Below are 57,671 nucleotides of genomic sequence, written 5' to 3' on the forward strand. Positions count from 1 at the left end.
CTGATCCAGGAAGGGCGGGAACGGGAGGCACCTTTCTGGCTGCCGAGATCTGGAGTAGGCTCTCAACGGCCAGGGCACAGCAATTGAAGGTCTACTTCTGCTGCTGGAGAGCCTGCAGGACGCGCTCGGGCGTCATAGGCAGCCGGGTCAGGCGGACACCAAGAGCTGCCTTGATGGCGTTGCCGATAGCGGCAGCGACGGGGACGACCGGCGGCTCGCCTACTCCCTTGGCGCCGAAGGGGCCATGCTCCGATGGTACCTCGACGAGCAGGGGGGTAATGACGGGCACGTCGGTGCTATGGGGCAGGGCGTAATCCATCAGCGTGGCGGTGAGCAGTTGCCCCTGCTCATCGTAGACGAAGCCCTCGAAGAGGGCCCAGCCGATGCCCTGGGTGACTCCGCCGTGAATCTGGCCCTCGATCTCGGCAGGATTGATGGCGAAACCAACATCCTGTGCCGCCAGATAGTCGAGTACCCGTACCTCGCCTGTTTCGGGATCGACGGCGACACGTGCTACGTGGGCGGCATACATGGGCGAGGAGCTAAGGGCCGAGCGCCCACGGCCATAGATCGGCTGATAGCGGCTACCAAAGGCCGTGGTGACCTGACCGATCTTCTGAAGGGAAACGGATCGATCGGGCACACCGCGCACTACCACGCGATCCCTCTCGATCTCCAGGTCGTCAATGGCAGCTTCGAGCAGCTCGGCAGCTACCTCAAGGATCTGCTGACGGGCGTCGCGCACGGCGGCCAGCACGGCAGGTCCGACGGTATAGGTGATTTTGCTGCCGCCAGTGCTGCCGCTGTGGGGAACGTTGTCGGAGCCGCCATGCTCGATCTGCACAAGCTCAGGAGCGATGCCCAGCCCCTCAGCGGCAATCAGGGTCAGTGCCGAGTCGGTACCGGTCAGATCGACCGTGCCCACGATCACCGTGAGGCGCCCATCGCGATCAAGCCGGCAGGCCGCCGCCGCTGGCTCGGTCCCCCCCGGCCAACCACCGACCGCCAGGCCGATCCCCACTTTCCAGCCGCTTAGCTCGGGGGGCGGGGTCAGCAGCTCCTGGCGCCGCGCCCACAGCGGATGCTGGCCTACCTTCTGCAGGCAATCCAGCAGACCAATGCGCGGCCAGCGAGGACGCCGCCGATCCAGGGAGGGATCGCCTTCGCGCAGGCAGTTCTTGAGACGGAACTCCAGGGGGTCCATCCCTAGCTCAGCGCACAGCTCATCGACGGTCGACTCGAGAGCGAAGGTCGCCTGGGGCGCGCCAGGGGCTCGATAGGCTCCCACACCGACCTTGTTGGTCAGAACTTCATAGCAGCGAATATCGATGTTGGGACAGCGGTAGGTGCTGGCAAGAATGAAGCCAGCCAGGCCGGCAGCCGCTCCAGGATAGGCCCCGCTGTCGAAGATCACTTCGCTCTCAAGGGCGACGAGTGTGCCATCACGTTTCGCTCCAAGCCTGACGGTGATGATAGCCTGGGGCGCCGGGTTAGCCGCTAGAAGATCCTCGCTACGCGTGAGTACCAGGCGTACCGGTCGCCGGCTGGCTCTGGCTGCCGCCACAACGAGAGGCTCCAGCAGGGTGAATTTACCCCCAAAGGCGCCCCCGATCGGAACCGACTCAATATGGATCTGACGCTCAGGCAGATGCAGGGTTTCGGCGATCTCTGTACGGGTCGTGAAGAGACCCTGGGCACTGGCCCAGACCGTGTAATGTGCTCCGTCCGGAGAGGGCACCACCGTAATCGATTGCGGTTCCAGATAGGACTGGTGTACAACGCTGGTCCGATAGCGCCGCTCCACAACCACTTCGGCCTCACGCCAGCCAGCCTCGATCTGGCCTTGATGGAGATGACTCCTGTCGCAGACATTCTCGGAAAGAGGCTGGCTCACTGAGCTTTCTTCCTCTTCTCCTCCAGCAACAGCAGCATGGGCTTCTCCACCGGCGATCTCTCCAGCCTGTTGCTTCTCCAGAAGGCGCGCCGCAGGAGCGCCCGGCTCCATAGCGGCCAGCGGATCAACGACTACAGGCAATGGCTCGTAGTCTACCTCGACCGCCGCGGCCCCATCGGCGGCTGCCGCCTCACTCTCAGCCAGGACAAGAGCTACCGGATGGCCAGCCCACAACACTTCCTGGCGGGCCAGCGGGGATTTGGTACGCTCACCAGGATGATAGCCCTCGAGAGGTAGGGTTTCGCCCGTGTACACAGCACGGACGCCTGGTATGGCCAGCGCCTGGCTAACCTCAATGTTGACGATGCGCGCATGGGCATAAGGGCTAAGGACGGGCCGAGCATAGAGCAGCCTGCCAGGCACGGGGATGTCGCCAGCATAGCGTGCTTGCCCGGTGACCTTGGCGGGCGCGTCTGGGCGCTGAAAGGGTTTGCCAATGGCTTTGTATTCAGCCGTCTGGGTCATTGCTCACTCACTCACTCACTCTGCTACAGAAACAGGTTAAGGAAGGGAAAGCGCTTGAACCAGACAGGGCTTCTCCCTTCCTCCTGGGGAAAAAGCAGCTACTGACGAGAAGATAGTCCGCAGACAGTGTAGCACAAACTCGACCTGGCTGTCATGGGAAGCGAAGGGAGAGGGCGAGCCGGCAAGTGAAAGCAGCCAGGGCCGGGCCAGGCAGAGAAGAGAAAAGGCGACGCCTCCGCCACACCGGATAGCCCTACACCAGGGCAGTGAGCTATTGGGTTGGAGCGGAGGACGTCGCCCGCCCACTGAAGGAGCAATTGAGATGACAAGGCCACCAGAGAACCAGGAGGATTCTAAAGAGTCAGCCGGATCAGCTGGATCGCTGAGCCTGATAGGGATCTTGCTTCTTATGCTGCCTCTTGCCCTCTTCCTGGACCAGCAGCGGTGGCTGCCTCCTCAAGGTCTCTTTCGCTGTATGACCCCTTCGTGCGGTTGGTCTCAGCCTGAATGCCAGCCTGGCTGGTGGGTGATGCTTTGCTCATGCTGCCCTGCCCTGACAGGCTCGCCACAGCGGCCGTGGAAGCAGCCAGAGCAAGGCGGAGAGGCCAAGGCCCCTGACGGTTGGCCTCTTCCCGACCTCTGCCGTGGCGAGGCACCGTCAGGGTCAGCCGAGGAAGCCCAGGAAGCCCAGGCCAGAGGCTCCCTTTGTCTCTAGCGAAGCAAGGGCTTAGAGCACTAAAGCCACCAGCAAGCGACTCTGAATATCGGTTGTCGTACCAAGACCCAAAGAGAGATTGAGGGCCGAGCCACCACAGGCCGTATTGCCGCTCAGCTTCAGGTCGGTGGCCAGCACCAGATCGATCGGGTAGATATAGCCGGCGACGGTGGCATGAGTGGTAGCCAGATAGCCGGCGCCACAGATCGTATTGCTCACAATGCTGACTCCGCTGCCCTGAATGGTAATTCCTGCCTGATAGGCCTGGCCCGCGGCACCGCTGATGTTGAGAATGCGGGCATTGCTAATGGTATTGCTGACCAGGACGATATGGGTAGCCGTGCGAGCCGCGACGCAGAGGCCCTGACGCGCCCCGCTGTTCAGCTCGGAGATCCAGATGCCAATATCGTTATCCTGCAGGACGTTCGACCTCAGTTCCAGGCCCAGCGTCAGGGGCAGACCATAGCAGGAGCCTCCAACCACGGCGATGCCGGCCGCCACCCCCGGCTGGCTACCAACGTAAATATTGGCCGAGATGCGGTTGCCGCTCAGAGTGACATGCGCCCCACCGACAACCTGAATCCCGGTCTGGGCCACGAAGGAAATCGGTCCCAGCCCAATCAGGATGTTGTTGGTCACCACGGCGCTGTCCGACGGCCCGGCGATGATGACGCCCGAGCGCAGATAGTGGGTAATGGTGTTCCCCTCGATGGTCCCGCAGGCGTGGCTGTCATTGGCAAAGTAGATGCCCACACCAACATGAACGTTGCTCAGATGGACATCGCCAATGTCATGAATACGCGACTGCTTGATCGTCACATTGGCCCCGACGTTCAAGACCCCAAAGTCCAGAGCGCCGTAAATATCTGCATTGACGATGGAACCGGTCACGCCGCTGCTGAAAAAGACCCCAACGTCACAGCCCGTCGCGTTGACCACTCCCGTGACCGTGGTCGAAGGGTTGACCAGCGCCGCCGTCAGAGTGACTCCATGCCAGCTAAAGCCCGTCGACTTACAGCTCGTATGCCAGGCCCGCGCCCCCACAAGCTGCGAAAGTCCCAGACTCAACAAAGCTATCACCAGCGCTAACGGTACACATGCCGCCAAAATCAAGGAAGCTTTTCTTCGCAATGCCTTCCTCCACTTGACACCTGTAAGATGTTGCGCAGTCCCCTCTCGCCCTGACTACAGGCGAACAGACTGCACGATACTCCTGAAGGCACCCAAGCGAGTACCTTCTCCTATCGAAGCGTGGAAAAATATAACACGCTTTCCCATTGATGTCAATAAAGAATCTGCATTGTGATAATTTATGAATACATTGTAATGTTGAGTGATATGAATATATAAATGCTTATTGGTGAGACGCAGGCAGCGCGGAGGCGGGGGCTGGGAGCAAGGGCTTACCCCGGTGAGGGAGAAAGGAAAGGAAGGGTGAGGCGAGGCCGGGCTGGCTTTAGGGGAGAAAACGGCACCGGCAGGCGCAGGCTGTGCCAGACGGTGATATCTGCCGGTGCCGGAAATCTGGAGCGGCAGCCAGGAAGGACAGCTCTAGGGAAAGGCTTCCTCTCTTTCTCAGGCCACCTTCATGGCGGCATGCAAGGCCCGATCGAGGTCCCACAGAATGTCTTCAATATCCTCGATGCCGATGGAGACACGGATCATATCGGGTGTGACGCCGCCGGCTAGCTGGTCCTCTTCTGAGAGCTGCTGATGAGTGGTGCTGGCCGGATGAATGATCAAGCTGCGCGTGTCCCCCACGTTGGCCAGGTGGGAGAAGAGGCGTACATTGTTGATGACGGCCTTGCCAGCCTCGTAGCCGCCTTTGACACCAAAGGTAAAGATTGCCCCGGCGCCACGCGGCAAATAGCGCCTGGCCAGCTCATAGTAGGGGCTGTCGGGCAAGCCCGGGTAGTTCACCCAACTGACGGCCGGGTGTTCACTGAGAAACTGAGCAACGCGGAGAGCGTTCTGGCAATGACGTTCCATGCGCAAAGAGAGCGTTTCCAGGCCCTGCAGCAGCAAGAAGGCGTTGAAGGGACTCAAGCAGGGGCCGGTGTCGCGCAGGGTCTCACAGCGGGCCTTCATGACGAAGGCGAAGTCGCCGAAGGTTTCGTAGAAGCGAACCCCATGATAGCCCGGTGAGGGGTCGACAATGTGGGGGAATTTGCCGTTGTCCCAGGGGAATTTCCCGGATTCGACGAGGACGCCGGCTATGGAGTTGCCATGTCCTCCGATGAATTTGGTAGCTGAGTGCACTACGATATCGGCTCCGTGCTCGAAGGGACGGCAGAGATAGGGAGTGGCAAAGGTGTTGTCGACAATGAGCGGCAGGCCGGCCTCATGAGCAATGTCGGCTACAGCCTTGATGTCGAGTACGTCACCGCGCGGGTTGCCGATGGTCTCCCCATAGAGGGCGCGTGTACGCGGGGTGATGGCTCGCCGGTAGTTCTCGGGATCACTGCTATCGACAAAGATGGTGTTGATCCCCCAGGTGCGCAGGGTGATGTCGAACTGGGTATGTGTCCCTCCGTAGAGGCTACTCGATGAGACTAGCTCGTCTCCGGGTCGCAGGAGCGTCAGCATGGTGACCATCTGGGCCGCCATGCCCGAGGCGGTAGCCACGGCTCCGGTGCCTCCCTCCAGGGCGGCGATACGCTCTTCAAAGGCCGCCGTGGTGGGATTCATGATCCGTGTGTAGATGTTGCCAAAGCGCTGCAAGGCAAAAAGATGGGCGGCGTGATCGGTGTCATCGAAGACAAAGGAGGTGGTTTGATAGATTGGCACCGCCCTGGCGCCGGTGGTCGGATCGGGCCGCTGACCGGCATGGACAGACAGGGTGTTGAAGCCAAAGACGTGATCGCCGTCAATTTCTGGCATCCTCTATTCCCCTCTTCTCTCGTGTAGGCTGCTTGCTATAGTGCTCGCGCAGGCTAGCGTTCATCGGCCAGCGCAGATGAGGTCAGACAGGCAAAGTCTCCTGTCTGGCTGGGCCAGAGGCGGGAGCAGTGGGCGAGCCGACGAACGCTTCTCTTCTAAGTATGGTATCACATGGGCCTCGTTGCCCGGTGGTCCGCTGGCGGCAGACATGGCAACTACATGCAGTCTCCCTGTCCACTGCAGTACAATAAAGGGGGGCATGCCCCGGCTCTGAGCCGCTGCCTGCTGCGCTTCTTTGACCGCAGCACGACAGACAAAGCCGGCAAAAGTTGCAATTGTCTTGAGAAGGATGAGGTCCAGCGTTTTATGATGCAGTATGCTCCTGATATGTACGATCGTCTGAAGCTTCTTCAGACGTATCGCCATGTGGCCATCGTTGGCATCTCGGCTGATCCCTATCGTCCCAGCCATTTTGTAGCCATCTATCTCCAGGCGGAGGGCTACCATATCGTTCTGGTGAATCCTCGCTACGCCGGGCAGACGATCCTCGGAAAGCGGGTCTACGCTTCCCTGACAGAGGCTCGAGAGGCCGGCGAGACGATCGAGGTGGTAGATGTCTTCCGTAAGCCAGAGGATGTTTTGCCTATCGCCGAGGAGGCGATTCGCATCGGGGCTAAGGTGCTCTGGCTCCAGCTCGGCATTCGCAACGATGAGGCTGGGCGCCTGGCCCAGGAGGCCGGGTTGATTTTTGTTCAGAATAAGTGCATTAAGATGGAACATGCGCGCTTCTTCGGCGGCCTGCACACGGTCGGTCTGAACACGGGCGTGATTCTTTCGCGAGCTTTGCCCAGGGCCGAGGTGCTGAAGCCCTCGGCAGCCGAGCTGGTCCGTTAGGTAGCGGCGGCCAGCGGCCTAGCGTCCGATCCGACGGCGGGAGGAGCCGGCTCTGAGCTGGCGCATCTTGATTGTTGGAGGGATCAGGGAAGAAAAGGAAAAGAAGATAGGGCAGCAGGCCGGTCCTCACTCCCGCCGCCGCTCGTTTGCACAAGACGAGGGGACATCGCTGCGGAGTGGGGACCGGCTTGTCGCCTCTTACTCTGCCTGGAGAGGGGCCTTCCGCTTCCGCTGCCCATGGCTGGCTGACTTCAGCGGAAATGTGGCACGACGCTACGCGCGAAGCGCTCCAGTGAGGGAATATCCAGGAAGCGAAAGATGAAGTGGGAGACGCCGACCTCGATAAACTGCTCTAGCTCGCGAATGACTTCGGCGGGACTGCCCGCGATGAAGTGCTTTTTGGGGTCGCGGGCGACGAGGGTGGGATCGTCCGCGACGCTAGCTGTGCTGAGGTAGGTTAGAGTAATCTCGGCGGGATTGCGCCCGAGGCGTTGACAATGTTGGTGCAATATGGCCAGCTTGCGGCTGTATTCTTCGAGCGTGCAGGAATTGAAGTTCCACAGGTCGGCATAGCGCGCGGTTATGGCCAGAGTGCGCTGCTCGCCACCTCCACCTATGAGAAGGGGGATCGGCTGCCGCGGTGCCGGCAGACAGTGGGCCTCTTCAATGCGATAGTGTCGCCCGACAAAGGTAGCCGGGCCACCTTGCCACAAGAGCCGCAAGATGTGAATCGCCTCCTCCAACTGCTCCATCCGCTCTTTAACCGGTGGAAAGTGATATCCATAGGAACGATATTCGTGTTCCTGCCAGCCGGCGCCAAGGCCAAGGATCAGTCGCCCACCGGACATCAGTTGCAGGTTGGCGGCCATCTTGGCCAGCAGAGCCGGGTTGCGGTATCCCTGACCAAGGACCAGCGAGCCGACCTTCAGATGGGGATAGCGGGCCGCTACGTAACACATGGTTGAGAAGCACTCCATGACGGCTGCCTCTCCCCAGTCAAAGTGATCCTCAACCCAAATAGTGCTGAATCCCTCCGCCGCCTGAATCAGACGCTGATTATAGTCCCATAGCTCGTCCGCCTCCAATGGGGGACGCTGCATCATTTGAAGCATTAAGCCAAATTCAACACGACTCACGCTTGCTCGTCCCTTCTATCAGATTACGCCTGAGTAGGCTTGCCCTCGTAGAGAGCATCATATCACATGCCGGCAGTCAGTCGCCGCAGGGCCAGGCTGGCGCGAGGCTGCTTCCCCACCAGGAAAATCGCGGAGGCCAAGAGGCTTCTCCCTAGCTCAGGGGCCACTGGTAGCCGGCGGAGCGATAGATAGCCTCGATGGTGGCCAGATTTTCCAGGGATTCTTCAAGCTGCAGCAAGGGAGGACGGCCTGTACGCAAGCAGCTTCCAAAATGTTCAATCTCCAGGCGATAGGGATCGGTGGGCGGGAAGCGGCGAACGACGATCTGCTCCCCTACGGTCAGGGTTACGGTGGTTTCTACCTGACCAGGTGTGAAGGGACCGTTGAGCAGGAGGGTTCCGTTCTCTCCGACGATTTCGGCTAGCTGACGGGTAGGCAGCTCGAAGCTGCTATCGATGAGGGCAAAGCGCCCTTCCCCAAAGTCGAGAAAGGCCACCACAGCACGCTCAACTTCTCCGCGCGCAGGGACGTAGACACGCGCCCCCACAGCCAGCGGCGCCCGACCATAGATTGCGCGGCAGAGATTGAGCGAGTAGCAGCCCACATCGACGAGCGAGCCTCCGCCAAGCGTGGCCTGCAGGCGAATGTCGCGAGGACGGCTACGCAGGTCGAAATAGAAGGAGGAGCGCACAAACTTGACGGCCCCGATGAGGCCCTCGCTGATCTGCTCCATGACCCAGAGCATTTGAGGATGAAAGCGATACATGAAGGCTTCCATGAGGAGCCGGCCCTGGGCACGAGCGGTCTGGAGCAGACTCAGGCCCTGCTCAACAGTGAGGGCCAGGGGCTTTTCGCAGAGAACGTGCTTGCCAGCCTTGAGGGCCCGAATACCCCATTCGGCATGCAGACTGTTAGGCAGGGGCAAATAGAGAGCCTCTACTTCTCCGTCGGCCAGAAGGCTCTCATAATCACCATAGATGCGCACGGCTGGGGGAACAGGCAGCAGCAGGCGCAGGCGCTCCGGATCGCGACTGGCGATGGCCACCAGTTGCGCGCTGCTAGAGGCCTGAATGGCCGGAATCACGCGCTTGAGAGCCACACTGGCTGCGCCAAGTATCCCCCATCGCACCGGCACTTCTGTTGAAGGTAGCTCGCTTTGCATAGACCTCTCTTCCTGAGAGCACGCACAGAGTGCTGCTTTATCCTTTGGCCTGAACAGCTAGATGGCTGGCCCTGCCGGGTCGATGGCTCATGCTGGCCTCGCGGCTTCTGCTCAGCTTGTGCCTGCCCGCCCTCCCTCTCCTGGTCGAGCGCCAGGCAGAGTCTATCAGAGGCCACTCAGGCCAGGGGAGAAGGCATAGAACCGGTGGCCCACAGGCAGGCAGGGCAAGACCAGGGCTATCGCTGGCTCGCTGGCCTGAGTGCACTGGATGCGCCACCGGTCGTCTTGCGAAAAGGCTGGCCGCCAACCCGCCGCTTCGACAGGCGAGGCTAAACCTCGTTTCCTCTGGGCCAGGAGCAGCCACCAGCGACAAGGATAGCCTCTGTCTGCCCCGCCTCGGGCAAGGCCGCCAGCTCGACGGGCGCTGAACGAGAGACAATCACGCGGATGCCGTCCAGGAATTGCCCACCCAGCCAGGCTTCGATATCGCCGGTCAGCCTGAATGCGCCTGCATCCAGGGGATGGGCGCGAATCAGTAGAAAGGCTCCACGCTCCTCACGAGGACGCAGCCAGAGCGGTCGCCCCAGAGGCCATCGACTGCCGTCTCCGGCCAGCTCTACCCAGAAGCGGAAAGCTCTCGCCTCCAGGCCCAGGCTCTGGGTATGCAGCTGCAGGCGCAGCGGCTGAGCCTTCCTCGTGGGATTCGCCAGGAGAAAGGGCACCCGCCAGCGGTAGCTCTCTGCCTCGGCCTCGATGACCTGCAGGTTACAGCCAACGATCAAAGGCTGTAGCCAGCCCTCGATATCCAGCTCGACACGCAGGCAGCGGTGGCCGCCGACCAATGGCAGCCATTGCCAGGTTAGGACCTCGATACAGGTTGGATCTGCAGGCAGGGTCAGCGGCCCCTGCTCCGGCAATGGCTCGGATTCGAGAAAGCCCACCCCAAAGGAGTAGACGGACGGCCTGATCTTCCGCACCTGGAGCGGCTCCCCCGTCTCGTTACAGACATGCAGATAGATGGTGGCCGTCTCGCCGACCCGCGGCGGGTTAGGAGCGATCGTCAGCCCTCCGGCGGCGAAGCGAAGCCGACGCGAGAGGTCAGCAGGAGGAAGAGTTTGGCCAAGTGACAGGACCTTCGAACTCATAGATCTCCTCCTTCAATGGCCAACAAAAGCACGACATGAACAAATCCTCCCATTATACGCTCCAGACAGATAGTGATGCAAGAGGAGAGGGAGAACGCTAGAGCGTCCGCTTGCGGCGATCCTCCACGCGCCTGGCCTTCAGCTCGAAACGCGGCAGGCTTCCCTCGGGAACAGCCTCTACTGGGATACGTAAGCCGAAAGCAGCGCGCAGAGCCTCTTGAATCGCTCCGACCGCGACAGGAGGGCACTCGACCTGGAGGGCGACTTCGTCTAGTGGCCCATTGCTGGTGACGATGATGCGGTACTCGGCAACTTCGGGAAAGCGATGCAGGACATCGGCAATGGCCGAAGGATAGATATTGACGCCGCGCACAATGAGCATGTCATCGCTGCGCCCCAAGATGCCGCCAGGTAGGAGCAGGAAAGCGCGGCCACAGGGGCAGCTATAGCCCCCATTGCGCACCAGATCACCTGTGCGGTAGCGCAGGGCAGGGTTGCCCCAGCGCCCCAGGTTCGTCAGTACCAGCTCGCCAACTTCGCCTACCGGCACAGGCTGGCCAGAGCGGGGGTCGAGAATTTCAGCGATAAACTCGCCTTCATTGACATGCAGGCCGTGTTGCTGCTCGCAGGTAAAGCCGTAGGCACCCATTTCGGACATGCCAGCATGATCGTAGGCTTTGGCTCCCCAGGCCTCTTCGATGCGCCGGCGCGTGGCCGGAATCGAGGCCCCCGGCTCGCCCGCGTGGATAGTAACGCGCACTTTCAGCTTGTGCAGATCGATGCCCTCCTCTCGGGCCACCTCTGCCAGGCGCAGGGCATAGCTTGGGGTACAGACTAAAACGGTCGCCTGTACGTCCTGCATCATGCGCAGGCGCTGCAGTGAGTCCATACCCCCACCAGGAACTACCAAGGCTCCCAGATTTTTGGCCCCCTCACAGGCCGCCCAGAAGCCAATGAACGGCCCAAAACCAAAGGCAATGAAGATAACGTCGTCGCGGGTGACGCCCGCCGCCTGATAGACCGTTTTCCAGCAGTCGGCCCACCACTTCCAGCTCTCAGCCGTATCAAGGACCCGCAAGGGCCGCCCAGTGGTGCCCGAGGTCTGATGGTAACGCACGTATTCGCTGAGTGCGTAGGTCATGTTCTCGCCATAGAGCGGATGCTGCTCCTGATCGGCCAGCAGCTCCTGCTTGGTCGTAAATGGCAGGCGCGCCAGATCGCGCAGGCGGGTCAGCGAGAGCGACTGACCATTAGCCAGCAATTTCCGCTCGTAGAAACTATTGCGAGGCAAGATGCGCGTAAGCCCTAACTGGAGCCGGGCCAATTGCCGCGCTTCGATCAACGAACGCGAAGCAGTCTCCAGTCGTGGATGATTCGATTGAGGCATGAATCACGTCCTTTCACTCCCAGTCCCGAGCTGTCCGGCGGGTGGGAAAGCACGCCATAGCTCTTGTTTTTCCTTTCTCTTCTGGTCACTGGTGTGTTGGTTGCTCTACAGACAGCTTGCTTGTCTGTCGTGTCCTCTCTCTTCAGCGACAGCAAGCGACCTTCTCCGGGGCCCGGCCTGGCTCGTGCTGCGCCTGGCTGGCTGGCCGGCTGGTCTGGACTTCCAGCCGGCCTCTCGAACAGAGCCAGCGGCCTCCAGACGGTGAGCAAAGGATGGCCCTCTCCTTCACCCACCAGACAGACGGGCGGGGCCTTCTCATGCTCTAACACGTCGAGGCAACGGCAGAGCGCTTCAGGGGTCGCTCTGAGCCGAGCCTATTCGGCTCCGCCGCCCTGGCTGCCTTGTTCTGTCCCTAGCAGTAGGGCGAGTGCCCGGCGCACGTAGACCGGTGTGAGCTGTTTGCGATAGGTAATGGTGAGATCGGCATTGTCCAGTGGCCTGGCGCGCTTCGCTGCCAGGGTTGCTACCTCCTGTAGCAGAGCCGGCGTTGGCTGCTGCCCTTGGAGGCGGGCCATCGCTTCTTCGGCTTCGACAGGGTGCGAAGCAACGGCGCCCAGGGCAATGCGTGCCTCGCCTATGCGGCCATCCTGCTCACAGCGCAGGGCCACGGCCACACCGAGAATGGGGAAGTCAAAGGAGCCACGTCGGCGTAGCTTGAGGTAGGTGCTGCGCCAGCCGAGCGCGGGAGGCAGTCTGACCTCGCTCAGAACCTCGTCGGCCTCGCGATTATATGGTCGCAGGCCATCGTCACGAAACAGCTCCTGAATGGGTATCTCGCGCTCACCGCGCACGCTGACCAGGCGTACCCGCGCTCGCAAGGCCACGAGTACGGGCACGGTATCCGCCGAGGAAATGGCCCAGCAGCGCGGACTGCCCGGAGCAACAAGACAGATGCTGCCCTCCCGCTTCATGCAATAGCCGATAGAATGGCGCCAGAACTCCGTTTGATTATAATAGTTGCAGCGGGTATCAAGCAAGATATTGCCGCCAAGCGTGCCGACATTGCGCAACTGAGGTGTGGAGACCGCCGCGGCAGCCAGCGCCAGGGCGGGATAGTGGGCGCGAATGAGTGGGTGGCGGCTAATGCTGGTCAGCGTTTCACCTGCTCCGATGCGCAGCCCCAGCTCAGGGGAGCCGCTGATGCCTTTGAGTTCGGGAAGGTGACGCAGCCCGACGAGCGCCGCAGGGGTGAACTGGCGACGCTTCATATTGGGCAGCAAATCGGTTCCGCCAGCCACGGGCATGGCCTGCGGCCCCTCCTCGGCCAGCAGCCGGATGGCCTCGTCGAGCGTGCGCGGGGCCAGATAGCGAAAAGGAGGAAGACGCAGCATTTAGAGAGTTCCTCCTTTCTGGGGAAGCTGGGAGGAGGGGGTGGCAGTCCCCTGGAGAGTAGTCGCTCCCTCTTTTTGACGCTGATGGCGGCCGTTGGCTGGATTGGGCCGCTGCTCCGGCGACCAGCGAATGAGCCGCGCCGGCCACGGCTCAGAGAGAACAACAGGCGAGACACGGGGCGCAGGCAACGGACGCTCACCAGGCTCGCTATGAGCCGCTTTGAGGGCCCGCAATACTTTATCTGGCGTAATGGGCACTTCGTCGATGCGAATGCCCACGGCGTTATAGATGGCGTTGGCAATGGCCGGGATGACGGGAAGTAGTGGCCCCTGCCCGGCCTCTTTGGCCCCAAAGGGACCCTCGTCGTCAGGACGGCCCACCAGGATGCTCTCTATCTCCGGAGTATCCAGGGTGGTGGGAATTTTATAGTCCAGAAGCGAAGGGATCTTGTGCCGCCCTTTGCGAAAGATCTGCTGCTCCATCAGGGCCTCGCCATAACCCATGTAGGCGCTGCCCTCCACTTGACCCGCAACGAGCAAGGGGTTGATCGCCTGACCTACATCGTGCGCTAGCCAGAGCTTCTCAACTCTGACCTCGCCGGTTTCGCTATCCACCGCGACCAGAGCCACGCAAGCTGAATAGGAGTAGGCGGGCGAAGGACCAACGCCCGCTCCTTTGAAGTCACCGTGGATGTCATCCGGCGGTGCGTAGGAGCCGGCGGCGACCAGGGCCCCGTAGCGAGCTTCTGCCAGTTGGACAGCCTGCTCAAAGGAGAGGGCCACCTTGGGGTCCTCGAGATAGTAGATGAGGCCATCACCGCTCTCCAGGCGCTCTGCGGGGACCCGCAGCCGCTCGGCAGCCACGCTGTGAAGGAGGGCTTTCAGCCGCCGGGCCGCCTGAATGGCGGCGTTGCCTGCCATGAAGGTTACGCGGCTGGAGTAGGAGCCGAGATCGACTGGCGTCAGGGTGGTATCAGCGGTTTCGAGGTGGATGCGCTCCGGTTCAACCCCCAGCTCCTCGGCCACGATATAGGCAAGGATCGAGGTTGAGCCCTGACCGATATCGGTGGCGCCGCAGTAGACGGCGACTCCTCCTCCTCGGTCGAGGCGAATCTGGACGGCGGAGTGAGGCATGTCGTTCCAGTAGATTGGCTTGCCAGCCCCACAGATATAGGTCGAGATGGCCAGGCCCATGCCGTAGCGCACGGACGAGGATCGACGGGCCGCCTCCGCCTCACGCGCCGGACGGGTGGCTTGAAATTCCCGCCAACCGGAGCGGGCAACGACCTGGTCCAGGCACTCTTCAAGGGCACAGCTCGTGATGCGCAGGCCGTTGATGGTTCGGCTATAGGGCCGCACCAGGTTACGCTTGCGCAGCTCGACCGGATCCAGTCCGAGGTCGGAGGCGATTTTGTCGAGGTGCACCTCGACGGCGAAGCGCGGCTGGGGTGTGCCGTGGCCACGCTTGGGACCACAGGGCGGCTTGTTGGTGAAAACGCGCATGCCTTCAAATTTGTAGGCAGGCAGAGCATAGGTGACCGGCTGAAGGGCACCCGTGTAGTAGGTCGTGGCCACGCCGTAGGAGCCATAGGCCCCCCCATCAAGGAAAGAGCGGAAATGCATGGCTGTGATCGTCCCGTCACGCTTGACTCCCGTCTTGATCCACATTTTGACGGGGTGACGCCCGCGATGGATCAGAAAGACTTCTTCGCGCGTACAGGTGATCTTGACAGGCCGCCCGGTGCGCCGCGCCAGCTCACAGGCACAAATCTCATGCGAGAAGGGATCACTCTTGCCACCGAAGCCACCGCCAACGTGGGGGGCAATCACGCGCAGATGAGAGGGCGGAATGCCCAGGACCTTGCTGACCTCGCGATGCACATAGTGAGGGGTCTGGGTTGAGGACCAGAGGGTCAGCTTCCCCCCAACAGGATCATGAGGGTTCGGCTCCCAGCGCGCTACGCAGGCATGGGTCTCGATAGGGACATGGTTGTTGCCCTCATAGTAAAACCAGTCCTCGCGTACGTAGTCGGCAGCGGCAAAGCCAGCTTCAACCTCCCCGAATTCATAGGAGACGGCCTTGTGAATGTTCCCGTTGCGCGCCTCCTCGTGGATCTTGATATCGGGGTGAGCCAGGGCTTCATCGATGCTCATGAGGGCAGGCAAAAGCTCGTACTCGACTTCGATCAGACGGAGAGCCTGCTCTAGGGTGTCTGGGTCAACGGCAGCCACGGCGGCCACCGGGTCGCCAACATAGCGCACTTTGTCAATGGCCAGCGCCGTTTCGTCCTGACTCGAGGGCAGAATGCCGTACTTGCAGGGCAGGTCCTCGCCGGTAATGATGGCGAGTACACCCGGCAGCTCGCGCGCCTTCCGAGTGTTGATCGAGATAATGCGCGCGTGGGGATGAGGCGAGCGCAGTAGGCCCCCATAGAGCATACGCGGAAGCATGATGTCATCGGCATAAATGGCCCGTCCAGTGACGGCGCTATAGGCATCAACCTTGGGCCGAGGCGTACCCACCACTTTGTAGGGACCCGCTTTGCGCGCTTGCAGACGCCGCCATTCGTCCATAAGCTTCTCCTCTCTCTCGCTTGCTCGCTCGCTCGCGTACCGGTGCTGAGCAGACGATAGCAGACCAGATCAGCACCGCTCCGGTCAGGAGGCCTTCAGGAGTGCAGAGCCGTATCGGGCTGCCGCTCACCCGTCTGTACGGAGGCCAGTCGCTCCGCCGCAGCCTCGATCGCTTCGTAGATCTTTGTGTATCCGGTGCAGCGGCAGAGATTCCCAGAAAGGGCCTGTTTGATCTCTTCGCGCGTCGGATGGGGATTCTGACGGAGAAGGGCTACTGCCGAGAGTAACATGCCTGGAGTACAATAGCCGCATTGAGCCGCCCCTAGCTCGGCGAATGTCTCCTGAAGTGGATGTAGCCTGCCATGTTCCTCTAGCCCCTCAATGGTCGTAATTTCGCAATCCTGGACCTCTAGCGGTAGGGTCAGGCAGGCCAGAACCGGCACGCCATCGAGGAGCACGGTGCAGGCACCACACTCGCCTAGCTCACAGCCGTGCTTCGTGCCGGTCAGCCCGAGATCCTCACGCAGGACCTCTAACAGGGTCCGATGAGGCAACACCGCCACCTCGTAGCGTTCACCATTGATACGCAGGGTAATCAGTTCGCGCATGTGGTCTCCTTCCGGCCCGATGGCCATCTCCAGGGTGACCTGGGGAGACCCCCCCTTAGTGAGCACTCCGGCTGACAGGGGAGCCGATCAGGTTCTTCAGATAGTGTAACCCTGTGTTATTATAGCATTTTTCCTCACCATTCGATATCGCCCAAGTGCAGCACTGAATCTGTAAAGCCTATGCAGCTCTGCCGGCTCCTCAGTAAATGGGACCCCTGCGCGCACTGGCCTGGCCCCAACGGGCATCAGGGCAGGCCAGTGACGCGCAGGTCACGCGGATGCTCGACGACGAAGCGCTCCTCTATCTGCTGCGTACCGCCAGGGGGCAGAGTGAAGCGCCAGGTAAGCTGCTCCAGCTTACTGCGCTCTTGTGGCTCAGGCTGCAGGGAAGCGATCCGCACTTTGATGCGCTCGTGACGCGAGAGAGGGAGACGATCCATGATGATGACCTGACGCTCTGTCTGGGCAAAGTTCTCAACAGTGATGCGGTAGGCGTAGGTGATGCGCCGCACGCTCCCTTGCAAGAGACCCACCTGCTCAACTGTCCGCTCGATCAGTTTGCGCCGCACACGTACCGCATCATCGAGGCCGAGGAAGAGGTGAAAGGTCTGCCCTGGGGCGGTCAGGTCGATCTCGGTGGTCCCGACGTACTCGCTATCGACAAAGATGTTGGCCTGGCCCTTGAGCAGGACGCCGCCGCTGCTATTCTCAATAGTGGCGCGCAGGTGGGCCGCTTCCTCCAAGGCGGGAATGGCCATCACTTCAAGCCGGCAGGGCAGCCGATATTGAGCGACGAGGGTGCGATGAGGTGAGCCATCGGAGGGAATGTTGATAGAGTGACCGCAGCGATAGACCAGGGCCGTGGCACGCTGCTCGATCTCCGCACTCGGCTCGACCACTTCTTCCTGGCTGGTCGTTGCTTTTTCTTCTTCTTCTTCAGCCGAACTCCCTGGGGCTGGCAGGGCACCGGCTGAGGTAGGCAGCAAGGCCCACGGCTGCCGCCTACCGGGCTGGGAGTTCATCATAGACGGTGCCCCCATCGGGGGAGCCGACATATAGGGCGACAAGACTGGCTGGAAAGTGTCCAGGTACCAGGGCTTCAGCTCGGGCAAGACCGTGGCCCGGGCCGGGCGTGCCGTCGAGAGCGCCAGCGCTACCTCATGCCAGTCTTCACCGCTCTGTTGCTCTACCAGGCCAATGCAGGTCAGTTCGAGGGTGTTTTCTTGACCACCGTTCTCCTGACTGCTCTCCCCAAAAGAGAGGCGGGCATCGTAGCCAGGACGCCAGGCAGCTCTTTCGACCAGGTAGCTTAGCCCCAGCGTTAACTCGCCGGCCCGAGGCAATTCCACACTCACAAGCACGGCCAGACGATCCGGGTCATTGTGGAGGCTTTTCCGCTCCAGCTCCCTCTTACTGGCTTTCAACTCCTCTTGGAGCTGCTGCAGTTGAATTGCGATATCCTGGGAAGCCTCTGCATCTCGAAGAATCTGATCTAGCAGGCTGGCAAACAGACTGTGGTAGTCGCCTGGCTGCAGACGCCCTTGAGTCAGGCCCTGAATGAGAACCGGCGCCTGTTCACCCAACGCTTCTACCCAGCTTCGATGCCGCTCAAGGGCCTGCTGGCGGGCTTGCAGAAGCTGGATCTTCCGCGCCAACAAGTCACAGGTCGTTTGCAGGCGCAGCAGTTCTTGCTCAGGTGGACGTGCCAGGAAGGCCGTAGTGACTTCAACCCCGAGCAGGCGCGTTCCTGCCGGTCCCTTCCCACTTGCGCTCAGCGAGTCCTTGAGAAAGGGGGGCAGATAGTTGATCCGCAGCTCGTGCTCGCCAGCTTCCAGGGCCAGGCTCCCCTGGCGCCGGACCAGGGCCCGATCGTTGTAGACAGTGACTTCGGTGATGCGCGTCTCTAACTCTATGACCATAGCTTACCTCTATGAGCATACTGACATGCCAGATGGGCGGGGGTCAAAAGTGGCAGACGATCTACTGCTCCGCTTTAGGCTGACCTCGCTCTGGTCCCCGGCAGAGCAACGCTCGCTAGTATAGACGCCCACCCACCGGCTCTTTGACGGTTCGCTCCCTACGTGCTACCTTCTGAGAGCCTCTGGAGCGGCCCCGGTCTTGCCTAAGACAACCCTGAGCAGGTAAGAATGGCTGTGGCCGACCAGCCGATAGGTTCCGCCACCAGCCTGCGAAGGGCAAACAAAGCAGGCGCGCAGCCTCCAGGACTATACTCACTCCCTGAGCAACCTTCACTGGCTCGCCTGTCTGCTTCCAAGCCACCTCTCACGGGAACGCCTTTCCGGAGTTGCAGCAGTTAAGAGTACACAAGGAGGAAGAATGTTGTTGTTCACTGGCACCATGCGATGGCGACAGAACCGGCCCTGCTGGCAGCCCCAACTACTCGGGTTGCTCGCCGTCTGGGGGATAGTGAGCCTCTGGCCAGGGATCTGCTTCTCCTGGCCCCTCTCTCCTTCGGCTGCGCTCGGGGCCGCCCGTCCACTCAGTGGCTGGCACCCTCTGGGAATACGCTCCCCCCGGACGACCAGGCCACAGTCCACCAGCCACAACTTGCTTTATCACGATGGCCCTGTGATGGGCCATACCATGACCGCTTACGCCATCTTCTGGGAACCGGCTGGCTCCCAGGTGAGCGCGAGCTATCACCAGTTGATCGAACGCTACTTCCAGGATGTGGGCAATTCGGCCCTCTATCGTAACAACGGGCAATACCCCGATGGCAGCGGCCAGGCTCCTACCGGCGCTACCTTTGGTGGCTCCTGGATCGACCGCCGCCCTTATCCAGCCCCAACCCTGAGCGATGCCCAGATTCAGGAGGAGATCAGACGCGCGCTGCAGATCCAGGGCTGGACCGCCTCCCTCTCCCATATGTTCTTTGTCTTTACGGCCCGAGGAGAAAACATCTGCTACAACAACTTCTGCAGCTTCTCTAGTTTTTGCGCCTATCACGGTTACTTTGATAAGGAGATCATCTACGCCGTCATCCCCTATACAGGCAGCGATCGTCAGGCTTGCGGCCTCTCCTCATCGCCTAATCACGATAGCGATGCCGACAGCAGCATCAATGTGACTTCCCACGAGCAGATGGAAGGTGCGACCGATCCGCTGCTCAACGCCTGGTACGATAGCCAGGGAAGCGAGATCGGCGACAAGTGCTCGTGGGAGTTCGGGCCGACCGGCTCCGACGGCGGCAACGTGACCTGGAACGGACATCGCTACCTTGTTCAGAAGGAATGGGACAATCAGAGCGGAGGCTGTACCCTGGGCGGCGCGTAGGCCGGAGACCCCTCGGTTTCTGGAGCGGCCAGCCGTCTGGCAGGCCAACGGGCCAGAGAGCAGAGACGGGATCAGCCCGATTCGCTCAAGGCCGCCGCCAGTGAGCTGGCCCAGGCCAGCAGCTCTTCATCGCGTCGCCAGCCTGCCACACATTGCAGGCCAAGCGGCAGCCCATTCTCAGCCAGGCCCGCCGGTAGGCTAACGGCTGGCAGGCCCGCCTGAGTCCAGGGCAGGTTCATGAGGCCGCTGCCCGTTGTTTGCAGGCCCGCGGGAGCTGGTCCGGGGGCCGCTGGGGTCAACCAGAGATCGATCCCCTCGCGTTCCATCAGCGCCTGCAAGTCTGTGCGCAGGCGCTCGCGCTCCGCCCGTGCCTCTAGAATCTCCTCAATTGTGATAGTTGCCCCTTCACGAATGGCAGCCGCAGTCAGAGGACGGTAGAGGGCCGCATAGTCCTGGAACCAGCGAGCATGCACCCGTGCCATCTCGGCATGGACCAGGCGCAGATGACGTCGATTGATCGCATCGATATCGTGCAGGGCAGGCACACGTTTGATCCGATAACCCGCCCTTTGGAGAAGGGCTAGCTGCTCTTCAAAGGCGTGCCGCGCCTCTGGGCTGGCCTGCTCGAGATATGGCCCTTCGGGTACGCCCAGCACCGGCGGCGGGAGCGGAGGAAGAGCGCGCCAACCACGACAGAGCAGGGACGCCACCAGAGCCAGACCCGCGAGATCCTGCGCGAATAGGCCCACCGTATCGAGGGAGGGAGCACAGAGAACCAATCCATCGGCAGAGATGCGTCCGAAAGTGGGTTTGAAGCCCACAACGCCGCAAAAAGCCGCCGGACGCAGGACGGAGCCGATGGTCTGGGTCCCCAGAGCCAGCGGACAGTAGCCGGCAGCGACCGCCGCCGCCGAGCCGCTGCTAGAGCCGCCAGGCGTATGGAGAGGATTGCGAGGATTGCGCGTCGGTCCTGGTTCGAAATAGGCAAATTCAGCGCTAACGGCCTTGCCAAGCACAAGCGCGCCCGCCTCCCGCAGGCAGGTCACACAGCTTGCCTGTGGTCCATCCAGAAGCCAGGCTGGAAGCTGTGAGCCAGCGCGTGTCGGGAAACCATGGACATGAAAGAGGTCCTTGACGGCGAATAGGACTCCATAGAGGGGCGGGCGCCTCGCTGGCTCGGGATAGCGCCGCTGCAGGTTCAAGGCTTCCCCGAGCAGACGCTCGCGGCGTCCCTCTTCAGGTAAGAGCGCTGCCAGCTCAGACTCAGCCCTCTCAATCCAGTCACAGGTTTCCTCAATAGAGGCAAGCAGGTCCTGGCAGCCATTCCTGAGCTGCTCCGCCTGCTCGTGCAGTCGCACATTTCTCGTCCACATCCCCTTTCCAGGCTCCTTTCCTCGTCTTGGGTGAATATTTCGCAACGCGCGCTTAGCCAATGAGAGACACACTCTTGCACGTCAGAGCACTTGTGAAGGGCAGCGAGTCACCTGGCACAATGATGTTCTTCTCTCCGCCTTTCTCATCGACTGCCGCAGATTTCTCAGGAAGAATTTGCAGACTCCCTATTTACGGCGGACTATGGTAGACTAGACTCGGTTTCTCCGAGCAAGAGTGCGATTACGCTGCGCAGGAGGGTCGCTATGCGCGCCTGCAACTATTGTGGCACGAAACTGCCAGATGATGCCAGATCCTGTGAACGCTGTGGGCGATTGTTGTCCACAGACGAGCAGACCCAGCCCCTGCAGACCTGGGAGGAAGGGCCTCTCGCTGGGCCGCCGCCCGACAGCGGCGCGAACCAGGAGGAGCGAGACGAGGCGACTCTGATCTTGCAGCCAGAGCAAGCCCCGGAGGCGGGTGAGACAGCTTCCTCACTCGGCGCTTCAGAGGGCGCAACGATCTCCGACTGGTGGCAGACGATTCCCGAACCTTCCTCTGTTTTCCAGAACGATGAGGAGATAAAGCGCTACCAGCCACCTTCAGTCGAGGCTACCTTCATCGCACAACAGGACAACCAGGCTGCTCAGGAGGAGGAAGAAGAAAGGCGGCGTCGTCAGCAGTGGATTCTGCCTTTGCCTGTTCTGGGAGGGGAGCGGCTGGCTCAGAATCAGGTGCCGCGGGTCCAGGGTACCCCTCCGGCTAGCGTACCCTATGTGCGCGGTAAACTCCCCGAGCCTCCTAAAGCTTCCGGTCAGGGAGCCGGAGCTGCCAGTCCCGAGAGGCCAGGCTGGCATCCCTTCGCCCGCCCCAGTGGTGGGCCGCCAGCCTGGCTGACGCTCGCCCTGGTCGCCTTCTGCGCGGCTTTGCTGATCACCAGCAGCACAGTGGCGGCAGCTTTCACCGTCTGGTCACCCACGCTCGCCTTGCTCTCCGGCAGCTCAACAGTGACCCCTGGCAGCCTGTTGCATCTGCACGGGGCCCATTTCTTACCGGGCAGCACCATCACCCTGACGCTTGACCAGCATATCCCTCTGCATTTCAGCAGCAGCATAGCGCCACAACAGCAGTCGCAGCCAGGCACAGTGGTGGCCGAAGCGTTCAATCCCTCCCTCCTGGCCTGGCAAGCCCTGGAAGGGGGAAGTTTGCAGGCCAACGGGGACGGCACCTTCGATATCACCCTGACGGTTGACCCAGGCTGGCCATTGGGCCAACATTCGATCCAGGCCAAAGAGACCCTGACCTCGCGTAGCGCGAGCCTGACCTTTACCATCGTAAGGGCCGCCTCACCAAGCCCAGCGGCTACTAATAGTCCAACTCCAACAGTGGAGGCCAGCCCCAGCAGCACCCCAACGGCTACGGCAACCGAGACAGCCAGCGCCACCCCAGGCGGTGCGGCCTCCTCACCAACGACCTCCGCGCCGGCTGGCGAGCTGAGCTGTGTCAATCCCTCAGCAGTGACTTTTGGTCCCTTGAGCAGCGGCTACCGGGCGCCGGTTGAGCAAACCGTCACTCTCTGCGCTTCCGGCAGGGGAGCGGTCGGCTGGAGGGCCAGCTGGGATAGCCAGCAGGCGCCCTGGCTCTCGCTCAGCGCAACCTCGGGCCTGCTCGCCGCGCCCGGTGAAGAGCAGATCAGCCTGCGCGCCAACGTCGGCAGCCTGGCAGCGGGCCGCTACAGCGTTGAGATCAGCTTTAGCGATGAGGCCGGAAATCCGGCTCAGCTGTTGGAAGTCACGCTCCTGGTTGTCAACCCCTGTCTGAACGCCACGCCGACCTCGTTGAGTTTCACCGCTGTTGCTGCCACCAGCGACCCGGCTCCTCAGACTCTGACCATCCAGAGCTGCAGTGGCCAGGAGAGCTGGTCAGCCGTCTTGCAGGTGGAGACAAAGCAGGTCTGGCTCCAGCTTAGCAGCAACAGCGGCACGCTTGCAGCAAAAGGCTCAACTTCGATCAAGGTCTCCGTGAGTAGCGTACAAAGCGGCCTTTCGGCAGGAAGCTACCAGGGGAGGATCATTGTCAGCAGTGGCCAAAGCCAGGTAACGATAGCGGTAACGTTGACAGTTCAGCCAGCGCCAGTGTTGATTTTGGAGGCGCCACAGTCAGGGAGCTTGCAAGCCGGCCAGGACTGCAAGCTCTCTAGCTCAGAGACAAGCTGGCTGTGCCCGGTGACCATCGGGGCAGCCAGCCAGAACACGATCGCCTTGAACTGGAGTAGCTCCAGTAGCGGCCTCACCGGCATTTCTTTCGCACCTGCCTCGGGGACCCTGGCCCCGGGACAGACGGTCTCGATCCAGGTGACGGTTCCTGCCACGGCCTGCCCGTCTTCAGCCCTCCTTCTCTTCAACGGGCCAGCCAACAGCATCCAGGTCACCTGGAGCTGCTCCGCTAGTGCGTCTTGAACTCGAGCCGGCGGAGCCGGGGCCAGGCCACAGACAGTAGCTTCCCGCCTCATAGCTAGCACGTAGATAAGCCCTAACGCCCGCCGAGCACGGCGGCAAGTAGCGATCTTTGTGACGCGAGCAGAGAAGGTAATGAAGAGCGACGCATTGATTGGGCAGCGGCTCGGTGCCTATCAGATTCAGGGCAAACTCGGCGAAGGCGCGATGGCGCGGGTCTACAAGGCCTACCACTCGCGGCTGCGGCGCGATGTGGCCATCAAGATCATTCGCCCAGAGGTAGCAGCTCGTCCAGGTTTTACCGCTCGCTTTGAGCAGGAAGCCCAACTGATCGCCAGCCTGGAGCATCCCCACATTGTGGCCGTCTATGACTTCGGCGAGGCGAACCTGGGTACGCTGGGCACGATCCCTTACCTGGTCATGCAGTACGTTGGCGGTGGTACCCTGCGCGACCTCCTGCGCGATCGTCGCCCGCTTGACCAGGTGCTGGCCATTCGCTACGCCCGAGATATGGCCCAGGCCCTCCAGCAGGCCCACGCACGCGGGATCGTGCATCGCGATGTGAAACCTCAAAATATGCTGCTGACGAGCGGTTCGCCGCGCGAGATCTTGCTCTCTGACTTCGGGATCGCCAAATTGCTGGACCGGCGCGCTCTCCTGACGGCCAGCGGTCATGAGGGATCTCTGTCCGAGATAAGCCAGGAAGAAGGTGAACCAACTCAGCCGGAGCTGGAGAGCCTGCAACTGACCAGCGCTGGCGAGCTGATCGGCACGGCGGCCTATATGGCTCCCGAGCAGATCAAGCGGCTGCCAGTCGATGCCCGCACGGACATCTACGCCTTAGGGGTGGTCCTTTTCCAAATGTTAACAGGGCACCCTCCTTTTGAGGCCGAGAGCACAGTCGGTCTGCTCTACCAGCACGTCCATCGCACAGCTCCCGACGTCCGTGCTCTGAACCCAGCTGTGCCGGAGAATCTGGCGCGTATTACGGCTCGCGCCCTGGCGAAAGCCCCCGCTGAGCGCTTTCAGTCAGCCGACGAACTGGCCCATACCCTCGATCTCCTGCTGGTGCGCGAAAGCGAGGCTTTTTATTTCCGGTCGTTGGGCCTGGACAGAGACCAGCCCCAGGCTCAGCCGAATCAGGCCCGTGGAGTCGAACGTTCGCCCGCTCAGCAACAAGGGGCCGGCGAGCTGGCGGCTCCCGCTCAGCTCAAACAAGTGCCACAGCCAGCAGAGACCTCTCTCGCTATGACCTCCGCCCTTACTTCGCTGCCCAGGTCAGTCCGCGGCGGCGACAGCTCTGCGGCCAGCCCCCAGATGCCGCCAGCCCCCACGAGTGGTCGGAGGATAGGACGGCGCTGGCTTCCTTTCGCCTTTGGCACGCTAGTGCTGCTGCTCCTGGCTCTGACGCTCCTACAGGGTTCCCTCGGGAGCTGGCTGTCGTTCGGGAGTCAGCCCGGCCCCGCCTCTGGGACAGTGGCCCAGCCCTTTACCGACACTTTTCAGAACAACCAGCAGCGCTGGACGACGAGCGCACCCGCTTTTAGCACAGCCATTGGTAACGGTCAGTACCTGATCACCATCGAGGAGACACCGCCGGCTACTTACTATTTCCCCTATCCCCAAGCCGTAGGCAGCCTACCGGCCAATTTCTCGCTGCAGGTCCAGATTCAGCGTCTGGCAGGCGGAAAGGAGAACTGGTACGGCCTGGTCTTTCACCTCCATCCCGAAGGGAACTATGTTTCCTGCTACGCTCTGGTAGTCGATGGGGCCGGCCACTACGCTCTCTGGAAGTTCGATGCCCATGCGGCCCAGCCAGGAACACCCCTCGTCCTGGCCAGCGGCCTCTATCAGTTTCGTCCGCATTCCCCGGATCTGCTGGAGGTCAGCGTACGGGGAGAGACCTTCACGGCCCGCATCAACCATGTTCCTCTGGATTTCAATACGCCAACCCGAAGCCTGAGCGACGCGGGCGGCTATAGCGGTGGCTGGCCTGGCCTGCTGGTAACCGGCCCCAACGCTCGCTTCGCCGTCACTCGCTTCACCCTCACGCTTCCCTGAGCCAAAGGGAGCCTGAGGTCGCCCGCGTGGCATCAACGCTTGCCAGCTCCTGGCTTCATAGGAGGCCAGCGGGAAACTGGAGAGAGCGCGCTGCGCAGGGACCTCCACCGAAACGGCTAGAGGAGGGTCCTGAGAGCTGGGCAGGACGAGCGCGTTGTGGTAGAGTACAGACGGCGCGTAGATGAGAGAGGAGGTTGCTTGCTTCTGGTTATGAGAGAGCAGATCATCACCCAATTTCTGGACGAGCCACAGTACAGCCACCCTGACAAAGCGCGGGTAGTGATTATTCCAGCTCCGCTTGAATATACGGTCTCATATGTGCAAGGGACACGCCACGGGCCCCAGGCGATTTTGAACGCCTCTAGTCAGCTCGAACTCTACGACGAAGAGCTAGAGTGCAGCCCACTCGAAGAGGTAGGCATCTATACCCGCCCGGCCCTGGATTATCGGGGACTGGATCACGCCAGCGCATTGAGACTGACCGGCGAAGCCGTGCGTGAGGTTTTGGAGCGCGGTCAGTTTCCTTTGGTGATCGGCGGAGAACACTCGCTTTCCCTCCAGCCAATCGCTGTGGCACGGGAGTTTTTCCCGGACCTGACAGTTATTCATATTGATGCTCACGGCGATCTTCGGGGCGAATATACAGGCTCTGCCATTTCGCATGCCTGCATCGCCCGTCGGGTCTTAGAGCTGGGCATCCCGGTGCTGGAATTGGGGATTCGCAGTATCAGCGCCGAGGAAATAGACTTCCTGCGCGGTGGAGCCGATGCAGCGATTGTCTGGGCCCGCGACCTCGTCCAGGGCCAGGCCCGTATTCCTTGGGAGCGCCTGAGCGAGCATACATATGTAACGTTCGACCTGGACGCCCTTGACCCCGCCGAGATGCCCGCCGTTGGTACGCCGGAGCCAGGGGGATTGAGCTGGTACCAGGCCCTGGCTCTGGTACGCGAGATCTGTCGGCGCACGACCGTGGTAGCGCTGGATGTGGTCGAACTTTGCCCCATTCCTGGCCAGATCCGCGCAGATTTTCTGGCGGCCCGCCTAATTTACAAGATGATTGGCTACCGTTTTGCCGCTCAGCGACGGACAGAGTAAGTCTCTTCCAGGCAGCCCAGCCAGCACAACAGCACGATGGCACGCACTACTAATGAGTGAGAAAAAAGAACCAGCCGAGGCTAAGAGCATGGGAAGAGAGATGAACGGAGAGAACAGAGAGAGGAGCTTTGGCTTCGCGGTCATGGGGCAGACGCAGACAGCGGCCTCCGTCTCCCTGCAACAAGGGCATCCCCGAGGCCGGCGTTGCCCAGGGCAGCGACAGCGGAGAGGGCCTTGGCCTGTCAGTCAGCTTGTCTGCTTGTTACTCTGCCTGGTGGTTCTGCTGACAGCCTGCGAATCCAACACGAGCGAGCCGGTAGCAGGACAGGCCCACTTGCGGCAGCTTGACAACGGGACTATTATCTACGATAGCAGCGCCGAGGCGGTGTTGTTGCGTACCTTCCGTGGAGGGGGCCGCCTGGGAACGCTCAATCTCAGTCCGCAGCTGAGCATCTACGGCGACGGTAGCTACATACTCGGTCCTGGTCTGCAGATGCGTCAAGGGCACCTGAGCCAGGAGCAGCTGAGTCAGTTGCTTCATACGCTGGTCAACAGCTATGGACTGCTGACCTTCCATCGCCAGCAGTTCTACGAGGTGCCCGATCAAGATGCGGTCTTGCTCCAATTCAACGTGAACAACCAACACTATCAATTTCTCTACAGTACCTTTGGACAGCGCCAGGAAAGTCAGCAAGACCTCGACGAGTACCAGCGCCTGGGCCAGGCTCTCACGACGCTCAACGAGGCTGTAAACCAGGGGCCAACCACAGCCTATGATACGACACGCAAAGCCCTACTCGTTCGCCAGGACTTCGGTCCCGATCTGCGTCAGCCGATTCCCACCTGGAACCTGCCTGACTTCAGCCTGCACCAGCTCGCCGTCTTCGAATGCGGCCCGGTGCCTGAGGATATCACGGGGCCGAATGCCGATTCGGGCTGTCTGACCTTTACAACGCCTCAGCGCGCCTTGCTGCTCACGCCCGAGCAGAGCCGCACCATCAGCGACCTTCTGCACGGGCAGCCAAGTGGGGAATTTTATGAGCCAGCCACAGGGTTATATTATACAGTGATGCTCCGCGCACTCCTGCCGGATGAGCTGAACCAGGGGGTGCTGGCCATGTACGGCAGTCAGGATCTGACCTACAGTGGGGTGCCGCTGCAACAGGGACCGCTTCCAACCACGGCCTCTTCCACAGGCTCCAAAACGTAGTTAGAGAACAGGGCACTCAACTAGCGGACCACCGAGCAGAGGTCGGACCGAGCCACTCAACAGGCTAGCCGGCTCGCCCACCCACCTGTCGCTGGCCATCTATGTCGTCCACATGCAGTTAATCAGCGAGGGAGGACAGACAGGTCATGGCGTAGTGTGGTATACTGAGTCACAGAGAGCAAGGTCCCTCCACAACACCGCTCAGACAGCGTGTAACGCACGCCAACCGTGAAGCATAGTTCGATTGCCGATGTAAGGTCGCGCCAGGATAGGTAGCCTACGCTCCAGCCACGCTCAGCTCAAGACCAGAGAAGAGCATCTACGGCTTTTCCTCTCCTGGCCGCGCCATCTACCTCGTGATTACTCTACCCCTCAATGGGACGAGCAGAAAGGACATATGACCAGAGAATTTGAACAGAGGCGAAGAGATACTTTTCGCTTTTCCGCTCGCAACCAGTCGTCAGCCAACGGCAGATATAATCAGGAGCGGTCTGCCCGCCCGAAGCGCCCTCGTTTGAGCCGTGAGATTGTCGACCGGGCCTGGCAGATGGGTGCTCGTCTGCATCATCCAGACTATCAGCCGCGGGCGGACCTCTATGGGTCTTCCTACTTCCCGTCGTCCAGCACCCCACCCTATCGGTCCGGCAGCCAGTGGACGCCGACGCCACCACCGTTGAACCGCTCACCTCAAGGCCAGCCGAACCGTGGGTCCCGAGGCCGCTCGCTCGGCAATACAGGACGTGGTGGCCCCGGCCCTCGTGCCCAGCAGGGACCTCGCTCTCACGAGCGCGAGCCAGGGGGACCAGCTTTCTCCAACGGCAACAGCCGCTGGCAGCCGGGGCGCCCCCACCGCGAGCAGTATCGCCTACGCGGCGCCCCACCTTCTCAGCGACGACAACCTGGCTCGCCCTACGGAGCAGATATCGACCCATTTAAAGGTGGTGGCAAGCAGAACGGTGTCTATGAATATGACGCCCCACACCCAGGCTCTAGACACCGCTACCCGCCTACCTCCTCTAACGGCTGGCGTTCCTCGCCTGGTACCCCCCGCGCAGCGCGCGAGCGTGGGAAGGTCGAGAAGGAGAAGAAGAGCTATAGCAGGCAGCGCGATAAGGCCTTCTGGGAGGAGATTTCTCGAGAAACCGATGATTTGCTCGGGCGCGTCTCATTCAACGGCCATCAGCCAGAGCCACCAACCGAGGGAGAGCTAGCCCCTCCCCAATGGGCAGCACCCGGCCTTCCTGGCTCCACTCAGAGCGCTGCCGTTGACCCGCCCACACCAGAAACAGTGGAGCGTGCCAGCGATAGCGATAGCACCGCCAGCACACAACAACAGCCAGAGGACTAGCTTGCTCAGCTCCAACCTTTGACAGGCAGAGAAGAAGGCGGCATCCACTCTGGTTCCAACCAACGCAGAGGAAGCCTTCGTCTCATATGCTTCTGCCCTGCTTCTCTGGCTGGCTCAAGACCTGGTCGCCCGCACGCCCGCCCATCCGCGGGCCATATCGGCTCATGGCCTTGCTTCTGCCGCTCGCTATAGGTGGCAGCCTTCGCTCCCAACCAGGTCTTTGCCTGCTTGCGACGCCAGTTCGGCACGCGCAAGGCAACGGCAAGTCTGACATTTGTCTAGGCGTCCAGGCAGCCCCGAATTCGGAGACTGCGCTGCTCCACTCCAGCCTGTCCTGGCCGCTAGACAGTCGCCAGCGTAAGATGAGATCGGCAGCAGCGAGAACCTTGAGAGACGAAGGCTCACGGGCAGGATCATGGATGAGGCATGCTATAATCTGAAGGGAGGTACGCACAGGGGCGTGGTTTCCCCCGCCCCTGTCTGCGTGTCGGGGTACTTACTTACGACAAACCTGTGATGGAAGATAACAGGCAAGCTGGCAGGAACTTGCCCATCCGCGCGTTCTCGCTAGACTGATGAAGGAAGCATCACAGGAGGAGGAAGAAGAAGACCGCCCTGATCCTGGCCCGCCCGGCGCAGTTCGCTCTCTGCTCTGTCTCAGGGCCAGCTTGGCCCGCATGTGAATGCGTTAGGCTTGCTCATCACTTCTTCACGAAGCGGCAAGGGGGCAGCAAGAGGCCTCCTTTCGCCTGTAGAGCGTGATGAGCATCTCCTTCCATAGGAAGGTTACCATCTTGCTGTCGCTCGCCAAGACCAGGAAGAAAGGAGGACGGCGTTTTCCCCGGCTGAAGTGCACAGCGATGCGCAGCGTAGCCAGGTTCAAGCCAGCTAGCCAGCCAGCCAGGGGCCTCCACGCCGCACGTCATATGAACGATACAGCCACCTTAAGCCGCCTTTTCGCGGGCATCCAGGCTGATCTCGATGAAGTAGATAGGGTATTCCAGGAACGGGCCAGGTCGGGTCTCCCGATCCTGAACTCCGCTTCTATGCATGCCCTCTCCTCGCCCGGCAAACGCTTGAGAACGGCACTCACCCTGCTCTCAGGAAAATTGAAGGTCTATCATTTCGAGAAGCTACTGCCCCTCAGCGTGGCTTTCGAGATGGTCCATCTGGCAACCCTCATTCATGACGACATCGTCGACGGAGCCCATACCCGGCGCGGTCTACCGACGGTCAACGCCCTCTGGGGCGACCATATCGCGATTCTGCTTGGCGACTACTATTTTGCCAAAACCGCTGGTCTTATCGCCGATATCGAAGATAATCGCATCAACCACCTCTTTTCCGATACGGTCGCGACCGTCTGCGAAGGCACGATCATGGAGATGCTCAGCGCCCGCCGTCTGGATCTCACCATCCAGGGCTACTACCAGAAGATCAGCCACAAAACAGCCTGTCTGATCGCCGCTTGCTGCAAAGGGGGAGCTATCCTGAGCGAAGCCTCGGACGAGGAGATCCAACACTTGCACGAGTATGGAATGAACCTGGGCATTGCCTTCCAGATTATCGACGACGTGCTGGATTACACCGAGGATCAGACGACGATCGGCAAGCCAGCAGGGAACGATCTGCGCCAGGGCCTGGTGACGCTTCCGCTCATCTATGCCCTGCAGAGTCAGCCCCACAACGGCCATCATCAGCAGGTCCAGCTCCTGCTTTCCGGGGAGGGCGGCAGCGAAGAACAGATCCGCGAAATCGTCGAGTGGGTGGCGCGTGGCAGTGGGATCGAGCGCTCGTTCCAAGACGCCTATCGCTACGCAGCGCGGGCCCGTGAGGCCCTCTATCACTTTCCTCCTTCAGCGGACCGCGATGTCCTGGACGAACTCATCGACTTTGTTGTCTTGCGCAAGCGCTGAGGCTGACCGCATCTAATCTGGGAGGGGAAAGGCAGGCCAGCATTTCTTTTTCTTTAGCGCTCACCTCGACAAGCCTGAGCTTGAGGACGCCGACGTCAACGCTCAGCTCAAGCGGCAGCAGAGCATCTGGCCTCGGCGGTGCGCCAGGACGGATAAGCGGCACAAGGACCACTATGAGGTCTTAGAAGCCTCCTGGCCACCTCCAGGCATGAAGCAGAGCAACAGGGAGAACAAGCACACGCTCAGGCAGCTCTGCCGGCTCCGAATATCAGGCGGAGCGACTAAAGTTTGCCGGTGGGCGGGTCACGGCCATCACATCACCAGCCTGCCTTTGTCGAGCGCGGGACGACGAAAGCACACTGGCAGCCAGGGAGGCTCTGTCAGGCGCAGAGAGCAAATCAACCAACCTGCAGCCTGGTAACTTTCACCTGCCAGCCTTCCCCCACACGAGCGGCTATGTCGCCCGCCCCTTCGTCAGCATCGTCAGGCCGGGCAGAGAGGGACAGAAGAGCCGGCCAGGCTTCCTAGAGAGAGGAAGAGACAGGCCAGCCTTCACAAGTTCCTGGGCCGAGCTGAAAGAAGGCCAAACGTGCCCCCTCGCTCTCGCTAGAAGAGTCCACGCGCAAAGATGACCACGGCAATCAGCGCTACCAGAATGCCGGCCACCCAGAGGGCCGCATTCAGCGTATCGTTGCTCTCGCGCATCGGGGGAAGATCCTCCGGACGCGGCAACAACAGGCGCTGCTCCTCCTCTTCCAGGGCCGCCCCCAGCATCAGGGGCAGGGCTTGAGCGACACTATCGGGCACCGACAACGGCGCAGGGGTCGCCTGAGACGAGGTCGCAGCAGGAGCCGAGGTTGGGCGTGGCGAGAGAGGGATCGACTGATCGGGCCACTCTTCGACAACCATGCCCGTTCCACCGACCGCCGAGCGCAGGGCCAGTAGATCCTGCCGAAGCTCAGCAGGACGCTGATAGCGCTGGCTGGCAATCGGGCGCAAGCCCTTCGACAGAATGGCCTCGAACTCGGAGCTGACCAAAGGATTGAGCCGCTGAGCCGGTGGAATGCTGCCGCTCACCGCCGTCGGCGGGCTTCCGGTTACCAGATGATAGGCCGTTGCCAGCAGCGAGTAGAGATCGGTGCGGCTATCTACCGCCCCCCGCACAAACTCTGGAGGCAGGTAAGGAGAGAGGCGAGAACGATCAAGGCCAGAAATAAACTGTGTGGCGCCTCCAGCCAAGACGATCGAAAAATTCGTCAACAAATATTGAGAACCAGCGCGGGCCACCAGGATATGCTCGGGACGGATCAGACCGTGCACGAGTGGCGGAGTTTGCTGGGCCATCGTCTCCAAAATATCCGTAATCTGCAGGCAGCACTCGATCACTTCTTGCTCTGGCAGCGCTCGCCCACTGCGGCGCAGGCGGGCCAGCAGACTTTCGCCCTCGAGCATCTCGAAGACGAAGAAGTTCCTTCCCTGATCGCTGAAGGCATCCAACAAGCCCGGGACGCGCGGATGCCGTCCAATGGCCGAGAGCGTCATGGTGGCCGTACGCAGCATCGACTGGACCGCGGCAGAGGAGCTTTCGGGGATGACCAGCTCACAAATGGCCACCAGCGATCCCGCCCGCTGGGCATCTTGCCCGCTCCAGGTAGCCTCGAAGACCCCATTGAGCCATTCCTGACGCTCCAGCAGCTCCTGAAGGCGATAACGCCCACCGCGGAGAAGCGTGCCTGGCATCAGAGGCCGCAGCGCTCCCGCAGCGATCCCACCGCTGCTTGAGCTGGGAGCCGAAGGAGGCATCGAGGCAGGGAAGGGGGTAGCGGTCGCCAGCGAAGGAGCCGGCGTCGAAGGGAAAGTCGGAGGGACCGGCGTTTCACGCGCCAAAGGATCGGTCACCAGGCGACTGGCCCGGAGAGGACTCTGAGAGCGCGAGAGATCCTGTGGCAGAGCACCGCTCGTGCGATTGGGACGAGTGGGAACCTGAGCGCGCGAGGGCGAGGGCACACCCGGACGCGAAGGCGCAGTAAAGGAAGAGTCACCAGCAGCCTCGCGGCGTGCGAACGATCCCGACCCCAGTGAGGAACGCTGTTGGCCAGGACGGGCCGGATTCTTGGCCTCTGGAGCGTCGGAGCCTGCCACACCTGGCTGTGAAAGCGGCCTGCTCAGGTTGGAAGCCCCAAAGCCCGTCGGTCCCGTGCGCCGATTGGAGGAGTCGAGCGGGCCTGCTGCTCCGAAACCCGAGCCAAAGCCAGAGTTCGCCTGGCCAGAACCAAAGGAGCCAGAGCCAGAGAGCGGACCGGAAGCCCTGAAAGGAGAGCGGGCCTCCGTCCCCGACGGTCCCATTCGTCCCCCACCCGCTCCCGAATTATTGAGCGCCCCACCGCGCAGAGACGAGGGTCCCGGCGAGAATGAAGATAGTTGTCCCGAGCGCTGCTGCTGCAGATCGGCAGCGCCGGAAGGCTTCTTTTGCTGCTGTTGGACAGGGGAAGATGCCGACCACCCTGACGCCGAGGTCCCACCAGCGAGGCCCGGCAGACGGATCACCAGGCCGCAACGGGTGCAGGGACCTTTGCTTGCATCCCACTCGTTGCCACAACGAGGACATATCATGGACTCTTCCTCCTCATTTCTGATCCCTGAAAGGGCTTGAGAGGTGCGCCCGGCTTGCTCGCTTGCCTACTCACTCGCCATCTCTTTCCTTTGCTCTTCTCTATCTATCCATCGTTCTTGCTTTCATTCAGCATCCCACTTTCAGCATCCCCAAGCGGATCGAGGGGGGAGATCGAAACAGCGCCTCCGTCGCCCCATTTCATTCATTCATGCATGCCTGCATGCCTGCATGCATGCAGTATCCACCTTGATGCACTATCCGCCTTGAGTGGATCGCGGCCTCTGCAACCGACCTCCAGGAAACCCGGCCGGGGGACCAGACCCCACAGTAAATTCGTGCAGGGTGCACTTGTCGAGAGTATAGAGGAGAGGATTTACGGCTGTCAATGCCGCTACCCGTTTGTGCTATCGGGCCGCGTTCTTCACTCAGCGCACCTTGCGCCCGATCGGAGCCAGAGCCGAGAAGAAGGTCTCCAGGGCTTTGGCCAGCTCATACAGTTGAGTAGCCTCATAGACCGTCACCTCGTGGCCGGGATGGGCTACCTGATAAAGCAGCTGGACCGCCGGCAGCTTGAGAGATTGAGCCACCTCATCGGCCAGCGACCCGATCAAAGAGGCGCGCATAGCGTCTACGCTGGCATTGACCTCTTCCAGCCGCTCGATATCGATAAAGCTCGTCTTCTGCTGCTGCTTCTGAGAGGGTTGCCGCTCCTTTTGTCCAGCTTGCAACCCCTGGCCACGGCCTGCCTGAGCGGCCTCCCATTCTCGGCGCGCCTGCTTGCCCGCCGAGCAGTAGCAAAACTGGGGATGAGCCGAATCCGAATTCTGCAGGCCAGTATCGTCGCAGATTGGGCAAATAGGCATGCCTGCCCTCCTTTGCTCTCTCAGCCTTTGCACAACTACACGGGGCCTGGAACAACTATACCACACCTGGTCACGGGGAGATACCTCCTTCTCTGCCGACCAGGACTTTCAGGAGGCAGGTGGCAGAGAAGAGAGAGCTGCGGAGAGCAAAGCGGCAGGAGGGGAGGGCCAGCGGGCGGCTTAGCCCCTGGCCCATCCCGATCAGCTCAGACCTGCAGGCCCGCGATAGCCTCGGCCAGCAGATCGATCTGCTCTAGCTCGGGGATAGTGGCCCAAAGCATGAGTTCATCGGCGCCCGCCTCGGCGAAGGTTTGCACGGTCTGGCGAATGGCCTCCGGCGTTGTGGGGATCATCTGCGCCATCTGGTGAGCACGCGGGCCAGCAAAGGCATAGTAATGGCTCAGATAGGCATCGGCCTTCTCTACAGCTCGCTCACCTAAACCGTAGTAGACCGAGCCGACCAGCCGCGGCCTGCCGGGCCTTCCAGCTTCCTGCCAGACCTGCCTGGCCAGGCGGAAGAACTGGCCGGCCTGGTCGGGGGCACTGCCGCCAGCAATAAAGCCATCTCCCCAGCGAGCCAGGCGCTGGATAGCTGCCGGCGAATAGCCACCGAGCAGGACCTCCGGCCCTCCGGGACGCACCGGCTTGGGACCTATTGGTCCCACTCCCTCGCTCGGCGGCTCACCGGACCAGATGCGCTTCATAAGGGCGAGCTGCTCGTCAAAGATCTTGCCGCGGCGCCGAAAGGCCACACCGGCTGCCCGAAAATCGTCCTCGCGGGCCCCAATCCCGAGTCCCAGCGTCAGGCGCCCACCAGAGAAGACGTCAAGAGTTGCCGCCTCCTTGGCCAGAATCGCCGCGTTGCGCAGAGGTGCAAGCAGCACGGTGGTCATGAGGCGCAGGCGCGAGGTGACGGCCGCCACTGCCCCAAGCGTGATCATCGGCTCAAGATTGGGATAGACTAGCCGGTCAATCAGGCCCAGAGAGACAAACGGTCCCTGCTCGGCACGCCTCGCCCACTCCAGAACCAGGCCAGGCTCAACCCCCGGGATTGAGGCCGGTAGCCCAATGCCAATCTCCATAGTTCTCTCCTTCCAACAATCAAGTTACGCACTCACTTTGTCGCCGCTACTGTACTTATGTAAGTGTGACACAGAGGGACAACGGTTTGCAACCTCACCGCTGGAGATGGTAAGCTAAGCGGTAGGCGGGAGGCCCGCCAGAGCCAGGTCGGCCTCTAACCGCCGCAGAGCCTACTAAGGGGAGTAACCTAAAGCCTATGCCTCTCATACGACGTGCCACAAGCGCCGACATCGAGACCCTGACAGCCCTCCGTCTGGCCCTGCTGCGGGAGACAGGCAAGATCATCGATGATCAGCAGGAGCGACAGCTTCGTAAGCTGACAGACTCCTATCTGCGTCGGGCGCTGCCAGGTGAGGAATTCCTGGCCTGGGTTGCCGAGGTTGATGAGCATGGTACCATCGCCGCCACCGGCGGCCTGGTTTTTCTGAGACGTCCCCCTACGCCCGACAACGAGGCCGGCCTGGAGGGCTATATCCTTAATATCTATACTGTGCCCGCCTGGCGTGGCCAGGGACTGGCCAGGGCTATTTTGCACCAGATTATGGCCTACGTCCGTCAGCAAACTCCTGCCCGCCGCCTCTGGCTGCGCGCTACCGCTGCCGGTCGCTCTCTCTACGCCAGCGAGGGCTTTCTGCCAACCACCCGCGAGATGGAACTGTTCTGGTAAACGCGATGCAACGCTATCGTCTCCTGGCCATCGACCTTGATGGGACGCTACTGACGCCTTTCCCCGAGAAACGGGTGACGCCGCGCGCCCGCCGAACCCTGGAGATCGCCAGAGCTGCTGGCATGACTATTACCATTACAACCGGTCAGATGCTGGCAGTCCTGCGCCACGTCTGCTCCGGCCTGCCACTGAGCGGCCCTCAGATTCTGGAAAATGGGGCCCTGATCATCGATTTTGCCAGCGGTTCAGTACTTTACGAGCGCTTTCTTCCACAAGAGCATATTTTATCTGTTTTGGAGGCGGCTCGCTCCCTGGGCCTCTACCGGGCCTATCACACTCCAGAGGGGGTCTACGTCGACCGCCATACGCCGCGGGCCCGCGACTGGTATCGCCCTCCGCTGCCACCGGTGATCGAGGTCGACGACGTGGCCACGCTCTACCCTCGTCCGTGCATCAAGATTGCCGCCGTCGGCTCGCCAGAGATACTGCCCACAAAACGCCTGCAGCTTGAGCAGTGGTTTGGCCAGAAGCTGCATGTGACGCAGTCGACGCGCGATCTGCTGGAGGTGCTGCATCCCGAGGCCAGCAAGGGGCAGGCCCTGCGTGAGGTCGCCCAGCGCCTGGGCGTGGCGCCAGCCGAGATTGTCGCCATCGGCGACCACTATAACGATGTGGAAATGCTGCGTTTCGCAGGGCTGAGCATCGCGATGGGCAACGCTCCCCCCGAGGTCCAGGCGGTCGCCGATTATGTGACCAGCGATAACGCCCATGATGGGGTGGCCCAGGCTCTCGAGGACCTGGTACTGCCCACCCTTGGCTGGCAGCCAACAGCAGCGAAGGCAGAGAAAGGGCCAGAAGATCGGCAAAGCCCAGAAGATCGGCAAAGCGATGGAGCCTGTTCGTAGCTAATCACAGGCAACGAACAGGCTCCAGGCCTTGGAGAATGCATCAATCTATCTGACGAACTCAGGCATTCGAGGCAGCAGGCACCTTCTCGGTAATCTCTAGCTCGATCTCGATCTTGACCTTGTCGTCAACGATCACTCCACCGCTCTCAATGGCCCGGTTCCAGGTCAGGCCAAAATCTTTGCGGCTGATGGTCGCTGTGGCCAGGATGCCGGCACGGCGCAGCCCAAAGGCGTCGACAATCGGGCCGTTGAATTCGCCGGTGAAGGTCACCGGACGGGTAACGCCGTGCATGGTCAGGTCGCCTGTGACGCGGTATTCGTTACCGCCCAACGGCTCGATCTTGGTGCTCACAAAGGTGATGGTGGGATATTTCTCGACTTCAAAGAAGTCGGCGCTGCGCAGATGCTGGTCTCGATCGGGCTGGCCAGTGTCAATGCTGGCCGCATCTGCCTGAGCTGTAATCTTCGAGTTCGCAGGATTCTGCTCGTCGTATTCGATCTCCCCACTAAAAACTTTAAACGCCCCACGAGCCGTGCTGACCATCATGTGGCGCACGGCAAAGGCCACACGCGAGTGGGCAGGATCAATCTGCCAGGTCACTTCTCGCTTTCCTCCTTAGGTATCTCCGGGATGTTTTTGCTAAGATAAAGTATGATACTTTACTTGTGTAAGTATCATACCATCGGTAACCAGAGGCTGTCAAGAGAGGCTTCTTTCCTGTGGGCATTTTGTTCTGATCCTCTTACTGCTATACTACTGCAGAGATAGCCCGCGTGGAGGCCAGGCCCCGACGCTGCTCCAGGGTCTCCCAACTTACGGGCTTGCTCCTCGAGTGCTGATGCTCTTTCTTGGGAAGAGGGGTCTATGCAATATGCAACAAGATCATGTTATTACGCTTTTGATCTCCTGTCTTGATCGGCCAGGCATCGTGGCAGCCATCTCGCAGTTCATCTTTGAGCACAACGGCAATATTGTCGAATCGGATCAATACGCGACGGCGCGTCAAAATGGCACTTTCTTTATGCGTATTAGCTTCTCAGAGGAAGGCTTCGAACTGAGCGAGCGTGAGCTGGTCGCGGCCTTCCAGCCGATTGCTGAGCGCTTTGGCATGCAATGGAGCGTCCATTATTCCCGCTACCGCAAGCGGGCTGCTATCCTGGTTTCGCGTCTGGATCACTGCCTGGTCGACCTGCTCTGGCGCTGGCGGAATGGTGAACTGATCATCGATATTCCCTGCATTATCAGCAATCATCCCGATCTAGAGCCGCTGGCGCGGATGTACCAGCTTCCCTACTACCATTTTCCCGTTCGCCCCGAGAGTCGCGCCTCTGATCAGCAGCGCATGTTAGAGTTTCTGGAAGGCAAGGTGGATTTCCTGATTCTGGCGCGCTACATGCAGATTCTGGAGCCTTTTTTTGTGCAGGCTTATCCTCAGCGCATCATCAATATTCATCATAGCTTTTTGCCAGCTTTCACAGGGGCCCGTCCCTACGAGCGAGCCTTCGAGCGCGGGGTGAAAATCATTGGGGCCACCGCCCACTACGTGACAGAGGAACTGGACGAGGGACCGATCATCGCTCAGGATGTGATCCACTGCAACCATCGCGACAGCGTCGAGGACCTGATTCGCAAGGGGCGAGATGTTGAGCGCCGCGTACTGGCCGAGGCGGTGCGCCTGCACAGCGAGGATCGCGTGCTGGTCTACAAGAATCGCACGATTGTTTTCTAGCCAGAGCGCCACGCCTGTGCGATAATCTCTTGAGAGGGATTTGCCGCCTGCTGCGCCGGGCTGGCTTTTCTCTCCGGGGAAGGCGAAGCGGGGCAGGAGCAGAAAGGCCGTCAGTCCCGCGACGCCTTCCCCGGAGCGGCAAGGCGCCATGTTGCCGTCGCCGATGGCTCTAGCCCGGGCTTCTCTCGCCTGGCACACTGGCAGGCGGCCTGGCTTTCCTCAAGCAGCCGAGCGTACAACCAGTTAGAGAAGAGAGCGAGCACAGAGAAAGTAGTGAGCGTTATGGTTAAGTCGTTGCCTTCTTCAGCCGCATGTGGGCAGCCAGCTCTGACGGGCCAGATCGAGCCGGGTGTGCCCGAGATGCTTCCGTCTTTTGTTCTTCCAGGCCCTGACGGGGTCATGCATGGTCCCCAGGACTATAAACAGCGAGATCACCTCTTGTTGCTGATTGTACGCAGTGTCGCCCTGCCAGCCACGCGTGGGCTTCTGAGGCAATTCGCCGAGGCAGAGCCAGTACTGCGCGAGGAGCACTGCAGCCTTCTGGCCATCAGCCCGGATCAGGTGGCAGCAAACGCCGAGGCTCAGACCAGTCTGCAGCTCTCTTTCCCGCTGCTGGCCGATCCCGCTGGGCGCGTGATCGCTCTCCTGACGCGCTGGGACGCGGCTGAGCGGGCGTTCCAGCCAGCCATCCTGCTAGCCGATCGCTATGGCGAGATCTATCGGCGATGGGTTGGCGCCCATGAGGATGAGCTACCTCCGCTCAGCGAGCTGCTATCTTGCCTGGACTATCTCAACTGTCTGTGCTGTCCCTAGCCAGCAGCGGACCGAGAAGGTTGAGTGAGCCAGCAATGTGTACGAGCGCTTGGAGCCGGGCAGCTATCCTGCTCTTCGTTTTGGGAGCCACCGGTGGAAGCGCGCTTGATGCCTTCTACATCCACCAGGGAGTAAAGCGCTACGGTACAGCCGTGCTCGCCGGTTCCACGCTCCTCGGTCTGCCCTGGTGGACGCCGCTCCTTGCCGGCAGCGCCGCCGTCGCTATTGGCCTTTCTCATCCCCTGTTAGATCCTCTCCTGGCGCATTCGAGGACCGTGCGTCGTCTCTCAACGAGCATCGCCGCTCTCGGCTGGCTCTGTCTAGCCTACCTGCTGGGAGCCTTACCTCTGGCTTCCATCGCCCGCTTCGGCCTGCTGGGCCTCCTTTACCTTAACTTCTGGTTGCTAGCCAGGCGAAGCTGGCAAAATCTGCTCTTCTCCGCCGTAGTGGCGATTACGGGGACGCTGATCGAGATGATTCTGGTCGCCGCCGGGATCTTCTCTTTTCCGCACAACGCTGATCTGCTTGGTGTGCCCTCCTGGCTCCCCTGGCTCTACGCCTGCGCCTCGCTGGCACTGGGAGACCTGGGACGGGCTTTCACTTTACTCCAGAGAGGGGGATGACCTTGACAGATCATCATTCTTCAGCCGCCTGGAAATTGGAGACGCATCTGGTACAGGATGGCAGGCAGCGCTGGAGCGAGGGGCCTGCTCACATTTCGATCGTGCAGCCGATCTATGCCAGCACGACCTATCTCCACGGAAATATGGAGCGCCTGGACCAGGCTTTCAGAAGTCCGGCCCCGGGAGAGAAGCGCTCTTTCGTCTACGCGCGCCAGGGGAATCCCAACGCCACTCAGTTGGAGGAGGTGCTGGCGCGCGCCGAAGGAGGCGTGGGGGCTGTGGCCTTCGGCTCGGGTATGGCGGCAATCCATGCTGCTTTGCTGGCCGCTGGGGCCACACCTGGCACTAAGATTCTGGCAGCTCAGGATCTCTACGGCCAGACAATCGCCCTGCTGCGCCAGGTGTTTGCTCCCCAGGGGGTGGAGATCGTGCTCTGCGATCTCTGCTGCGCCTCCGCCGCCGAACGGATTCGTGCCGAGCAGCCCGACATTGTCTTTGTCGAGACGATCTCTAATCCATTGGTGAAAGTCACCGATCTCGATGCCATCAGCGCCGCTGCTCGCGAGGTGGGGGCCATCACTCTGGTCGATAGTACGTTTACAACTCCTTGCCTGCTCCGTCCCATCGAACACGGCTTCGATCTGGTGATCCACAGCGCGACAAAGTACCTTGGCGGACACGGCGACAGCACCGGTGGCCTGGTTGTGAGTGCACGCGAGAGCCTCCTGCAGGCGCTGCGTTCCTATGCCTCCTTGCTAGGGGCAATGCTCAGTCCTTTCGAATCCTACTTGATTCTGCGCGGCCTGAAGACGCTGGCTTTACGCATGGAGCGCCATTGTACTAATGCGCTGCGTATCGCCCATTTCTTGCGCGATCACCCGGCAGTAGCTCGCGTCCACTATCCAGGGCTGCCCGAGCACCCGCAGCATGAGGAGGCACGGCGCCTGCTGGCTCCGGAACGCTTCGGCGGCCTGCTCTCGTTTGAGCTAAAGTCGCAGACACGGGCAGCCGTCTTCCGCTTCATGGATAGCCTGCGGCTCTGCGCACCCGCTACTTCGCTCGGCGATGTTCATACCCTGGTCAGCTATCCACCGGTCTCCTCGCATCGCGATCTCTCTCGCGCCGAATTGCAGCAGGCCGGCATTACAGAGGGCTGTGTGCGTCTATCGGTGGGCATTGAAGACGCAGAGGATATCATGCAGGACCTGGATCAGGCCCTCCAGCAGGCCACAGCCTGAGGGGCAGACCATCCAATGGGGCCAGAAGACCTGGCGCTCTTCTGGCCCCTGTCCGCTTCACCTGCTCAGGGAGACGCTGCAGGAAATAGGTGATCTGTCCACTTCTCCTCCCCTACCATCCCAATCCCGATCAGTCTATCAATGGGTCCGGAACGAGCGGAAGGCGCAGCTGATCTTCTCATCTCGGGGATATGACAGGCATGACAGATGGCAGGCAGCAAGGCACCTGGGGGACTAGCCGGCGCGGTGAGGACCAACCGCTAGTTGGGAGGCCTGTGGGAAAAAGAAGAGGGCACAGAAAGAGGGCCTGGCGGAGCTGGTCCATAGCCAGTTCCGCCAGACAGCCGGAGCGCAGGTCCGGAACCTCCCTTCGGCCCACTCCCTCATGCCAGTCCAGGGACAGCGAGGGCCAACCGCTTGCCTTTCCTTGCTCCTGGCAGGCCAGATAAGCCAAACATGCGGGCATGCGGGAAGAGCGGGCAGATGAGCCAGTTCAGGACGGCGGGGAAGCTGTGAGAGCCGCAGCGCTGAACGGCTCACTTCGTGTGACGCACGTAGCGTCCACCAGGCACCAGATCCTCATCTTCGGCCCCGGTGGAAGCCATAACCGGCAAACGCTCAGCAGAGGATTTGACCGTTAGCTCATTGATGACCTGACGAACCCCGGGTACTGCGCGCGCGATCTCCTCGGCGACTCGCTTCTGCTCGGCGCTACGGACAGCCCCACTGAGCCGCACAGCGCCCAGTCGCGGATAGACGCCAATCGGGAGGCCACGGGTACGCTGGTCGCATCCCAAAGCGAGCGCCACCTGGCTGGCCAGCGTATCATCGGCCACCAGATTATTCCTGATCTCAAGCAGACCTGGTACTCCCATTACCTGGCGCTCAACCAAGTCGGCGCGCAGAGCGCTGGAGATGTTGCCATCCAGATAGAGCACGCCGTCGAGCACGCGCGCCGAGATTCCACGCAGATCAACGTGCAGCGGATAGAGGTCAAACAGAACCGCCTCGACCTCGCGCTGTAGCTCGCGATCGGGTCGATAGGGGGGTAGTCCAGCCAGCTCCTCGGCTGAGATGTTGAGGCTCACACCCCCCGCGGTCAGCTCGGCAATGGCGCTGGCGCGTAGGAGGGTATCCTGTCCCTTGGGGAGATTGTGAGCAACGAGATAGGCGATCTCCCCGCTCCCAGGCTGAACGGCCAGCAGGAGCAAGGTGCCATGCTGGTGAGCAGCCTTGGCCTCAACCAGGCTGCGCCCCGAGAGGCGGATCCCCTGCGGCTCAGGAACCGCTTCCTGCTCCAGCGTCGCCAGCCTGGTCGTCAGCGTCACCCCATCGCTGGAGGCCTGGCTGACCTGGCTGAAAGCGAGATAGAAGCGCTTCTTCACAAAGAGACCCCGGCTCACACCGACATGGGTAAGACTGCGCCGGGCCGCATCAACTACCACCTCATCCAGTAGACCGTATTCTCCATCGGAGCAAAAGACTTTGCTGCCGAAGCGGAATTTGAGCAGTTCAGAGATAAGTGCGCTTTTCATCATTGCATTCCTCGCATACCTTCCCAGTACTGGCAGCTTGATAGGAAACTGGCGAGCTGCCAGTCTTTACCAAAAGAGAGTGTAGCATGGGCGAAGACAACGAGGCAAGGCGCCCATAGCAGGCGGCCTTTCTGGTAATATAGAAGGGCCGCAGGCGAGCAACCACGCCGTCAGGCATAAAGCTCCGGCTTATTCTTGGAGGAAAGACAGCTATGAGCGAACAACACGAGTGCTATATTGAGCAGTTTCCCCATAGCCTGCCGCATCGCGATCAGGCGGAGCTACGCCCCTGTGGGCACTACGCCTGCCCTCCACATACAATCACGTACTATGGCACGGGTGAGGACGAGGAGCTGGTTGGCGACTATTGCATGGTCTGCTATACACGCCAATTTCCCCATCTTTCTCCCGATCCGCTGCTGCGGCGGGCGCTGCTGAGTGAGCAGTAAGGGGCGAGGGACACGGGCCAGGCAGCGACCAGGTCAGGTTAGGACCTGCGCTCCCGCGCCCGTGGCAGGCGTCGAGCCAAAGATGGTGGCCGCGGCCTCAGGGGCGTAGCGCTCGACGATGCTTTCGGTGATGGCGTTGGCCCGGCAGATCTCTCCGAACATGCTGGCGCTGGGACGCGGGCGCCGCTCCTGTGTCTGGGGATGCAGCTCGATCAGACCAAAGTGGGCCCCCCAGCCCTCGTTCCACTCGAAGTTATCAACCAGCGTCCAATGAAAATAGCCCCGCACCGGCAGCCCTTCACGAATAGCGCGGTGCAGCATGGCCAGATGCTCCAAAATAGCCCGCGGACGGAGACGATCCTCGACATCGTTGAGGCCGTGCTCGGTAACATAGAGCGGCTTATTACCCCGTGTGCGGCCATAAACCAGGCGCAGCACCCGATAGAGACCCTCGGGATAGACCTCGCCAAAGTAGCCGGCTCTCCCCGGGTCCTGCATAGGTGCCTCGGGGCGCGGAAAGCGTCGCCCAAACAGCTCGCCTGGCTGCCGTGGATCAAAAGCAACAAGGTCGCGAGTGTAATAGTTGATGCCGTGATAATCTCGCGCCCCTGCGGCCAGCGGCACCGCCGGCAGGACCATTCGCAAGGGGAAAGCCAGGCTCTCCCCCTCGGCCAGTCTCAGAGCCAGCCAGTTGAAGAAGTTGTCCTGGAGGCCAGCCACTGCGCGATCGAGCGGAGAATAGAGGCATGCAGGGTCTAAGAGACGATAATTCAGGCAATAGCCTATCTGGCTTTCTGGCTGTATGTCTCGGATCGCATAAAAAGCCTGGACATGAGCAGCCATCAGATTGCGTAAGACGCGCAAGGCCCGGAGCGCACTGCGCTCACCGGGAGGAAATTCGCCGGTGAGATAACCCAGGAAGGCATAGACGTTCGGCTCATTAATGGTCAACCAGAACGAGCACAGGTCGCGCAGGTGCTCTACCGCAAAGCGGACAAAGCGCACGAAATATCTGATATTCTCCTCTCGCTCAAAGCCACCGCGGTCGGCAAACCAGAGGGGGTCGGTAAAGTGGTGCAGCGTTACCAGGGGCGTCATCCGGCGCCGACGCAGATCACGCAGGAGGGCACGATAGCGCTCCAGAGCGCTCTCATCCCACTGTCCTTCTTCAGGCTCGATGCGGCTCCATTCCAGGCTCAGGCGCAGGGCGTTGTTCTCCATCTGCTCGGCCAGCGCAAAATCGCGCTCTGCTTGCTGCCACCAGTGAGCGGCGGCCCCGCTGCGCTCGCCCGTCAGGGTACGGCCCTGCTGCTCCCAGCGATACCACTGATTGTTGACGTTGCCCCCTTCACACTGATGGGCCGATGAGGCCGTGCCCCAGAGGAAACCCTCGGGGAACTGCAGCTTGCGTTCTCTCGCCATTATCTCTCCTTGCACACGAGCATGAATGCAGGGCGCACAGCAGCAGTCTGCTTGCCGGAGGGCGCCTGACTGCTACGCCTTTGTTTATTCTAACCCGAGCACAGGCAGAGCACAAGGCAGGGAAGGCCAGGTCTGGCGGCTCCCTGGCCTTCCCCAGGGAACCCAAGTCCGTGGGAGAGACTGGCAAGATCTTCTCTAGCTGTCTAAGTCCGGCAGATAGACAGAGACCCGCCCCGTTCCACGGCAGTCAGGACAGAGGACGGTTCTCTCGAGATCGAGATAGCCGGCCCCCCCACACATATTGCACTCGTCCTCTTCTCCACCGCGCATCCACTGGGCACGCTCATCCTGGTTGTCCATACTTCCTCCTGTCTGGCTAAAGCTACTGCAACAATCACCATGATTTTTTTGGCCCGCCGACGTAGCCATTTCTCTCTCCGGCCATAGCCGGCGATACTTCTGCCATAGAGTGTAATTATGCTTCACAAAATGGGAAAGTTACTTTTTTCCTATTTTTATGGGAATTTATGGCACACTGTCTTATAATATCTCTATCAAAATTTATTATTTACTAGTCAACTATAATCGAATCAACATCGCAATATTTCCTTTCCAAGGAGGCATACGATGTCAGAACAATGGGAAGCATTAATGACACATTTTTCGACGGTTACCGATCGCCTGGGGAAAGGCATCGACAAGGAGATTTTAGAGACGGTGGTAACGCTCAACGCCGTCGGCATTCCGACCGTCATGTCTTGCGGCGGCCATCTTGACGAGGGGCGCGGCCTGCGGCTGCCCTGGATTGACATTGGTCCTCAAGATGCAGCCTTTCAAGCCCTTGTCCAGGAAGAAGAAGACCTGGTTCTCAAGGTGCGCCTGGCTCATCAGCATCTTTCAGAGCTGCGTGCCCAGCCGGACAGCGAGCAGGACCTCCTTCTCAAGGCCCAAAGTCAGGTTGAGGCCCTTGTTTGTCGCCTGCACGAGGTTCAGCGGGCGATTCGCCTCCAGCAAACTCCGCTGCGCGCCAAACTCATCGAGTACCTGAGCCAGTTTTACGCGGGAAGAGCGGTGCCTTTCGATCGTCATCTGATCCTGACGACCGGCCTCTATACACGTCTGCAGAACCAGGGGGACATCGACCTTTACCTTGAGGCCCCTTATGAGTTTCAGCTGCGCAAACTGGAAGAGTACCGCCAGGAGATGCACGAATTCACTGCCTTCCTGAAGCAGCACTATCTCTAAGGTCAGGCTGAGGTCAGACAGGCCAGGAACCCACGGCCCGTTCTGGCCCGACTGGCTTGTTAGCGCCAGGCCAGATCTCCAAGCGAGGCAAGGCGTCAGGAATCCCGACATGGCGGGGCAACCAGGGGAACAAACGGGGAGGAGCCAGCCCAGAGGAAGTGGGCCGGAGGGAGAGAGACCGGTGCCCTTCCTCTGGCTGCTCACTCAATCGATAGGAATAAATCCAATGACGTCGTAGGGGATGTTCAGCGCCTTCTGGAGAGCCTTCAGCGTCTGGATGTCGCTGATCACACGGTTATATAGCTCAATCTTGGCGATAGCATCGCGGCTCATGCAAACAGCTTTCCCCAACTGCTTCTGAGTCAGGCGTCGCCGACGTCGATACTCCCTGAGCTGCTTTCCTGTGAACATAACTACCTCCCTATAGAGAAGCGCACAAAAAGTAGAGCACTTTTTGTACTTAAAAATCCACAATTTGTACGCTTATCACTGTATATGACGAACGACGGCGCAGCTTATCAAAAAAAACCCGCCCACCAGTTCATGGCTGGTGGGCGGGACGGGCAAGCCCAGGTAAGCTCTAGCGTCTGGCAAAGCGACCTGGCTCGATGGGCATGAGCGGGTTGGGCTACTCGCGGATGCTGCGCGGCGGCAGCGGACGCACCAACGGACTCATCATCGGCTTCTCTTTCTTATCGCGAGGCAGGCGCTGGCGCACCAGATAGTTAGGAGCGAGGGCCAGGTCCTCCTTCTCCAGCGTCACATCGGGGCCGAAGCGGTTGAAGAAGGACAGTTCGAAGTTCGGCGTCTCGCCCAGCGCGCCATGTGGACAGACCTCGACGCAGTCGCCGCAGAAGATGCAGCGGTCCAGCGCAAACGAGTAGCGTGTCAGCTTGCGCTCGGCCATCATCAGTGAGCCAGTCGGACAGACCTGCACGCAGGCGCCGCAGGAGACGCAGTCGGTATCGTGGAGGCTGATGTTAAAGGGTGTCGAAACGATCGTATCGAAGCCCTTGCCGAACATGCCGTAGCAGTCCGGCCCGATCACATCGTGGCAGACGCGCACGCACTGTGTGCAGTTGATACACTTATTGGGGTCGCGCAGAATGAAGCTGTGCGACAGGTCGACCTCATAATCGTGATAATCGCTCGGCTCGCCATCGTGGAAGCGATTATCGACCAGGCCATGCTCGATGCTATAGCGCTGCAGATCGCACTGACCGGCAGCCGGGCAGGCGCACTGCAGGCAGCGGGCCGCCTCGCGCCTGGCCTGTTCCTCCAGATAGCCCATTTCGATGATGCGGAAGTTGCGCTTGCGCTCCTCGTAGGGGAGCATGGGCATCTTGACCTTGGGTTCGACGGGCTTGTACGGAACGATGTCGAAGAGGTCAGGCTTGCGCTCTTCCAGCTCCAGGCGGCGCGCCACCTCATTCATATCCTCCCCGTTCAGGTAGGCATGAATCGAGCGCGCGGCCAGCTTCCCCTGAGCGACACACTCGATGATGGTCCGGGCCCCCATCTGGGCATCGCCGCCGGCGAAGACACCGGGGCGATCGGTCATCAGATTATGGGGGTTGGTCTGGATCGTGCCCCACTTGGTCCATTTGACGCCCGACCGCTCATCGAGCACCGAGCGATCGGGCTTCTGGCCATAAGCCGGAATGATGGTATCACAGGGGATCACGTGCTCGGAGCCTGGGATCGGCACCGGACGGCGGCGACCGCTGGCATCGGGTTCACCCAGGCGGTTCTTGATAAACTCCAGGCCCTTAACACGGTTATGTTCGTCTGTTATGACCCGCGTTGCCTGCTCGTAGAAGAGCAGCTCCGTCCCTTCGGCCTCGGCGTCCTCGATCTCTTCCATCGTGGCCGTCATCTCTTTGATCGAGCGGCGATAAGCCGTATGGACCCTGGCTCCGAGGCGCAGCGAAGTGCGCGTACAGTCGAAAGTGGTGAAGCCACCGCCGAGAACGATGACCTCCGCGCCCTCCTTCACCGGCACAGGTTTTCCTTCGACCTTCTCGCCAAGAAAAGCGATGGCATTAACCACGCCCTCGGCGTCCTCGCCGGGCGCCCCCAGCGGGTTGCTTGTCCAGGCCCCGATAGCCAGGAAGACGGCGTCAAAGCCCTGGGCAAAGAGATCATCGATGGTAAAGTCGCGGCCCAGCTTGACATTGCACTGCAGATCAACCCCAAGCTGCCAGACATGATTCAGCTCGCGGTCCATCATATCTTTCTGCAGGCGATACTCTGGGATACCGTAGCGCAGCATCCCACCGGGCTGCGGCTGCATATCGAAGATCTTGCAGTAGTGTCCCTTGAGGGCCAGATAGTAGGCACAGGTCAGGCCGGCGGGACCGGCTCCGACGATGGCCACCTTTTTGCCCGTTGGAGGGTCTTTCTCAAAGGGCACCGGCGGATCAAGCAAGCAGGTCTCCGCCGCATGGCCATGCATCCGGCAGATAGCGATCTCCTCGTCGACCAGGGCGCGCCGACAAGCCTGCTGGCAGGGAGCCGGACAGGTCAGGCCGAGGATAAAGGGGAAAGGTAGCACCTCCTTCACCAGGCGGGCCGCCTCTTTCATCGACCCTTTGGCGATCAGCTCAAGATAGCCAGGAATATCGATATGGGTCGGGCAATCGACCTGGCAGGGAGGCTGGCAGTAGGCATTATGGTCCGAGAGAATCATTTCGAGGTTGGTGCGCCGGATGCGGAACAGCTCATCCGATTGCGTGCGCACCACCATCCCGGGCTGGGCAGGCGTATTGCAGGAAGGCAGGGGCCGATCGTAGCCCTCGATGTGGACCAGGCACATACGACAGGCCGAAGTCGGCTCCAGCTTCTCATCGTTACACAGGTTAGGGATCTCGATCCCGTTCTCCTCCGCCACGCTCAGGATCGTCTGATTCTCGTACGCGCGCACAACCTTGCCGTCGATGGTCAGCGTGAAGCTGGGCTGGCCCACCTCGTTGCGCACCATCCCATCATGCCCATCCTGAGCAAGCGGCGTGAAGCGATCTCTGACTGATAGTGCCATGACGAATATGCCTCTTTTCGAGTGAGCAGTCTCACAACGTGCCTGGCACGCTGCATTAGCGCGCAGATCAGAGGCAGAACGCCGCTTTGCGTCCCAGACACCGACTGTTTGACCGACCGTTTAAGCGACCGTTGAGCTGCAAGAAGAAGCGAAGCGACAGCCGTGCCGGCCCGCTACGGCAGCACATGCTTCGTGACGAAGCGATGGGAGCGCACCGGCACACAGGTTCCGGCTGGACACTGCTGCTCTTCGATATGCAGCTGGAAATGCTCCGGCCAGTAGCGGCGGGCCGTCTTATACGCATTGGGGGCATGGATGCCAAAGCCACAGAGAGAGCCGTCGGGCACGTAGCCGGCCAGCTCGTCCAGGAGATCGAGATCCGAGCGCACACCCAGGTCGCTGATCAGGCCCTCGAGCACGCCCGCCATGCGCTTGACCCCGATGCGGCAGGGCACACACTTGCCACACGACTCGTTGCTCAGGTAGCGTGTGCGCTCCATCGCCCAGGCCGCCATGCAGGTCTGGGCGGGCAGCAGCTCGATGACCCCGGACCCGACGATGGCGCCGGCCTCCTCCAGAGGATCAAAGTCGAAAGGTAGATCGAGCAGGCTGACCGGCAGCGCACCGCCCTCGGCGCCCCCCACAACAATCGCGCGCAGCTCGCTATCGGGACGGCTGATCCCTGCATGGCGCAGGATCTCGCGCAGGCTAGCTCCAAAGGGGACCTCAACCACCCGTGGCTCGGCGTCGGGAACGGCATCGTAGATGGTCAGCACCTTCGTACCGGGCGTTGTCTGGCTCCCCAGGCGGCGAAAGGCCTCTGGCCCCTCGCGCACAATCAAGGGGACATTGGCCAGCGTCTCGAGCGAGTTAATGGCCGTCGGCTTATCCCACAGACCGTAGACCGCCGGATAGGGGGGACGCTGCTCGGGCATGCCACGGCGGCCCTTGATGACAGCGATCTGGACTGTCTCCTCACCGCCAATAAAGCCGATGTCAAAGCCCACCACGTTGATGGTGCAGTGAAAGGTCGTGCCGAGAATGGCGCGGCCCACCAGTCCCGCCTCCAGAGCTTCGGCGAGGGCCTGCTGGACCGCCTCGATCCCCTCGCGGAACAGGCTGCGGGTCATCAGATAGGCCTCCGTCGCCCCAACGGCATAGGCGGCCAGCAAGATCCCTTCGATCACCTGGTGTGGATTGCGCTCCAGCAGGGAGCGCGCTGCCCATGAGCGGGGATCGGCATCGTAGGCGTTGCAGATGATATACTTAGGTGATTCCTGCTGACGGCGCACAACACGCCACTTCTCGCCCGTCAGGCGTCCAGCGCCACCTCTTCCACGCAAACGGGCCTCGCTCACCAACTGGATTACCTGCTCAGGTGTTTGCTCATGCAGGGCGCGCTCGAGCGCACTATAGCCCCCCTGCTGCCGGTAGCTCTGGAGCGAGCGCAGATCAGGCTCGCCGCGCCGTCGCAGAACGCGATAGGCCGAATCGAACTCAGGCATCTGGCTGCCTCACATGATGAATATTTCCCCACACCCCGCGCTTATCGGGTGCCAGCCCTCGCTCGGGCTGATCATCGCGCCTGACTCCCTTGGCCGCTGGCGCGGGCTTAAACTTCGGACTGAGGGTAGCGATTCCAAAGATATCGCTCAGATCGACGCCGCGCGCCTGGACGATCCGCTTGGCAGCCTGCAAGGGCAGATAGCCGTAATGCTCCATGACGGCATCTAGCAGGGCCGGCAGGGCCGCCGCCTCATGCGGCCACTGCTCCAGCAGCTCGTCTACCTTGCGCAGATCGATCTCCGGCTCCAGGTGGTCTTTAACCGGCATCGCTACACAGGGAGCGACCGGGCGATTGGGGTAGTCAGTTGCATATTCGGAGATGCGCGGCGTATAGAAACCGGCCTTGGAGATGCCGGTCGCCTCAGGAATCTTGCGCGAAGTGAACTTTTCGGCGCCCTCACGAATATAGGAACGGAACCAGGGCCGTTCCTTCCAGCGATGCAGCGGCTCGTAGGAGATCGTGATGGCGCGCGGCGGACAGGCCTTCTCGCAGAGCAGGCAGGCCTCGCACTTGAGATTCAGCTCGGTCTTGAGTCCCTCTTCGGCAATCAGCTGAATCAGCCCGCGGCTCCGTGGTGGCAGCTTAGGCTTCTCGTACGGGTAGAGCCGTGTCACCTTGGGCCGGAAGAGGTGGCTGAAGGTCAGCCCCATTCCCTGTAGGATCCCTCGCATGCGCTACACCTCGCCTTCCTTCTCGCCGCGCACCTTCAGGCCCTGCTTGAGAATCTTCTCGCGCAGCTTGAGCAGCCCTTCGATGAGTGCCTCTGGCCGCGGCGGGCAACCGGGCACATAGACATCGACCGGCACAATGGTATCGACGCCCTGCACGGTGTAGTAGCTATCGTAGAACTCACCGCCCGAGTTGGCACACTGGCCCATGCTGATCACCCACTTCGGCTCGGGCATTTGCTCCCAGAGCAGGCGCAAGCGTGGCGCCATCTTGACCGAGACCGTGCCGGCGACAATCATCAGATCGGCCTGACGCGGGCTGGAGCGGAAGACCTCCGAGCCAAAACGGGCTAGATCGTAGTGCGACTGGGCGCTGGCCATCATCTCAATGGCGCAGCAGGCCAGGCCATAGCCCAGTGGCCAGACCGAGCGTGAGCGCGCCCAGTTCTGGGCCCATTGGAGCATATCGGCGAGGCTTGTAATCGCCACCGGTAGCTCCTGGTCACCAGGCGTATATTCGTGGGGGCCAGTCGCCATGGCAATAGGAACAGGCTTGCGCCTCGTTCCGGGTACCGAGGCTTTCTCCCCCGCTTGCTGGCTTGTCGTATTGCTCATAAGATGATTGCTCCTCTACTGATTGCCCCTCGCCAATAATGAGGTGACTTGCTCTCTCGGAACTGGAACAGGGGTTCCTCGCTTGGAGGGGCGATGCTTCTCCTGGCCTTGTGGTCCGCAGTTTATTATAGCACGTTTCACCCATTGGCGCCAGAAAAGGGCGCCCTCGCGGGGTGGCAGCCGTGGCGCCGACGCACCCTCACTCGGCTGCCCTCTCTCTTGCTTCCTTCCGTTTCTCTCCTCTAATCTGCCTTGCCCTGCCTTGCCTTGCTCTCTCTAATCGGCTATCATGGCACTGTCCGCCCAACGGATAGCGGCCTATCCGCTACCTGCCCTATCCCGGGGAGGTCGACCTCACACTGAAGGTCAAGGCTCGCTGCTTTTTCTTCAGATCGTACAGGGAGGATTCCAGCATTGGGTACTTACAAGATCGCCGTTCTGCCGGGCGATGGCATCGGTCCCGAGGTGACAGCTCAGGCCCTGCGCGTTTTGGAACGGGTCGGTGCCCGCTTCGGCCATACTTTTCAGACAAGGCAGGCCCTCGTCGGGGCCGCGGCCATCGAGGCCGAGGGCGACGCTATTTCCGACGCCACTATGAGGCTCTGCCAAGAAAGCGATGCCATTTTGTTCGGCGCAGTGGGAGGCGTCTCTCGCTACGAAGGTCCCAATTCCAAGGTTCAGCCGGAGCGCGCCCTTTTCCGCCTCCGCAAAGAGCTGGAGCTGTTCGCAAATCTGCGCCCGGTACGCCCGTTTAAGGCACTGCTGAATGCCTCCACGCTGAAGCCCTCTATTCTTGAGGGAACCGATCTGCTGGTTGTGCGCGAACTTACAGGCGGCATCTATTTCGGCAAGCCCAGCGAGATCCGCCAGACTCCTGATGGTCTGGAGGCAATCGATACCCTGCTCTACAGCGAAGGGGAGATCGAGCGGATCGTACGCACGGCCTTTGAGCTGGCCCGGGGTCGCCCGAAGAAGAAGGTGACCTCAGTCGATAAGGCCAATGTGCTGAGTTCTTCGCGCCTCTGGCGCCGCGTAGCCGAGCGTGTGGCTGCCAGCTATCCCGATATCGCCTTTGAGCATTTGCTGGTCGATGCCTGCGCTATGCATTTGATCCGTCGTCCGGCCAGCTTTGACGTGATTGTCACAGAAAATATGTTCGGCGACATTCTAACTGATGAGGCTTCGATGCTGGCCGGATCCATGGGCATGCTCCCCTCGGCCAGCCTGGGAACCCGGCGGACAGAGCACGGGACCTTCGGTCTCTACGAGCCGATTCATGGTTCGGCCCCCGATATCGCCGGGCAAAACAAGGCTAACCCGATCGCTTCGATCCTCTCGTTGGCCATGTTGCTGCGCCATTCTCTCGGTCTGGAAACAGAGGCTCAGACGGTCGAGCGCGCAGTGGAACAGGTTATCGAGGCTGGCTATCGCACTGAGGATCTCCAGGAAGCAGGGAAAACCATCGTTGGTACTGAGGAGATGGGAGGCCTGATCGCCGAGGCTGTCACAACGGCTTGATCCCGACCGGCTGCGGCGCGATCCTCTCCTTTCGCTTGTTTCGCTTACCTGGCGGATTGCCTGGTAACCTTGGTCTGCTTTCCTGCATCCGCCCGTTCACAGACCAGCACTGAAGGGCCAGTGGCAGCCAGGTCGCTCGTCCGGGTCGCGCCCCAAAACCGGTCAGCCAGTCGGTAGAGCCGAGGGCAGGTGGAGCAGCTCATGGGCAACCGCGATAAGCTCTCAATTCCCTCTAGCCAGACAATCAGCTAGCCCATCATCGGTTTAGGGCAGGGTCCTAAGCGGCGCAAGCGTTCTCGAGCCTCTTCCAGGCGGGCAAGAAGCTGCTCCCGCTCCTGCCCACCACCTGCCGGCTGGGCCTCTCTTGGCTCTTGCTCGGCCAGGGCGCGCTCTAGACCTTCGATCTCGCCAAGCAGCCGCTGATATTGCACATACCAGCGGGTTACTGCTCTTTCTACACCCATTGTCTGCCATCCAGGTCATCGATCTTGTGAGTTCACAAGGCCAGTCGATCAAACCAGTGCGCCCGCACCGTTGAGGGCCTGGCGCGGGCGGCTATGGTCCTCTGCTCCCAGAGGACTGGGGAGCAGAGGATCAATCGCTCGCGGCGCTCGGACTCTCGCTGAGCCAGACCACAGCGACAAAGAGATGCCTGACCGGGTGCGGGCGACCGACCGCACCGGGCTACCCGCCGAGCTAGGCGCTGGCGCCATAAACGAGGCGGTTCAGGGTTGAGATCAGTTCTTCATCCTGATAGGGTTTCACGATGTAGGCGCTGGCCCCCAACTGCATCGCGCGCTGCTTATGCTTCGAGGCTGCACGCGAGGTCAGCACGACCAGCGGCAGAGTACGGTACTGCTCTTGAGAGCGGACGGTAGCCATCAGCTCATAGCCATCCATGCGCGGCATCTCGATATCGAGCAGGACCGCCGCCGGCGGCTGGCTGGAGATCAGTTCCAGTGCTTCGACACCGTCGCGTGCCGTCTGGACTTCCCAGCCGTGTTGCTTGAGCATGTTGCTGACTACGCGGCGCACGCTTGGGCTGTCGTCCACTACCAGCACATGTCTGCCGCGCTCTATGCGAGGCGTCGGGAGCGGCGAGACCGGGGGACGCACCGCGGGCATCGCTCCGGTGTTGACGGTCACCGTCGTGGCTGCTGCCGCCAGCGAGGCCGGCACCTGGGCAGAGGCGCTCGTCGCCGGTGCCAGGCTTTCTTGCGGCTGCGAGAGCGTCCCGGCGATAGCTGCCGTGCCGCGGCGCTGCACCGAGAGTAGCTCGTTTAGCTCCAGGATCAGAATCACGCGCCCGTTGCCGAGCACCGTGCCGCCAGCAACGCCATGCACGTGCCGCAGGTGAGGACCGAGATTCTTCATCACTACATCCATGCGCGTCTTTACCTCGTCCACCACCAGCGCGACGCGATGGCGTCCGGTATTGACCAGGAGCAAGGGCGAGCGCTCGTCGATCTCACCGGCGGGCAGCTTCAGATAGTGAGCGAGCTGGCTGAGCGGATAGACGTCGTTCTGCACCACGACCGCTGGACGTCCGCCGTGGGTTGTGCGTTTAAAGGTATCGAGTCGTCCGATGGCCTCGACCAGGGTCGTCGGGATGGCGTACTGCTGATCGCCGACACGCACCATCATCACGCTCTGGATCGCCAGGCTGGTCGGGAACTTCATAGTGAAGGCCGTACCCTGGCCTGGCGTTGAGTCGACCTCCAGGGTGGCGCGCAGGCGCGAGATGCTGTCACGCACCACATCCAGGCCCACCCCACGCCCGCTTTCCTCGCTGACCACCTCGGCGGTCGAAAAACCGGGACGGAAGATCAGGTCGATGACATCGCTGGGCGCGAGGACCTGATCGGGCCGGATCAGCCCGCGGGCGATGGCGGCCTGGCGCACCTTCTCGGGATCGATGCCAGTGCCATCGTCGCGCACCGTAATCACGACCTGATTCCCTTCATAGGAGGCCGAGAGCTTTACCAGGCCAGCGGGAGGCTTGCCCTTACGCACACGTACCTCTGGCTCCTCGATCGCGTGGTTCACGGCATTGCGCATCAGGTGCAGCAGCGGGCCGGCGATCTCCTCGTAGACCGTGCGATCAACCTCGGTGTCCTCGCCCTCGGTGACAAAGTTGATTTCCTTATGCTGCTTCAAGGCCACCGAGCGGACCGCGCGATAGAGGCGCGGAATCATCGAGGAGAGCGGCACCAGGCGCGTCTTCATCAGGCGGTCCTGGAAGGTGGTGCTCAGGCGACTCTCACGGGCGAAGATGCTCTCGCACTCACGGATGACCGCCTCCATCTCGCTGCTGAGCGTGATCATATCGGAGACGCCTTCGCTGAGGCCGCGGGTCAGCTGATGGAACTCCGTATAGCGATCCAGCTCCAGCTCATCGAATTCGGCCAGGTGAGCTGGCTCGCCGCCGCCGGTGCCGGGGCGTCCGGCCTGGAGAGCGGGCAGGCGAGAAGAGCCATTAGCGGTGCCAGGAGGAACCTGCACCACTCGTCCGCTGGGCAGAGTAGCCGCTTCAAAGCGACTCTCCAGCTTCTGGCCCACGTCGCGCAGGCGCTCGCTACTCATGCTGACATCGGCGACCAGGCGCATCAGGCGCTGGATATGCTCTTCAAGAGCGCTGCGGTTGACCAGCAATTCGCCGAAGAGGTTCACCAGCTCGTCCAACTTCTGCAGGCGCACACGTACGCTCAGCTCGGCGGCTGGCGCGCGCTGCATCAGCAACTCACCGGCAGAGGGAGCGCCCTCGGCCACAGTTCGCGAGAGGGTTGAGCCATCGGGTCCCTCGCCGCTGTCAAGGAGGCTTTCTAGCTCCTCTTCGGGAGGCAGAGATGAGAGCTGCTGCTCGCCGAGCAGCTCGGCATAGCGGGCCCGCATGGCCGCCACTGCCGCCTCCAGGGTCGCTCGATCTTCCCCTCGATTGTTGATGAGGCGATCAAGGGTTTCGGCAGTATCGAGGATAATGCCGATTACCGGTGGAGAGATGGCAACTCGTCCCTCCATGATGCTATCGAGCAGGTCCTCGGAGACATGGCAAAGATCGGCGATGAGGCGGAAGCCCATCATACCCGCCGCCCCTTTGAGCGTATGGGTAGCGCGTCGGATACTCTGAAGAATATCGCGATCTTCGGGCGACTTCTCCAGGGCGGCCACGTTCATGCTGATGGTCTGCAGGTGCTCCTCCGCCTCCAGCCGGAAGATCTCAGCGGCCTCCTCGCCGAATTCGGTGCCCTCGCTCACCGCCGAGCCACTCGCTTTGGAGGCCGAGGAAGAGACAGGGGCCGGGGTAGGCACAGGCGGCGGAGCAACTACGGGCGGCGGACTGACCTGAGCGCGCGGGATCTCCAGGGCCGGCAATGGGCCGCTGCCCGATCCCGCCTGCGAAAGGCTTGAGGCCGCCTCCAGGTCGGCGTTTCCGGTGAGCTGGGCCAGGAACTCGCGGCGCACCTCGATCTCGATTTCATTGCGTAAGCGCTTGACCAGCTCTTCGTAGCTCTCTTGTCCGTCAGGACCAACAATCTCGTGCTGGAGCTGGCGCTGACGTTCAAACTCCTGGCGCACCTCCTCGCGGATCTGGCGCTCCAATTCCATCCGAGCGGCCAGGGAGAGGGGGCGCTGCTCATACTCGCGGCGCAGCTCCTCACGAATCTTGGCCTCTAACTCGGCCCGCAAGGTGGCCAAATCGCCCTGGCGCTCAAAGGTGACGCGCTCGCGCAGACCAGCGGCATCGCGAGCCACCTCCTGCACCTGCCAGGGAGTCCAACCGGCCTCTTGACGGGTCAGTGCCTGGGGTAGCTGCTCTAAGAAGTCGCCGCAAGCCTCAATCGAGCCGCGGAGCTGGCGCAGCGTCGCCTGAATCTGCTCGTCGGTTGTCTCGACTCCGCTGGTGATGCGAGAGAGCAACTCAAGGATCTTCTTGAGCTTCGTATTGACCACCCACATCACCGAGAGCGGCAGATAGCGGCGGACCTTTTCGGGGCTTTTGCGCAGATTGAGGCC

43 protein-coding genes and 1 pseudogene (1 of these 44 running past the window's edge) are annotated in these 57,671 nt (G+C 61.2%); 17 read left to right on the top strand and 27 right to left on the bottom strand.

Annotation, left to right across the window (positions count from 1 at the left end; translation table 11 throughout):
• Nucleotides 1–91: 91 nt before the first annotated feature.
• From ACFMO7_RS16785 to ACFMO7_RS16795, 3 genes are all read right to left on the bottom strand, one after another.
• Entirely contained in the window at nucleotides 92–2,419 is a 2,328-nt protein-coding gene (locus ACFMO7_RS16785; protein ID WP_376796637.1) for a xanthine dehydrogenase family protein molybdopterin-binding subunit, read from the bottom strand.
• Nucleotides 2,420–3,146: 727 nt separating this feature from the next.
• Nucleotides 3,147–4,247, bottom strand: a complete 1,101-nt coding sequence (locus tag ACFMO7_RS16790) for a right-handed parallel beta-helix repeat-containing protein (protein ID WP_376796638.1) — start codon at nucleotides 4,245–4,247, stop codon at nucleotides 3,147–3,149.
• Nucleotides 4,248–4,709: 462 nt separating this feature from the next.
• Entirely contained in the window at nucleotides 4,710–6,014 is a 1,305-nt protein-coding gene (locus ACFMO7_RS16795) for an O-acetylhomoserine aminocarboxypropyltransferase (RefSeq protein WP_376796639.1), read from the bottom strand.
• A gap of 171 nt (nucleotides 6,015–6,185) precedes the next feature.
• Between ACFMO7_RS16795 and ACFMO7_RS16800 the strand changes: the two genes are divergently transcribed.
• Nucleotides 6,186–6,908: a CoA-binding protein gene (locus tag ACFMO7_RS16800; protein WP_376796640.1), complete on the top strand. Its 723-nt coding sequence runs from the start codon at nucleotides 6,186–6,188 to the stop codon at nucleotides 6,906–6,908.
• A gap of 251 nt (nucleotides 6,909–7,159) precedes the next feature.
• Here the strand turns inward: ACFMO7_RS16800 and ACFMO7_RS16805 are convergent, their stop codons facing one another.
• The 8 genes from ACFMO7_RS16805 to ACFMO7_RS16840 all read right to left on the bottom strand — a co-directional run bounded on the left by ACFMO7_RS16805 (nucleotide 7,160) and on the right by ACFMO7_RS16840 (nucleotide 18,230).
• The gene (locus ACFMO7_RS16805; RefSeq protein ID WP_376796641.1) at nucleotides 7,160–8,044 is read right to left on the bottom strand and encodes an LLM class flavin-dependent oxidoreductase; all 885 of its coding nucleotides are present in this window, start codon (nucleotides 8,042–8,044) and stop codon (nucleotides 7,160–7,162) included.
• 151 nt (nucleotides 8,045–8,195) lie between these two features.
• On the bottom strand, nucleotides 8,196–9,206 hold the full coding sequence (locus ACFMO7_RS16810) for a Gfo/Idh/MocA family protein (RefSeq protein WP_376796642.1): 1,011 nt from the start codon (nucleotides 9,204–9,206) through the stop codon (nucleotides 8,196–8,198).
• Nucleotides 9,207–9,535: 329 nt separating this feature from the next.
• Complete coding sequence (locus ACFMO7_RS16815; RefSeq protein ID WP_376796643.1) at nucleotides 9,536–10,351, bottom strand: hypothetical protein; 816 nt, start codon at nucleotides 10,349–10,351, stop codon at nucleotides 9,536–9,538.
• A gap of 97 nt (nucleotides 10,352–10,448) precedes the next feature.
• Nucleotides 10,449–11,738 (bottom strand): phenylacetate--CoA ligase family protein, encoded by a 1,290-nt coding sequence (locus ACFMO7_RS16820; RefSeq protein WP_376796644.1) that lies wholly within the window; start codon nucleotides 11,736–11,738, stop codon nucleotides 10,449–10,451.
• A 374-nt stretch (nucleotides 11,739–12,112) separates the two neighbouring features.
• Nucleotides 12,113–13,129 (bottom strand): FAD binding domain-containing protein, encoded by a 1,017-nt coding sequence (locus tag ACFMO7_RS16825; RefSeq protein WP_376796645.1) that lies wholly within the window; start codon nucleotides 13,127–13,129, stop codon nucleotides 12,113–12,115.
• Complete coding sequence (locus ACFMO7_RS16830) at nucleotides 13,130–15,703, bottom strand: xanthine dehydrogenase family protein molybdopterin-binding subunit (protein WP_376796646.1); 2,574 nt, start codon at nucleotides 15,701–15,703, stop codon at nucleotides 13,130–13,132.
• Between the two features lie 95 nt (nucleotides 15,704–15,798).
• A complete protein-coding gene (locus ACFMO7_RS16835; protein WP_376796647.1) occupies nucleotides 15,799–16,311 on the bottom strand; it encodes a (2Fe-2S)-binding protein in 513 nt (170 codons plus the stop codon).
• Nucleotides 16,312–16,556: 245 nt separating this feature from the next.
• A complete protein-coding gene (locus ACFMO7_RS16840; protein WP_376796648.1) occupies nucleotides 16,557–18,230 on the bottom strand; it encodes a mucoidy inhibitor MuiA family protein in 1,674 nt (557 codons plus the stop codon).
• Between the two features lie 418 nt (nucleotides 18,231–18,648).
• Here ACFMO7_RS16840 and ACFMO7_RS16845 point away from each other — a divergent pair, with 418 nt between their 5' ends.
• Nucleotides 18,649–19,605, top strand: a complete 957-nt coding sequence (locus ACFMO7_RS16845) for a hypothetical protein (RefSeq protein WP_376796649.1) — start codon at nucleotides 18,649–18,651, stop codon at nucleotides 19,603–19,605.
• Nucleotides 19,606–19,676: 71 nt separating this feature from the next.
• Here ACFMO7_RS16845 and ACFMO7_RS16850 read toward each other — a convergent pair whose 3' ends face one another.
• Entirely contained in the window at nucleotides 19,677–20,978 is a 1,302-nt protein-coding gene (locus tag ACFMO7_RS16850) for an amidase (RefSeq protein WP_376796650.1), read from the bottom strand.
• 264 nt (nucleotides 20,979–21,242) lie between these two features.
• Between ACFMO7_RS16850 and ACFMO7_RS16855 the strand changes: the two genes are divergently transcribed.
• The 6 genes from ACFMO7_RS16855 (at nucleotide 21,243) to ACFMO7_RS16880 (ending at nucleotide 31,062) form a co-directional block, all read left to right on the top strand.
• Nucleotides 21,243–23,435, top strand: a complete 2,193-nt coding sequence (locus tag ACFMO7_RS16855) for a hypothetical protein (protein WP_376796651.1) — start codon at nucleotides 21,243–21,245, stop codon at nucleotides 23,433–23,435.
• Between the two features lie 132 nt (nucleotides 23,436–23,567).
• Nucleotides 23,568–25,493: a protein kinase gene (locus ACFMO7_RS16860; protein ID WP_376796652.1), complete on the top strand. Its 1,926-nt coding sequence runs from the start codon at nucleotides 23,568–23,570 to the stop codon at nucleotides 25,491–25,493.
• Between the two features lie 198 nt (nucleotides 25,494–25,691).
• Nucleotides 25,692–26,588 carry an agmatinase gene (gene speB / locus ACFMO7_RS16865; RefSeq protein ID WP_376796653.1) on the top strand — a complete coding sequence of 299 codons (897 nt, stop codon included), beginning with the start codon at nucleotides 25,692–25,694 and terminating at the stop codon, nucleotides 26,586–26,588.
• A 334-nt stretch (nucleotides 26,589–26,922) separates the two neighbouring features.
• Entirely contained in the window at nucleotides 26,923–27,798 is an 876-nt protein-coding gene (locus ACFMO7_RS16870) for a hypothetical protein (RefSeq protein ID WP_376796654.1), read from the top strand.
• Nucleotides 27,799–28,312: 514 nt separating this feature from the next.
• Complete coding sequence (locus tag ACFMO7_RS16875) at nucleotides 28,313–29,146, top strand: hypothetical protein (protein ID WP_376796655.1); 834 nt, start codon at nucleotides 28,313–28,315, stop codon at nucleotides 29,144–29,146.
• Nucleotides 29,147–30,192: 1,046 nt separating this feature from the next.
• Entirely contained in the window at nucleotides 30,193–31,062 is an 870-nt protein-coding gene (locus ACFMO7_RS16880) for a polyprenyl synthetase family protein (protein ID WP_376796656.1), read from the top strand.
• A gap of 606 nt (nucleotides 31,063–31,668) precedes the next feature.
• Here ACFMO7_RS16880 and ACFMO7_RS16885 read toward each other — a convergent pair.
• The 4 genes and pseudogenes from ACFMO7_RS16885 to ACFMO7_RS16900 form a co-directional block, all read right to left on the bottom strand.
• Nucleotides 31,669–33,675, bottom strand: coding sequence for a protein kinase (locus ACFMO7_RS16885; protein WP_376796657.1), 2,007 nt, complete (start codon nucleotides 33,673–33,675; stop codon nucleotides 31,669–31,671).
• Nucleotides 33,676–33,882: 207 nt separating this feature from the next.
• Nucleotides 33,883–33,930: pseudogene (locus tag ACFMO7_RS16890) on the bottom strand (four-helix bundle copper-binding protein); the annotation flags it as partial.
• A 171-nt stretch (nucleotides 33,931–34,101) separates the two neighbouring features.
• Complete coding sequence (locus ACFMO7_RS16895; RefSeq protein WP_376796658.1) at nucleotides 34,102–34,539, bottom strand: hypothetical protein; 438 nt, start codon at nucleotides 34,537–34,539, stop codon at nucleotides 34,102–34,104.
• Nucleotides 34,540–34,745: 206 nt separating this feature from the next.
• On the bottom strand, nucleotides 34,746–35,621 hold the full coding sequence (locus ACFMO7_RS16900) for an LLM class flavin-dependent oxidoreductase (RefSeq protein WP_376796659.1): 876 nt from the start codon (nucleotides 35,619–35,621) through the stop codon (nucleotides 34,746–34,748).
• A 197-nt stretch (nucleotides 35,622–35,818) separates the two neighbouring features.
• On the opposite strand from ACFMO7_RS16900, the gene ACFMO7_RS16905 reads away from it, so the two are divergent.
• Together ACFMO7_RS16905 and ACFMO7_RS16910 are read left to right on the top strand one after the other, a co-directional pair.
• Nucleotides 35,819–36,289, top strand: coding sequence for a GNAT family N-acetyltransferase (locus ACFMO7_RS16905; RefSeq protein WP_376796660.1), 471 nt, complete (start codon nucleotides 35,819–35,821; stop codon nucleotides 36,287–36,289).
• A 5-nt stretch (nucleotides 36,290–36,294) separates the two neighbouring features.
• The gene (locus tag ACFMO7_RS16910) at nucleotides 36,295–37,194 is read left to right on the top strand and encodes a Cof-type HAD-IIB family hydrolase (RefSeq protein WP_376796661.1); all 900 of its coding nucleotides are present in this window, start codon (nucleotides 36,295–36,297) and stop codon (nucleotides 37,192–37,194) included.
• A gap of 61 nt (nucleotides 37,195–37,255) precedes the next feature.
• Here the strand turns inward: ACFMO7_RS16910 and ACFMO7_RS16915 are convergent, their stop codons facing one another.
• Nucleotides 37,256–37,798, bottom strand: a complete 543-nt coding sequence (locus tag ACFMO7_RS16915; protein WP_376796662.1) for a YceI family protein — start codon at nucleotides 37,796–37,798, stop codon at nucleotides 37,256–37,258.
• Nucleotides 37,799–38,069: 271 nt separating this feature from the next.
• Here ACFMO7_RS16915 and purU point away from each other — a divergent pair, with 271 nt between their 5' ends.
• From purU to ACFMO7_RS16935, 4 genes are all read left to right on the top strand, one after another.
• A complete protein-coding gene (purU, locus tag ACFMO7_RS16920; RefSeq protein WP_376796663.1) occupies nucleotides 38,070–38,927 on the top strand; it encodes a formyltetrahydrofolate deformylase in 858 nt (285 codons plus the stop codon).
• Between the two features lie 282 nt (nucleotides 38,928–39,209).
• The gene (locus ACFMO7_RS16925) at nucleotides 39,210–39,740 is read left to right on the top strand and encodes a peroxiredoxin family protein (protein ID WP_376796664.1); all 531 of its coding nucleotides are present in this window, start codon (nucleotides 39,210–39,212) and stop codon (nucleotides 39,738–39,740) included.
• Between the two features lie 35 nt (nucleotides 39,741–39,775).
• Nucleotides 39,776–40,363 carry a hypothetical protein gene (locus tag ACFMO7_RS16930; protein ID WP_376796665.1) on the top strand — a complete coding sequence of 196 codons (588 nt, stop codon included), beginning with the start codon at nucleotides 39,776–39,778 and terminating at the stop codon, nucleotides 40,361–40,363.
• A complete protein-coding gene (locus ACFMO7_RS16935; protein WP_376796666.1) occupies nucleotides 40,360–41,601 on the top strand; it encodes a trans-sulfuration enzyme family protein in 1,242 nt (413 codons plus the stop codon). The genes ACFMO7_RS16930 and ACFMO7_RS16935 overlap by 4 nt, the downstream gene beginning before the upstream one ends.
• 536 nt (nucleotides 41,602–42,137) lie before the next feature.
• Here the strand turns inward: ACFMO7_RS16935 and ACFMO7_RS16940 are convergent.
• Entirely contained in the window at nucleotides 42,138–43,139 is a 1,002-nt protein-coding gene (locus ACFMO7_RS16940) for a BON domain-containing protein (RefSeq protein ID WP_376796667.1), read from the bottom strand.
• A 209-nt stretch (nucleotides 43,140–43,348) separates the two neighbouring features.
• Between ACFMO7_RS16940 and ACFMO7_RS16945 the strand changes: the two genes are divergently transcribed.
• The gene (locus ACFMO7_RS16945; protein ID WP_376796668.1) at nucleotides 43,349–43,585 is read left to right on the top strand and encodes a hypothetical protein; all 237 of its coding nucleotides are present in this window, start codon (nucleotides 43,349–43,351) and stop codon (nucleotides 43,583–43,585) included.
• Nucleotides 43,586–43,618: 33 nt separating this feature from the next.
• Here the strand turns inward: ACFMO7_RS16945 and ACFMO7_RS16950 are convergent, their stop codons facing one another.
• Both ACFMO7_RS16950 and ACFMO7_RS16955 read right to left on the bottom strand, forming a co-directional pair.
• A complete protein-coding gene (locus ACFMO7_RS16950; RefSeq protein ID WP_376796669.1) occupies nucleotides 43,619–45,007 on the bottom strand; it encodes a glycoside hydrolase family 1 protein in 1,389 nt (462 codons plus the stop codon).
• A 195-nt stretch (nucleotides 45,008–45,202) separates the two neighbouring features.
• Nucleotides 45,203–45,367 carry a hypothetical protein gene (locus ACFMO7_RS16955; protein WP_376796670.1) on the bottom strand — a complete coding sequence of 55 codons (165 nt, stop codon included), beginning with the start codon at nucleotides 45,365–45,367 and terminating at the stop codon, nucleotides 45,203–45,205.
• Between the two features lie 267 nt (nucleotides 45,368–45,634).
• Between ACFMO7_RS16955 and ACFMO7_RS16960 the strand changes: the two genes are divergently transcribed.
• On the top strand, nucleotides 45,635–46,252 hold the full coding sequence (locus ACFMO7_RS16960) for a hypothetical protein (RefSeq protein ID WP_376796671.1): 618 nt from the start codon (nucleotides 45,635–45,637) through the stop codon (nucleotides 46,250–46,252).
• A gap of 204 nt (nucleotides 46,253–46,456) precedes the next feature.
• On the opposite strand, the gene ACFMO7_RS16965 is transcribed toward ACFMO7_RS16960, so the two are convergent.
• The 5 genes from ACFMO7_RS16965 to ACFMO7_RS16985 all read right to left on the bottom strand — a co-directional run bounded on the left by ACFMO7_RS16965 (nucleotide 46,457) and on the right by ACFMO7_RS16985 (nucleotide 52,061).
• Entirely contained in the window at nucleotides 46,457–46,663 is a 207-nt protein-coding gene (locus ACFMO7_RS16965) for a helix-turn-helix domain-containing protein (protein ID WP_376796672.1), read from the bottom strand.
• Between the two features lie 217 nt (nucleotides 46,664–46,880).
• Complete coding sequence (locus tag ACFMO7_RS16970; RefSeq protein ID WP_376796673.1) at nucleotides 46,881–49,289, bottom strand: FAD-dependent oxidoreductase; 2,409 nt, start codon at nucleotides 49,287–49,289, stop codon at nucleotides 46,881–46,883.
• A gap of 173 nt (nucleotides 49,290–49,462) precedes the next feature.
• Nucleotides 49,463–50,794 carry an NADH-quinone oxidoreductase subunit F gene (locus tag ACFMO7_RS16975; RefSeq protein ID WP_376796674.1) on the bottom strand — a complete coding sequence of 444 codons (1,332 nt, stop codon included), beginning with the start codon at nucleotides 50,792–50,794 and terminating at the stop codon, nucleotides 49,463–49,465.
• Complete coding sequence (locus ACFMO7_RS16980; RefSeq protein WP_376796675.1) at nucleotides 50,787–51,527, bottom strand: hypothetical protein; 741 nt, start codon at nucleotides 51,525–51,527, stop codon at nucleotides 50,787–50,789. The genes ACFMO7_RS16975 and ACFMO7_RS16980 overlap by 8 nt, the downstream gene beginning before the upstream one ends.
• Before the next feature lie 3 nt (nucleotides 51,528–51,530).
• Complete coding sequence (locus ACFMO7_RS16985) at nucleotides 51,531–52,061, bottom strand: NADH-quinone oxidoreductase subunit B (protein WP_170293117.1); 531 nt, start codon at nucleotides 52,059–52,061, stop codon at nucleotides 51,531–51,533.
• Between the two features lie 492 nt (nucleotides 52,062–52,553).
• Between ACFMO7_RS16985 and leuB the strand changes: the two genes are divergently transcribed.
• Nucleotides 52,554–53,657, top strand: a complete 1,104-nt coding sequence (gene leuB, locus ACFMO7_RS16990; protein ID WP_376796676.1) for a 3-isopropylmalate dehydrogenase — start codon at nucleotides 52,554–52,556, stop codon at nucleotides 53,655–53,657.
• 248 nt (nucleotides 53,658–53,905) lie between these two features.
• On the opposite strand, the gene ACFMO7_RS16995 is transcribed toward leuB, so the two are convergent.
• Both ACFMO7_RS16995 and ACFMO7_RS17000 read right to left on the bottom strand, forming a co-directional pair.
• Nucleotides 53,906–54,121: a hypothetical protein gene (locus tag ACFMO7_RS16995; RefSeq protein WP_376796677.1), complete on the bottom strand. Its 216-nt coding sequence runs from the start codon at nucleotides 54,119–54,121 to the stop codon at nucleotides 53,906–53,908.
• A gap of 232 nt (nucleotides 54,122–54,353) precedes the next feature.
• Nucleotides 54,354–57,671 carry the 3' portion of a response regulator gene (locus ACFMO7_RS17000; protein ID WP_376796678.1) on the bottom strand. It continues 1,521 nt past the right edge of the window, so 3,318 of the gene's 4,839 nt are visible here — the last part of the coding sequence; its start codon lies beyond the right edge, outside the window; its stop codon occupies nucleotides 54,354–54,356.

This window comes from Thermogemmatispora sp. (genome assembly GCF_042408735.1).
GTDB lineage: Bacteria > Chloroflexota > Ktedonobacteria > Ktedonobacterales > Ktedonobacteraceae > Thermogemmatispora.

Coding starts and splice junctions, on each gene's coding strand:
- ACFMO7_RS16785 (WP_376796637.1), bottom strand. CDS start 2,419: ATGACCCAGACGGCTGAATACAAAGCCATTGGCAAACCCTTTCAGCGC.
- ACFMO7_RS16795 (WP_376796639.1), bottom strand. CDS start 6,014: ATGCCAGAAATTGACGGCGATCACGTCTTTGGCTTCAACACCCTGTCT.
- ACFMO7_RS16800 (WP_376796640.1), top strand. CDS start 6,186: ATGGGCCTCGTTGCCCGGTGGTCCGCTGGCGGCAGACATGGCAACTAC.
- ACFMO7_RS16810 (WP_376796642.1), bottom strand. CDS start 9,206: ATGCAAAGCGAGCTACCTTCAACAGAAGTGCCGGTGCGATGGGGGATA.
- ACFMO7_RS16815 (WP_376796643.1), bottom strand. CDS start 10,351: ATGAGTTCGAAGGTCCTGTCACTTGGCCAAACTCTTCCTCCTGCTGAC.
- ACFMO7_RS16820 (WP_376796644.1), bottom strand. CDS start 11,738: ATGCCTCAATCGAATCATCCACGACTGGAGACTGCTTCGCGTTCGTTG.
- ACFMO7_RS16825 (WP_376796645.1), bottom strand. CDS start 13,129: ATGCTGCGTCTTCCTCCTTTTCGCTATCTGGCCCCGCGCACGCTCGAC.
- ACFMO7_RS16830 (WP_376796646.1), bottom strand. CDS start 15,703: ATGGACGAATGGCGGCGTCTGCAAGCGCGCAAAGCGGGTCCCTACAAA.
- ACFMO7_RS16835 (WP_376796647.1), bottom strand. CDS start 16,311: ATGCGCGAACTGATTACCCTGCGTATCAATGGTGAACGCTACGAGGTG.
- ACFMO7_RS16840 (WP_376796648.1), bottom strand. CDS start 18,230: ATGGTCATAGAGTTAGAGACGCGCATCACCGAAGTCACTGTCTACAAC.
- ACFMO7_RS16845 (WP_376796649.1), top strand. CDS start 18,649: ATGTTGTTGTTCACTGGCACCATGCGATGGCGACAGAACCGGCCCTGC.
- ACFMO7_RS16850 (WP_376796650.1), bottom strand. CDS start 20,978: ATGTGGACGAGAAATGTGCGACTGCACGAGCAGGCGGAGCAGCTCAGG.
- ACFMO7_RS16855 (WP_376796651.1), top strand. CDS start 21,243: ATGCGCGCCTGCAACTATTGTGGCACGAAACTGCCAGATGATGCCAGA.
- ACFMO7_RS16860 (WP_376796652.1), top strand. CDS start 23,568: ATGAAGAGCGACGCATTGATTGGGCAGCGGCTCGGTGCCTATCAGATT.
- ACFMO7_RS16880 (WP_376796656.1), top strand. CDS start 30,193: ATGCATGCCCTCTCCTCGCCCGGCAAACGCTTGAGAACGGCACTCACC.
- ACFMO7_RS16885 (WP_376796657.1), bottom strand. CDS start 33,675: ATGATATGTCCTCGTTGTGGCAACGAGTGGGATGCAAGCAAAGGTCCC.
- ACFMO7_RS16895 (WP_376796658.1), bottom strand. CDS start 34,539: ATGCCTATTTGCCCAATCTGCGACGATACTGGCCTGCAGAATTCGGAT.
- ACFMO7_RS16900 (WP_376796659.1), bottom strand. CDS start 35,621: ATGGAGATTGGCATTGGGCTACCGGCCTCAATCCCGGGGGTTGAGCCT.
- ACFMO7_RS16905 (WP_376796660.1), top strand. CDS start 35,819: ATGCCTCTCATACGACGTGCCACAAGCGCCGACATCGAGACCCTGACA.
- ACFMO7_RS16910 (WP_376796661.1), top strand. CDS start 36,295: ATGCAACGCTATCGTCTCCTGGCCATCGACCTTGATGGGACGCTACTG.
- purU (WP_376796663.1), top strand. CDS start 38,070: ATGCAACAAGATCATGTTATTACGCTTTTGATCTCCTGTCTTGATCGG.
- ACFMO7_RS16925 (WP_376796664.1), top strand. CDS start 39,210: ATGGTTAAGTCGTTGCCTTCTTCAGCCGCATGTGGGCAGCCAGCTCTG.
- ACFMO7_RS16930 (WP_376796665.1), top strand. CDS start 39,776: ATGTGTACGAGCGCTTGGAGCCGGGCAGCTATCCTGCTCTTCGTTTTG.
- ACFMO7_RS16935 (WP_376796666.1), top strand. CDS start 40,360: ATGACCTTGACAGATCATCATTCTTCAGCCGCCTGGAAATTGGAGACG.
- ACFMO7_RS16940 (WP_376796667.1), bottom strand. CDS start 43,139: ATGATGAAAAGCGCACTTATCTCTGAACTGCTCAAATTCCGCTTCGGC.
- ACFMO7_RS16945 (WP_376796668.1), top strand. CDS start 43,349: ATGAGCGAACAACACGAGTGCTATATTGAGCAGTTTCCCCATAGCCTG.
- ACFMO7_RS16950 (WP_376796669.1), bottom strand. CDS start 45,007: ATGGCGAGAGAACGCAAGCTGCAGTTCCCCGAGGGTTTCCTCTGGGGC.
- ACFMO7_RS16955 (WP_376796670.1), bottom strand. CDS start 45,367: ATGGACAACCAGGATGAGCGTGCCCAGTGGATGCGCGGTGGAGAAGAG.
- ACFMO7_RS16960 (WP_376796671.1), top strand. CDS start 45,635: ATGTCAGAACAATGGGAAGCATTAATGACACATTTTTCGACGGTTACC.
- ACFMO7_RS16965 (WP_376796672.1), bottom strand. CDS start 46,663: ATGTTCACAGGAAAGCAGCTCAGGGAGTATCGACGTCGGCGACGCCTG.
- ACFMO7_RS16970 (WP_376796673.1), bottom strand. CDS start 49,289: ATGGCACTATCAGTCAGAGATCGCTTCACGCCGCTTGCTCAGGATGGG.
- ACFMO7_RS16975 (WP_376796674.1), bottom strand. CDS start 50,794: ATGCCTGAGTTCGATTCGGCCTATCGCGTTCTGCGACGGCGCGGCGAG.
- ACFMO7_RS16980 (WP_376796675.1), bottom strand. CDS start 51,527: ATGCGAGGGATCCTACAGGGAATGGGGCTGACCTTCAGCCACCTCTTC.
- ACFMO7_RS16985 (WP_170293117.1), bottom strand. CDS start 52,061: ATGGCGACTGGCCCCCACGAATATACGCCTGGTGACCAGGAGCTACCG.
- ACFMO7_RS16995 (WP_376796677.1), bottom strand. CDS start 54,121: ATGGGTGTAGAAAGAGCAGTAACCCGCTGGTATGTGCAATATCAGCGG.